The organism is Amycolatopsis sp. NPDC043887 (genome assembly GCF_056435665.1).
In genome coordinates this window covers 252,327-309,997 of sequence record NZ_JBWKEB010000004.1, presented here as the reverse complement: position 1 = coordinate 309,997, position 57,671 = coordinate 252,327, and the positions used below count along the sequence as shown (strand labels likewise).

Sequence of the window (57,671 nt, the reverse complement as noted above, 5' to 3'; positions counted from 1 at the left end):
CCCGCCTCGGAAACCTCACGCCCTGAGGGCCTCCTTCGAGACATCCAGCGTCTCAAAGGGGCCTTCAGGGCATGCTCGGCGACTCACGGCCCGCTGACCTGGCGACGTGGTCGCCTTCCCAGTCCGTGAAGGCCTCCTTCACTACCTTCAGGGTAGGGAAGGAGGCCTTCACGGACTACGAGCAACTGCCGCCACATTCAGTTACTTCCGGACCGCGGCTCAGGCGGCCTCGTCGTCACTTCGCGCCGACCGGTCGGAATGCAGCCCCAGCATCTCCAGCAGCATCCGGCAATCCGTCGCGTCGCGGGCGTTCGCGACCACCGCTTCGGTCGCCTTGCGCAGCACCGCCGCGCGCACCGCGGTCGCCCCACCGTCGACCAGTTCCTCCACCGGACGCATTTCCTCGAACGGGTTCCCCATGACCCACCTCCATCGTCCCTTTCGTTGATACCCGATTCCGGCGGCGAAAGCCCCCGCGTTCTTGCGGTTCCGGCGGCGCCCCAGCCGGTTTCTCCCTAGACTGGCGCCATTCGGACGAGTGGACGGAGCGGGAACTGACCACCGAGTTGCGCGGGGACTTCGTGACCCTGACCCCGGTCACCGAGGCCCATGTCCCGGACTTGCGGCGGATCCGCGGCACGGCCGAGGTCGGGGCGCGCTGGGGTTCGGTCGACGGCTCCCCCACCTGGCCGTTCGACGACCCCACGACGGCCTGCTTCACGGTCCTGGAAGGGGGCGTCGTCCGGGGCTTCGTCCAGTACGGCGAAGAGGAGGACCCGATGTACCGGCACGCGTCGGTCGACCTCTTCCTCGACCCGGCGGCCCACGGCCGCGGGCTGGGCACGGACACCGTCCGCACGATGGCGCGGTATCTCCTGCACGATCGTGGGCACCATCGGCTCGTGATCGACCCCGCCGTGGACAACGAAGCCGCCATCCGCTGCTACAAGGCCGTGGGCTTCCGCGAGGTCGGGGTGATGCGCGGCTACGAACGCGACACCGACGGCGAAGGCTGGCACGACGGACTGCTGATGGACTTGCTCGCCGAAGACCTCACGTAGCGGGTCAGGGCGACTCCGAGCAGCACCACGACCATCCCGGCGAGCACCCGCGGGCCGAGTTCCTCGCCGAGCACGAGCGCGCCCAGCGCGACCGAGACGACCGGCAGCAGGTAGCCGACGGTCGCCGCGGAGGTCGCGCCTTCGTCGGCGATGAGCCGGTAGTTGAGGTAGAAGGTGATGCCGGTGCCGAAGATCCCGAGGACGACGACGGCGGCCACCGCGGTCACGTTCAGCGGTCCCGACGGTGCGGCGTCGAACGGCAACGCGAGCGCGCTCAGCCCGGTAGCGGTCAGCAGTTGCGCGGCGGAGATCGCGATCGGACCGCCCTCGCCGACGAGTTTCCTTCCCATATAAGCGAAAGCGATCGCGTAGCTGATACCGGCGCCGAGCAGGGCCAGTGTCCCCCAGCCCAGCAGGCCGCTCTTCTGCCAGGGCGCGAAGATCAGCAGGATGCCGGCGAAACCGAGGATCAGGCCGCCGACGCGGATCACGGTGATCCGGCGTTCCGTGCCGATCCCGATGCCGATCAGCAGCGACCACAGCGGGGTCGTCGCGTTCATCACCCCGGCGACACCGGAGTCGACGGTCAGTTCGCCGATGCTGAACAACACGAACGGCAAGGCGTTGCAGAAGAAGGCGGCGACGAGGAGCCTGCCCCAGATCCGCCGTCCGCGCGGGAGACGTTGCCCGGCCCAGCGGCTCAGCACGAGAAGGACGGCCGCGCCGAGCGCGCAGCGGATGACGGTCACCTGAACGGGTGGCAACCCGGTCAGGGCGAGCTTGATCCACAGGAATCCCGATCCCCACAACAGGGCGAGAACTCCCATCCGGATCAGGGTTCCCGGCGCGCCGATGCTCACTTCGTTCCTTTCGCCGGACCGCTCGATACGTCTCCAAGCTGCCTCGGACGACTCGTCAGGACAAGTGAAAAGATCTACACCGACGTTAAGCGGTCCTACATGCTCCGAAGTCCCGGCCGTGGCCGCCGGGAAAGGCGGCCACGGCCGGCTTCCGAGGAGATCAGCACTCGCCCGGTAGCTCGCAAGGCGGAACAGGGCCTGCTCACATTTCGCGGTCGCGCATGATCCACCTCCCTTTCGGCCGGCGCACCGGTGGGGAACGGGCGCGTTCTCGCACAGTTTGCGGGCTGTCTTCGCGCCTGCGCATACCCGGTGGCCGTGTTGTGACCCGGGTAATGGGAAGGTTGTGGCACCATCTGCCGCGCAGCGGGAAGAAAGGTGCTTCTGGTGACCGAGAATTCCGGCTCGGCCAGATCGGGGGAGACCGGTAGAGCACGCCCGGTTTCGACGGCCGCGCTGACCTTCGGGCGCGCATTGCGGCAACGACGGCAGGCGCGCGGACTGGCCTTGCGGGAACTCCAGAAACTCGCCTATGTCGACAAAAGCCTCATCAGCCGGGTCGAACGCGGGCTCACCCCGCCGAGCGCGGAATTCGCCGAAGCCTGCGATCGCGCGCTTTGCGCGGGCGGCACCCTGATCGTGCTCGCCGAAGCCGCCCGCGCGGAACCCTATGTGCATCTTCCCCCGCCGCCGCATCATTTCGTCGGCCGTGCGGAACACTTGGCGCTGCTGGACGAAAAAGTGTTCACCGAAGCGGCCAAAGTGGTCTTCGTGGCCGGTCCGCCGGGGGTCGGGAAGACCGCGCTCGTGCTGAATTGGGCGAACCGGCGGCAAGAGGAGTTCGACTGTGTCCTCTGGTCGGATCTTCGCGGCTATGCGGCAGGTTCTCCGGCGCAACCCGCGGACATCCTCGACGATCTTCTGCGCTGCGTCGGTGTCCGCCCCGACCGTGTCCCCGCCGAGGAACACATGCGGCTCGCGCTCCTGCGGGGCCTGTTGCGCGGCCAGCGCACGCTCGTCGTGCTGGACAACGCCCTCGACTCGCACCAGGTGCGGCCGGTGCTGCCGGGCACCCCGGACACCACCGTGCTGATCACCAGCAGGCGACGGTTGTCCGGGCTGGTCGTCGGCACCGGCGCGGTCCAGGTTTCCTTGGAGCCGCTGCAAGATCTCGAAGCGGCGCGGCTCATGGCCGATCTCATCGGCGACGAACGCGCGGCAGGCGATCCCGAAGGCGTCGGCAGGCTCGTCCGGCTGTGCGCGGCGCTGCCGCTCGCGGTGAACATCGCCGCCGAACGGGTCGCCACGCATCCCCATCAGAGCGTCGGCGACCTCGCCCGTGAACTCGTCGCCGAGGGACGAAGGCTGGAACTGCTCGCGGTCGACGACGACGCCGTCGGGGTCCGGGCCGCGTTCAGCTGGTCGTACCGCGCGCTGGAGGCCGACACCGCCCGGATGTTCCGGCTGCTCGGCCTCCATCCCGGGCCGCGGTTCCCCGCGGGCGCGGCGGCCGCGCTCGCCGGTCTGCCGGAACACGACGCGCGACGGCTGCTCGACAAGCTCGTGCAAGCGCATCTCGTCCAGCAGGTCGGCGCGCGGTACTACCGGTTCCACGACCTGCTCCGCGTCTACGCCGCCGGAGAGGCCGCCGCCGCGCGATGGCGGGAGGAGCGGCAGGCGGCGGTCTCCCGGCTGACCCACTGGTACCTCTACGCCGCCAACGCGGCGAGCTGGACGCTGACCCCGGCGCGCGACCACCACATCGACCTGGGCCCCGCGCCCGAAGGCGTCGAGCCGCTCCGGTTCGCCACGTTCGACGATGCCTATATCTGGTGCGCGTCGGAGATGCCGAGTATCACCGGTGTCGCCCGGCTGGCGCTGGACCACGGGCTGTACGAGGTCGGCTGGCGGCTGCCGGTGGAACTGTTCGACTACCACCTGCTCGGCAGGCCGTGGCAGACGTGGATCTCCAGCCACGAGGTGGCGATCGAGTCCGCGGAGGCGGGCGGCGACCTCGGCGGGCTGGCGTGGTCGGCGATCAACCTCGCCGAGGCGCACCGGCGGCGCGGCGACCTCGACCGCGCGCGCGACCTGTTCGGCCGGGCCGTCGAGCTCTCGGAAGAGATCGGCGAGAACCCGAGCCTCGGCTGGGCGCTGGTCGGGCTCGGCAACATCGCGCACGAGCGGGAGGACTACGCCGAAGCCGTTCGGCTCGCCGGGCAGAGCGTGGAGGTGAACGCCCGGATCGGCTACCGGCTCGGCGAAGCGACCGCGCGGGTCCACCTCGGCCGCGCGTACCGCGACTTCGGCGAACGAGACCAGGCTCTCGACCACGGACTGCGCGCCTTCGAGGCCTACGCGAAGGACGCCGACCAGCACGGCATGGGGTTCGCCTTGGTGCCGCTGGCCAGGACGTGCCGCCGGTTCGGCGATCTCGAGCAGGCGCTCGAGTACTGCGAGCAGGCGCTGACCGCCTACCGGAACTGCGGCGACGTCTGGGGGCAGGCCGACGCGCTCGACGAACGCGGCTGCGCGCTGGCCGCGCGGGGACAGGCCGACGAGGCCATGGCGGGCTGGCGCGACGCGCTCCAGCTCGTCATGGATCTCGACGACCGGAAGGCGAGCGTGCTGCGGGGCCGTCTCGAAGGCGCGGTCTAGGGACGCTGGCCGGTCGCGGCTGATCCGGGCGCGCCGCACCCGGCGCGAGTAAGCGACGCGCCGTGACAGGCTCGTCGATGAACCTGGCGCGCTTGACCGTCCACAAGGGACACCGGTTCAGGTCGCAGCGTCCCTTATGGGCGCTTTGCGCGGGGTCGTGAGTGGCAATGATCGTTCTAACCCTCTTTGCCACTCACGACCTCCGCCCTGAACTGTACGAACAGACATCAACCGGTCATTTCTTCGCCCAAAAGTGTCCTTTGTGGACACTCCAGGTGCGGCCTGCTCCCGTACGCGTCCAGCACCACGCCACGAAGCGCTCCTCACCACTCACGACCCTCACGAAAGCCGCACCGGCAGGTTGTGCAGGCCCCGGGTGATCGCGCTCGGCCACCACACAAGCCGGTCCTCCGGCACGGTCAACGTCATCGACGGCGCGCGGCCGAACAACGTCTCCAGCGCCGCGGACGCCTGCATCCGCGCGAGCGCGGCGCCGATGCAGATATGCGGGCCGACGCCGAAGGCCACGTGCCGCACCGGCCGCTCGCCCGGCCGGAAGGCGAGCGGTTCGGGGTGCACCTCCGGATCGCGATTGGCCGCCAGCAACGACAACAGGATCGGATCGCCCGCCTCCATCCGCTGCCCGGCGAGTTCCATCGGTTCGGTGACGAATCGCCAGCTCGTGTTCTGCAGCGGGGTGTCGCGGCGCAGGACCTCCTCGATGACGAGCGTCAGGTGTGCGCCGTCGGCGCGGGCGCGGGCCGCCTCCTCCGGATGCGTGATGAGGGTCAGCGCGGTGGACACGATGAGGCTGATCGTCGTCTCGTGCCCGGCGATCAGGGAGAGGAACGCCGTCGCGGCGACCTCTTCGGTGGTCAGTTTCCCGGCGGCCTCCTGTGCGAGGAGGTCGCTGATCAGGTCCGCACCCGGTTCGGCGCGTTTGCGGGCGACGACGTCGGCGAGCAACGCGTCCAGGTCATCGGTCGCCTTGAGCATCGACGCCATGTCCGTGACGTCGCCGGCGGCGACCACCAGCGCGGGCGGGCGGACCTCGTCCAGCAGGCTGTCCGGGATACCGATCAGCTCGCAGATCGACCGGATTCCCAGTGGATAGGCGAAATCCTCGACGAGGTCGCCTTCGCCCCTGTCCAGTATCGGGTCGAGCAGTTCGTTCGCGAGCCGATGCGTGCGGTCGCGCATGTGCCGCAGCCGCCGCGGGCCGAAGGCACCGGCACAGGCCTTGCGCAGCCGTGCGTGTTCTTCGCCCTCGAAGTTGTTCATATGCCCGATGAGCGTCGGCCGGTGATCGGCGGGCAGCCCGAGATTGGCCTTGCGCCAGTGGTCCGCCGCGACGGACGGGCATTTGGACAAACGCGGGTCGGCCATCGCGGAAACGACGTCCGCGTGCCGGGTCAGCAGCCAGGCCCAGGTGTCGCCGGGAAGCGGAAGCCGGAACGCGGGGGCGTTCGCCCGGAGCCATTCGTAGGCGGGTGAGGGATCCCTGTCGAATTCCGGGCCGAACAGCATGGGAACCGCGGCGGCGTCGTATGCGGCATCAGGCATACGAGCCACGATGCCAGCTCGTGGCGGAAGAGCGTCCGGCGAACGCGGGTATCGGCCTGTCTCACGCGATCGTCAACGCGGTCCCCCTGTCACCCCCTTGTGGTGACCCAGCAAGATCGAAGCGGGTGCGGTGCGTAGCGGTGGGAGGTGACCCTCGTCAGCGAGTTCGGCAAGCACGACCCTGACGCGGTTTCGGTGCGGCCGCGCGGTTCGCTCCGGAGTTTCGCCGACACCGTCGGCCTCGCCGCCGCCCGCGTCTGGCGGCTGCGTGGCCGTGCCTGGAACACCCTGCGGCATCCGGCGGGGTGGGAACTGTGGCGGCTGCCGCCCGCGGCGGTCTTCTGGATGCTCGGCACCGAGATCGCGGTCGCGGCCTGGGCGCTGTACAGCGGTTTCAAGGCCTCCACCACGACCACCGATCTCGTCCGCTTCGGCGTGATCGCGTGTTGCGCGATCTGGTACGTCGTCCAGACGCAGCATCCCGAGGAGCAGCGCCGAGCCGACGACCGTCGCGGCGAGCACATCGACCAGACCGCCGTCTGGCTGGGCGGCGGGGCCGTCCTGCTGCCGCCCGCGTTGTCACTCGCGCTGCTGCTGATGGTGCGCGTGCAGCGCTACTCCATCGCGCACAAGGCGATGACGACGTTCCTCTTCACCACCGCCGCGCACGCCGCCTCCATTCTCGGCGTGCACACGATCACCGAACTGACGGCACTGCACACCTGGCTCGAATCGGGCACGCTCCCCCAGCGACCGGGTGACATCGCGGTCGCCGCCGTCGCGCTGGTGGGTGCCGCGCTCTGGTACTTCGCGTCGCAGACGCTCCTGATCAGCATCGCGCGCGGCCTCGCGTGGGGCGGCTGGCGGCGGCAGAAGCTGATCGGCAGCTGGGCCGACAACGCGGACTTCGTCTACGCGCTGCAACTCGCCGCGTGCACCACGATCCTCGGCGCGGTCAACATCGCGCTGGTGCCGCTCGTGATGATCGGGGTCGCGCTGCGGTCGACCCGGCTCTCGCAGGTGCTGGCGGACACGATCGCGCGCAGCCAGCGTGACCGGAAGACCGGACTGCTGACCGAGGACTCCTTCCACGCCCCCGCGGCCCTGCGGCTGCTCGAAGACCAGACCGGACGGCGGCCGACGGCGTTCCTGATGCTGGACCTCGACCATTTCAAGCAGTGGAACGACAAGTACGGGCATTCCGGCGGCGACATCGTGCTCGGGTGCGTCAGTGCCGTGCTGCGGCAGAACACCCGCTCCACCGACATCGTCGGGCGCTGGGGCGGCGAGGAGTTCTCGGTACTGCTGCCGGACACCACCCGCGAAGAGGCGATGCGGATCGCCGAGCGGATCCGGGCGGCCGTCGCGAAGACCGCCATCACCGGCCTGACCGAACTCGCCAGCGGGCACGCCACCAACGAGCCCCGCGCGGTGGGGCCGATCCACGGCTGCACCGTGTCGATCGGCGTCGGGCTCTCGCCCGAACACTCGACGGACTATGGCGAGCTCTTTCGCGCTGCCGACGCGGCCATGTACCAAGCGAAACGGAGCGGGCGGAACCGCGTGGTCGTGGCACCGTCCGCCGTCCCGCCTTCGCCCCGGACGACTGACACGCGTTTAGTCCTCTGAATGCGTTCGGCGAGCGTCAGCGGCGGGTCACGAGGCGGGTCTCGAGCAGATCGCCGACCACGCGGGTCTCCACGCCGGTCCTCCGCTCGAACGCGGAGCCGCGCAACGGCCACAGCGCGACCAGCACGACACCCACCGCCGCGCAAGCGGCCAGCACCAGCGCGGCGACGAACTGGGCGGCTCCGGCGGTCGCCGTGCTCAGCACCGCGAAGCCGATCAGGACGATCACGGTGGGCAGCACCGCGGCCAGCGCGACCAGGAAAGCGGGGGTGCGGCGCAGGTCCCGGCGCCGGGTGGTCAGCCAGGCGGCGAGCAGGCAGGCGAACGACGCAGCCAGCAGGCAGGCACCCGCCGTGTCGCTGAGCCGATGCCAGCCCAGCGCGATGGTCGACGACGCGACCCAGGCGACGGCGACGCCGCCGATCCCGATGATCGCCGGGCGGAATCGTTGCGGCAGAACGAAAGCGAGCGCCATCAGAATGGCCATGGCGGCGCTGACGTGCCCGCTGGGGAAGCTGTTGTGCCCCGGCCCGCGGCCGCCGTCGGGCAGTTCGGGGCGGACGAGGATGTAGAGCTTGAGCAACTGCGCGGCGACGAGCGGGAGCACGAGGACGCTCAGCGCGGGGACCAGGAGGCCGGGTTTGCGCCGGAGCAGCGCCAGGACGACCAGCCCGATCCCGGCGGCGCCGATCACGAGCACCATGTCCTGGTCACGCAGCGGCCCCGCCCAGTCCATTGTGGACCACTGGCCGGACTGGGCGCTGCGGACGACACCGTTCTCCGCGAGCTGCCCGGCCGACGTGTACACGAAGAGCACATAGGTGACGAGGAACGCGACGGCCAGTCCCAGTCCGGTGGCGAGCTGGAACACGGCCCTGGAGAGGGTCCGCCTGGTCTCGGCGTGCCGTCCCGGCAGCGGACGGCGGGCGGGGGTCGGCTTCGCTTCGTGGATGAGTAGGGCCATGCGTCTCACTGTCCCCACGGCGTTTAGCCATGAGGTCCGGACAATGTCATGGTTCTGCTACAAGATCGAGCCGAGTCGCACACGCGCGGCGACATCCGAATAATGGCGGCGTGGCAAGTGTCCTTTTGATCGAAGACGACGCGTCCGTGCGGGAGGGGCTGGAACTCGCGCTGCGCCGGCAGGCGCACACCGTCCACACCGCCGAGAGCGGTGAGCTCGGGCTGGAGAAACTGCGGGTGTTCCAGCCCGACATCGTCGTGCTGGACCTGATGCTGCCCGGCATCGACGGCTTCGAGACCTGCCGCCGCATCCGCTCGGCGGGCGAGGTGCCGATCATCATGCTCACCGCCCGCAGCGACGACTTCGACATCGTGGCCGGGCTGGAGGCAGGCGCCGACGACTACGTGACCAAGCCGATCGAACCCCGCGTGCTCGACGCCCGGATCCGGGCGGTGCTGCGCCGCGCGGTGAGCGAGAAGCCCGCGAACGACGACGCCGCCGGGGAGCGGCACGGCGGCCTGGTCATCGACCGGGCGGGCCTGGTGGTCACGAAGAACGGCGAGCCGGTCTCGCTCACCCCGACGGAGCTGAAACTGCTGCTGGAGCTGTCGCGCACGCCAGGACAGGTCTACAGCCGCCAGCAGATCCTCTCCGCCGTCTGGGACCACGACTACCTCGGCGACTCCCGGCTGGTCGACGCCTGTGTCCAGCGGCTGCGCGCGAAGATCGAAGACGTTCCCGCGAAACCCGAACACGTCCAGACCGTCCGCGGCTTCGGGTACCGGTTCGGCCGTTCATGAGGCTGCTCTCCGGGCTGCGGCCGCGGCTCATCCTGGCCTTCGCGGCGATGACGATCATCGGGGCGGCGGCCGCGGCGGGGGCCAGTTACGTCTCGGCGAGGAACGCGATCCTCAAGGCCGTCCAGGACGCGGCGATGGACCAGCTGAAGGACCGGGTCGGCGCCTACGACCGCCCGCTGTCCACGCCACCGACCCAGGACCAGCTCAACGATTTCGCGGGCAGCCTGCGGTTGAACGCCGTCGCGGTCCACGGGACCCTGCGCTCGGTCAACGGCCCGGACCTGACCCGGTTCTCGACCGAACTGCGGCGGACGGTCGCGGGCGACATCCGGATCCAGTTCCAGCGGCTCGACCGCGACACCGGCCCCGAACTCCAGGTCGGCCTGCCGGTGCTGACGCGGCAGCCCGACGGGTCGATGGGGGCCAGCGGCATCGAGGTGTATTCGCTCACCTCGCTCGTCCAGCAGCAACAGGCCATCGACGAACTCGCGAAATCGGCCTGGCAGATGGCCGCGCTCGTCCTTCCGCTGGCCGCGGCGCTCGCCCTGCTCGCGGCGAGACAGGTGCTGAGACCGGTACGGGCGCTCAACACCGCCGCCGCCCAGCTCGGTGAGGGCAGGCTCGACGTCCGGCTGCCCGCCAAGGGGTCCGACGAGCTGGCCGAACTGGTCACGACCTTCAACAACACCGCCGCCGAATTGGAACGCACGGTCGGCGAGGTGAGAGCCATGGAGGCCGACGCCCGCCGGTTCGTCGCCGACGTCTCGCACGAGCTCCGCACGCCACTCGCGGCGATGAACGCGGTCACCGACGTCCTCGACGAGGACGCGGACACCCTGCCGCCGGACACCGCCGTCGCGGCGCGGCTGGTCTCGGGCGAGACCCGGAGGCTGACCCGGCTGGTCCAGGACCTGGTCGAGATCTCCCGGTTCGACGCGGGCCGCGCCGAACTCGTGCTCGACGAATGGGATCTCGCGACGGCGATCCGGGACAGTCTCGACGCCCGCGGCTGGCGCGAGGGCGAAGACCTGGTCACGGACCTGCCGGAAGGCGTCCTCGCCCGCGTCGACCGGCGGCGGCTCGACCTGATCGTGGCCAATCTCGTCGGCAACGCGTTCCGGCACGGCGCGGCCCCGGTCGAAGTCCGTCTGCGCGCCGGTGACGACGGCGTCACCCTGGCGGTCGAGGATCACGGGCCCGGTATCGATCCCGAGGTCCTGCCGCATGTGTTCGACCGGTTCACCAAGGCCGACACCGCCCGTGCCCGCTCCGAGGGCAGCGGGCTCGGCTTGGCGATCGCACTGGAGAACGCTCGCCTGCACGGCGGCGACATCACCGCCACCGACACCGGGCACGGCGCCCGGTTCGTCCTGCGCCTGCCGCACCGCACCGAAGGAGGGACGCGATGAGAAGGACCAGGGTATTGCCCGCTCTCGCGGCCGCGACGCTGGTGGCGGCCTGCGGCGTCCAGCCGACCGGCGTCGTCCCGGCCGGGCCCGGCCCGTCGATCCGCGCGACCACGGGGACCTACGTTCGCGCCGGTCTGACGCTGTACTTCGTCTCCGACGGCCGCGTCATCCCGGTGACCCGGCCCAGCGAAGGCTTCATCTCCCCCGAAGGCGCGATCACGCTGCTGTTGAAGGGGCCGACGGAGCGGGAAGCGGCGCAGGGGCTCACCACCTTCGTCCCGCCGGAGATCGGACGGGTCGAGGTGTATTCGGGCAACCCGACGTCCATCGTGCTGCCGTTCCCCGTCCGCAAATTGTCCAATCAGGCCATCAACCAGCTGGTCTGCACGACGATCGCGGCCTCGGCGGACACCGGACGGGCTCCGGTCACCCCAGGCGTGAACGTGTCCTCACCGGACGACAAGATGTACTTTCAATCCTGCAAAGCGGAGTGAATTCATCACTCACAGTGCTCACATAAAAGCATTTCTTGTGTCTGTACGGACATGAGCCCCTTTTGGTTCAACGATCAAGGTAACTGTGGGCGAACACACTCGGGCGTGACATTGCCGTGTCCTTTTCGTAATGTTGCCCGGAGCTCGCGGCCCCCGACGCGAGTTCCCGTCCCCGAAGTGGTGAGTGATCAGAGAAATGGCCGGCAGACATCGCAAGAACAAGGCTCCGCAGTGGAAGCTCCCCGCGGGTATCGCGGCAGCGGTCGCCACGGCGCTCCCGGCGTCGATGTGGCTGACCACCGCAGGTTCCCCCGACGTCGAAGCGGCCAGTGCCGCACTCGCGGTGAAGGCTCCCCCGGCCTCCAGCGTGACGCCCCCGCCGTCGACCAGCAGCACCCCGCCCTCCAGCACAAGCCCTACCCCCTCCACGGCCCCCTCCCCCGCGACCTCCTCGGCTCCCCCGAAGCCGACGACGTCGACCAAGGCCCCCGCCCCGGTCAAGAAGACCGTGCCCGCCGCGACCGCGTGTTCCACCGACCTCGCCGGCACCAAACCGCACGTGGCCCAGGTCGGTAACCACGTCAAGGCGAAGTTCGGCGTCAAGAACGTCGGCGGTGTCGCCGGCCGGGCGAACGCCAGCGACCACCCCTCCGGCCTCGCGCTGGACTTCATGGTGGACACCGCCACCGGCAACGCCATCGCCGAGTACCTCCTGGCCAACCAGAAGGACTTCGGTGTCACCTACGTCATCTGGCGTCAGCGCTACAACGACGGCAGCGGCTGGGACACCATGGAGGACCGCGGCGGCGCGACCGCCAACCACATGGACCACGTCCACGTCTCCTTCGCCAAGAGCGCGAAGGTGAACGTCAGCTGCTAACGATTCCGGGTGGGCCGCTCGCCGGGCTGGATCACCGGTCGTCCGACGACCTCTTCCACGCCTTTGACGGCGAGCCGGTCCGCCCGCTCGTTCTCCGGATGCCCGGCGTGACCCTTGACCCAATGCCATTCGACGTCGTGCCGTGAGGCGGCTTCGTCGAGACGGCGCCACAGGTCGGCGTTCTTGACCGGTGTCTTGGCCGAGGTCATCCAGCCGTTGTTCTTCCAGTTCCGCACCCAGCTGGTGATGCCGTTCCGGACGTAGGTGCTGTCGGTGTAGATGTCGACGGTCACCCGGCGCTTCAGGCTTTCCAGCGCCTCGATGGGCGCGGTCAGTTCCATCCGGTTGTTCGTGGTCGGCCCGGGATCCCCGCCGTAGATCTCCTTCTCGACGGTGCCGTACCGCAGCACCGCGCCCCAGCCGCCGGGACCGGGATTCCCGCTGCACGCGCCATCGGTGTAGATCTCGACTTCCGCCACCGGGACACCCTAGCGACGGGGTCAGTCCGGCAGCAGCGGCACCCACGGCCGCTCGGCCTGCCCGAGATGCACCGCACGCGTGATGGATTTCGACCCGAACCGGTCCCGGACGGTGTCGAGCGTCGAATCGAGCGCGTCCCTCGGCTTCGCCCCGAACGGCAAGGCCAGCTGGATCGCGTCGTCCTTCGACAGATTCGTGAGCGCGAGCCCGATCAGCGTGAGCCCGCGTTCGTCGATCAGCGGTCTCGCCGCCGCGAGCAGGTCACGGGCCGCCGCGACGATCGCGCCGGTCTGTTCCGTCGCCTCCATGAGGGTGTGCGAACGCGTCGCCTTCGTGAAGTCGGCGAACCGCATCCGCAGCACGACGGTGCGGCACACCCGGTGCGCCGCCCGCAGACGGCGGGCGAGGCGATCGGCAAGGGTCAGCAGCATCGCGTCGAGCTCGGCGGGTGACCGCGGCCTGCTGCCGAGCGCGTGCTGCGCCCCGATCGACCGGCGGCGACGGCCCGTCTGCACGCGGCGAGGGTCGTCGTTGTGGGACAGGGCGTGCAGATGGGCGCCGACGCCGCGGCCGAGCATCCGGACGAGTTCCTTCTCCCCGAACCCCTCCATCTGCCCGACCGTCGTCACGCCGCGCTCGCGCAGCTTCCGCGCCGTCACCTTGCCGACACCCCACAACCGCTCGACCGGAAGCGGGTGCAGGAACTCCAGCTCCTTGTCGTGCGGCACGACGAGGAGGCCGTCGGGTTTCGCGACGCCACTGGCCACCTTCGCGAGGAACTTCGTCCTGGCCACACCCACGGTGATCGGCAGGCCGACCTGCTCCAGCACGTCCTTGCGCAGCTTCGCCGCGATCCGGCTCGGAGTACCCGCGATCTTCAGCAGCCCGCCGACGTCGAGGAAGGCCTCGTCGATCGAGATGCCTTCCACGAGCGGCGTCGTGTTGCCGAAGACCTCGAAGACCGCCTTGCTCGCCGCCGAATACGCGTGCATCCGGGGCGGAACCACGATCGCGTCCGGGCACAACCGCCGCGCCTGGCCGCCGCCCATCGCCGTGCGGACGCCGAACGCCTTGGCCTCGTAACTGGCCGCCAGCACCACACCTCCGCCGACGATGACCGGCCGCCCGCGCAGCTTGGGGTCGTCACGCTGCTCGACCGACGCGTAGAACGAGTCCAGGTCGGCATGCAGGATGGGACCCTCGGTCGTCATAGAACATATGTTCGCATCAAACGGCCCAACGACCAAGCGCCCCGCTAACCTGGCCCTGGTCGACGTAGTGAAAGAGGGGGCCACATGCGGCGACTCTCACCAGTGGCGACAGCGGCGGCCGCGGGAGTGGCCGCCCTGACCTCGATCGCGGCCGGCGTGGTGGGAAACCTGGCGACCGGCACCGTCGGTGAGATCAGCGCCGGATGGAAACCTGTCATCTGGACGGGGCTCGGCCTCTTGGCGGCCGCACTGACGTTCTCGGCGATCCAGAACGCCTTGAGATCCGCGCGCGATCCGGCGTCCGTCACCGATGTCCCGGACGCCGGATCGGCCGAGCACGGCGAACGCGATCGCCGGGCGACGCCGTGGCAGGTCAAGGCGGTGCTCACGGTTTGGGCCCTGATCGTCATCGTCGGTCTTGCCGGTACCGCGCTCGCGTTCACCTCGCCGGGTTTCTTGGACATCGGCGAGATCTACCTCTCGTCCTTCCAGCTCCAGCCCAATACAAGGGGCGGCTGGGAGGTCACCGCTCCCGCCGGCATCGCGATAGGCGTCGCAATATTCGCGTGGTGTATCCCCCCGTTCCTCGCTGGCGCGCACGCCTACCGCGCCGTTCCTGTTTCCGTCGGCGAAACAACTCGCACACTCGCCGCGGGCGCTGATCGGTCTCCTGGCCCCGATCTTCACCGCGTGGGGTTGGGCCAAGGAAGCGGAAACGCTCAGTCGAACGGCGGCCCAGAACAGGAAACCCGGTGCTTGAAGACCTCTCCGTCCCGGATCTCGGCGGAGTACGTCGGCCTCGGCGAGATCGCGCGCCAGGCGTTCAGCACCTCCTCCGACTCCCAGTACTCGAAGATGTTCACCCGGCCCGGCTCGAGCGTGTCCGCCGCGATCACCACGTCGAGACACCCGGGGTGGGCCCGCGCCTTCTCGACGATCACCTGGTGCCCGGCCACGTACCGGTCCCTCTCCTCCGGATCGACGTACACCTTGCCCGCCACGATCACGGTCATCTCCACATCCCTTCGTCCGGTCGGTTCACCCCACCGACGAACGCGGACGCCGGGAACCGACACGGGCGCGGACGAAATCCGTCACCGATCGTCCGCCGGCGAAACACCAGATCGCGATCACCGGGTCGCAGATCGCGCAGCCGAACGACGAATGCTCGGCGAACGGGATGATCGGGGCACCCTTGAGGTGGTGGACGACGTCCCAGCCGGTGTGCAGCAGCCAGGCGATACCGATGAACGTCCAGGATTCGAGGCCGAGGTAAGCCACATAGGTCACGAGCGCGGTGAACGCGAACTCCCAGATCCCGAGGCCGCCACCGCTCAGATAGGCGGCGCCCGCCCCCGCCACCATGACCGCGTTGAAGCGGCGGCGGTGCGGTTCGTGGATCAGCGACATCAGCACGACGTAGACGAGGCCGACGAGAATCGGCGCGATGATCATCATGGCTCGACGCTAGAACCGGCCGGGGGCCACTCCCAGTGGCGTGAACGACGCCTTCCAACGGGATCTCGCCATCGGGTGGATACGGTGCGGTCATGCACACCGTCGCGGTCCTCGCCCTGGACAAGGTGATCCCGTTCGACCTCTCGACGCCGATCGAGGTCTTCACCCGGACCCGGCTCGCCGACGGCAGCGCCGGTTACCGGCTGCTCGTCTGCGCCGAACACCCGGACGTCGACGCCGGGCACTTCACCCTGCGCGCGCCGTGGGGACTCGAGGCGCTGCGCGAGGCCGGCACGATCATCGTCCCCGGCACCGCGGATCCGACCGGACCGTTGCCGGAAACCGTCCGCGACGCGCTCACGTCGGCCGCCGCGAGAGGCACGCGGATGGCCTCGATCTGTTCCGGCACCTTCGTTCTCGCCGCCGCGGGCCTGCTCGACGGCCTCCGCGCCACCACGCACTGGGTCGCCGCCGAAGCGCTGGCCGCGGCGTACCCCGAAATCGAGGTCGACCCGGACGTACTCTATGTCGACAACGGGCAGATCCTGACGTCCGCGGGCGCCGCCGCCGGCCTGGATCTGTGCCTGCACCTGATCCGGCGGGACCACGGCTCCGCGATCGCCGCCGACGCGGCCCGCCTTTCGGTCATGGCGCTGGAACGTGAGGGCGGCCAGGCGCAGTTCATCGCGTTGCGGCATCCGCCCGCTCCCCGCGGCGCGGCCTTGGAACCCACCCTCCTCTGGATGCAGGAGAATCTCGCGCGCGAACTCACCTTGGCCGACATCGCCGCACGCGCCGGGATGAGCACGCGCACGCTGATCCGCCACTTCCGCGAGCAGACCGGGACGACACCACTGCAGTGGCTGCACCGGGCGAGAGTCCGGCAGGCGCAGCATCTGCTGGAGACCACTCAGTACGCCGTCGAACGGATCGGCACCGAAGTCGGTTTCGGTTCGCCCACAGCGTTCCGCGACCGGTTCAAACGCACGACGGGCGTCAGCCCCGGCACCTATCGACGCGCTTTCCGTTAAGCGGCGCGGGCCAGAGCGGTGTCCGAGGCCCGCGCCCGGGCCTGTTCCGCGAATCGCTTCCGGGCGGCGACGACTCTGAGCCAGCGTTCCGAGCGCTCGGCGTCCAGATCGGAGGTGGCGCGGGCGAGCACTTCGGCGGCGCGTGCGGCGGAATCGATCTCGGCGGCGGCGCCGAGGTAGTCGCCCGCGTCGATCAGCTTGCAGGCGTGACGCATCTCGGTCTGCGCGGTCGAGTAGATGGCGTAGGCGGCGAGGTTGTTCGCCAGCGGGCCCAGTGAATGCGACATCGGATTCTCCGTTCCTTCTCTTACTCACACGTCGAACGGGCACGCGCCGGTTCGACACGGCGGACGGATTTTTCTCGAGGGTTGCGCCGGGTGGCCGATTCACGACAGCCTGAAGCGCATGCCAGCCCGAGCGGCGTCGTTCCGCAGTGTCTTCGCGGTCGCCGGATTCCGCCGGATCTGGCTCGCGCATCTGCTCTCGGTCGCCGGCGACCAGCTGGCCAGGGTCGCGCTCACGGTGCTGGTGTTCGACCGGACGTCGTCGGCCGGGTGGGCCTCGGCGGCGTACGCGCTGACCTTCGTGCCCGACCTCCTCGGTGGCGCACTGGGCGGCATCGCGGACCGGTTCTCACGACGCACCGTGATGGTGGTGACCGACGTCGGCCGCGCCGTCCTGATCGCGCTGATGGCGGTGCCCGGGCTCCCGTTGCCCGTCGCGGCCGCGCTGTTGTTCCTCGTGCAGCTCATGGCCGGGCCGTTTCACGCGGCCCGGCAGGCGATGCTGCCGGATCTGCTCGATCCGGACCGGCTGGTCGTCGGCCAGGCCGTCATCTCGTCCACGTACCAGGCCGGGCTCGTGGTGGGCTTCGGCGCGGGGGCCGCCGTCGTCACCGGCCTCGGCGTGCCGGGTGCGCTGCTGATCGACGCGGGAACGTTCGCGCTGTCGGCGCTCATGCTCCGCTTCGGGCTCGAACGATTCCCACCCTCGGCACCCGCCCACCACGAACGCCCGTCCCTGATCGAGGGCTGCCGTCTGGTGGCACGCGACCGCAAGCTGCGCTGGCTGCTGCTCATCGCCTGCTGCTGCGGTTTCTACGTCGTGCCCGAGGGCCTCGCCGTCCCGGTCGCCGCCGAACTGGGCGGCGCGGGCGCGTTGCCGTGGTTGCTGGCCGCGAACCCGGTCGGTTCGGTGCTCGGCGGCATCCTGCTGAGCCGCGTCCCACGCGAACGGCAGCTCCGGGTGCTGGGCGCGTTGGCGGTGGCGAGCAGCCTGGTGCTGATCCCGACCGGCTGGGCGCCGGGCCTGGTCACCATCGTCGTGCTGTGGACGATCTCGGGTGTGTTCTCCGCGCACGACATGATCACGCAGACGCAGTACAGCCTGGCCGCGCCGCCTGCCCATCGCGGTCAGGTGATCGGGGTCGCGATCGCGGCGTTGCGGACGGCTCAGGCGGCGGGGATCGCGGCGGCCGGGCTGCTGGCCCAGGTCGTCGCGCCGACCACCGTGGTCACCGTCGCGGCGGCCGCGGGTGTGGTGGTCGCCGCTGTCGCCGGGGTGGGCTGGTCACGGGCGGTGTCGTCCCGCCGCGGCCTGGCGGAATCCGAAGATCCCGTGGGGCCGGTCGGCGGGACGACACCCGTTGGCGAGCACGGTTCCTGACACATCACGTCCAGTTGTTGTCACGACGGGTCGTCCAGTTGTTGTCACGCACTACGCTCACCTCCCTTCGCGAAGCCGCGCGCTCGTGGGCGAGATCACTCACGTCCAGTTGTTGTCCCGCATGTCGTTCACCTCCCTCGAAATAGCGATCTATCCGGCCAAACGCTCACCAGTTGTTGTCCTGCATCGGTACACCTCCCTCGTTTCGGTTGGGCTGTCCGGGGGAATTCGGCGCCGCCGGTCTTATCGTCCGGACAACGAGGGTCGTCGCCGTCCCGGTTCGATTACGGTGTAGATCACCGACGGAAGAGGGTGCGTGGACGGACGACTCGGCGGCGCGCGGCGGCGGCTCAGGGCCTGGCACCTGTGGAGCCTGCCGCGACCTGTGCGGTCCTACGTCCTGGTCGTGAATCTCATCGCAATACTCTCGACCGCCGCCACGGCTTGGCTGATCCCGGTGACCGGTACCGACCTGGTCCGGTTCGGCGTCTTGACCCTGTGCGCGGCCATCGCGATCGAGGGCACCCGGCAGATCGAACGCCAACGGGAGTACGACAGAGCACCGTCGGTCGCCTACGTCGACACCAAGGCGGTGTGGAGCGTCGCCGCCGTCATCGCGCTGCCGCCGGTGCTCGCCGCCGCGATGGTCGTGGTGACCTACACCATCGCATGGCTGCGGATCTGGCCACGTCAACGGCCGGTTCTCCCCCATCGGTGGATCTTCTCCGCCGCGACGGTCCTCTGTGGCACGCAAGCCGCCGTCGTCGTCCTCAGCCTCGGCATGCGCCACTACCCCGGTGCGCCCGATTCCGGGCTGCTCGCCGGACTGGGCGACCTCGCCGTCATCATCGTGGCCGCGGCCTTGCGGTGGGCGATCAACACCGCGCTGGTGATGATCGCGATCGCGCTCTCGTCGCCGCCGAAGTCGATCAGCGAACTGTTCTCCGGGTTCGGCGACCAGATCCTCGAGGCGGGCGCGCTCGGCCTCGGTCTCGTGACGGCCGTCGTCCTCGTGCAGGCCAGCCCGCTCGTGCTGGTCGGGGTCGTCATCGCGCTGGTCGCACTGCACCGCGGGCTCCTGCTGACGCAGTACCGGCGCGACGCGCACACCGACGCCACCACCGGTCTCGTCACGAAACGCCGCTGGCGTCAACTGGCCGAAGAGCAGCTGGGCCGGACGCGTGCCGGACGCAAACTCGGCGTGCTGTTCCTCGACCTCGACAATTTCAAGACGATCAACGACACCTACGGCCATCCCAACGGCGACCTCGTCCTGCGCGCCGTCGGCGACGCGCTGCGCGCCGAGATCCGCGAACAGGACGTCTGCGGGCGGTGGGGCGGCGAGGAGTTCGCGATCGTCATCCCGGACATCCACGGCGAGGAGACGCTGCTCCACGTGGCCGAACGGATCCGGCACCAGGTGGCGGTGGTGTCGGTCGCGCTGCCCGATCGCGACACTGTACTGACCGATCTGACGGTGTCGATCGGCGGGGCGCTGTATCCGGCGGCCAACATCACCAGCGTCGACGACCTGCTCGTCGCCACCGACATGGCGCTCTACCGAGCGAAACAAGGCGGCCGCAACAGGGTCGAATTGGCTCCGCCCGCGCAGTAGTCTCCTCGTCCGGGGAGGCGCGATGGAGCGATTCGCTCGGGGTCCGGTCGGTCTGGTGATCGCGATCCAGATCCTGGTGCTGACCTCGCCGCGGGGGAACGGCTCGACTGGGGTTATGTCGATCAGCCGCCGCTGACGCCCTTGCTCGCGAGGATCTCCACCGACGTCTTCGGCGCCACTCCGCCGGCCTGCGCGTGGTCGCGACGTTGTGCGCCGCCGCGACGGTGATCCTGCTCGCCCTGGTCGCCCGCGAGTTCGGCGGGGGTCGCGGCGCAATGGTCCTCACCGCCGCGATGATCGCGCCGGCGGCGTTCGTCGTGGTGGACGGGCACATGCTGGTCAGGAGCGTGCTGAGCCTGGCGGTTCTGCGTCTGTTCCGCACCGGCTGGCTCCCCGCTGGGATCCTGCTCGCGCTCGCGGTGGCCGCACCGGCACTGATCTGGCAGGCTGCGCACGATTTCACTTTGCTGACCGTGGCTTCCGGCATCAGCGAGGACGACGGCGCGGAGAACCGGATCCTGTTCGTGCCGATGCAGTTGCTCTATCTCTCCCCCGTGGTCGTGCCGGTCTGGATCGCCGGCGGACTCAGGCTGTGGCGCGATCCTGAGCTGCGCTGGGCCCGCTCACTGGTGCTGGGCGGAAAACCGTACTACTCGGCGCCCTTCCTGTTGCTGCTCGCGGCCGCCGGCGCCGAACCCTGTCTGCGCGGGCTCGACCGTGCTTGGCGCCGCGCTCTCGCCGTCGGCCTCGCTTTCATGGGCGCGGCCGTGTCGCTACGGGCTTCCCGCGGTGCACTCGGGGCATATGTCCTATGCGGACTGGGGCCCTCCACCCGCTGACGCTGTCGGCCCGGTGGTCGCCGTGGGGCCGTACCTTCAGGCGTGGTTCATCGGATGCCGCGAGGCGGCCGTGCACGACAACGGGCTCGGAGTGGAGAACGAGGAGCAGGGAGTGCGAATTTCCTTTTGTGCGGGGACTTCCCGGCCTTGGTCTTCGCTGTGGGGCGAGTTGCGGCATTACTGCTGATCGGGCCGTTGCCGGAACCGACGACTGGAGAATAGCGTTGTCGTGTAACGGAAACCTCCTTGGAGCCGGAAACTGTCGGTGGTCGGCTGTACGTTCTGTGTGTGGATACACGCAACGCCGCTGTGGCGCTACTCAAGGAAATCACCTCCTCTGATCTGCTGCGGGAGGTCAACGCCGCACTGGATTCATTGGAGGCCAAGGACGCTGCCGTCGCGGCGTCGGACGGGATCGCACGATTGGAAGCGGGCCGGTTCCGCGCGCTCGCGCAGCTGAACCGGCACAGCGACGGGGCGTCGAGCGTGGTGCAGGAGGTCACATTCGCCCTGTCCGTTGTGGACGGACATGCGGCCGGTCTCGTGTCCACAGCGGCGGCGTTGACCACCCGCCTGCCCCGCACACTCGGACTACTGGACCGGGGACAGGTGGGTGGTTATGGGGCGGTGAAGGTCGCGACCGCGACCGCGTGGCTGTCGGACGCCCGTGCGGTGGACGCGGCCCTGGAGGACCGGCTGCCGGGCCGGAATTCGGACCAGATCCGGAAATCAGCGAATCACGCGGCGATGCTGGCCGACCGTGACGGCGCCGCCCGACGCGCGGAGCGGCATCGTGGTGGGCGTCGGTTGTCGATCCGGCAGGGCGAGACCGGGGTCGCCTCGATCGAGGTCGACGACGGCCCGGTGGAGAAGGTCGCCGCCGCCTACACCCGGATCGATCGCGAGGCACGGCACTCAAGGCCGGCGGGGAGACCCGCACCCTGGATCAGCTCCGCGCCGACGTGGCCCTCGATCTGCTGTTGGGTGGCCAAGGCGGCAAGAGTGAACGGTGCGAGGTGTTCCTCTACCTGGACCTCAACACCTACCTCGCGATCAACGAGGATCCCGCCGAATGGCCGGGCACGGCCACATCCCGGCGTCGTTGGCGCGGCAGATCGCGTCCGGGCCGGACACGGTCCTGCGGCGGATCATCACCGACCCGCTCTCCGGACAAGTCCTCGACCTCGGCCGCGACCGGTACCGGCCCACCGCGGGCCTGGGTGAGTTCGTACGGGTACGGGACCGGGAATGCCGAAGACCCGGCTGCCACCGCCCCGCCCAAGCCTGCGACCTCGACCACTCCCTGCCCTGGCAACACGGCGGCCACACCGCCGACACCGAACTGATCGACCTGTGCCGCCGCGACCACCGCCTCGAAGACGAACCCGGCTGGATCTATCGACTGGGTTCGGACGGCACCCTCACCATCACCACACCCACCGGACACAGCTACGACAGCACACCACCACCACACGAGCCCCGCACGGAGAAACCACCGTTCTGAGGCCATCGCCGAAAAACGGCTATGGCTAGATCGAGAGCTGCCGTCACAACTCGCCGCCACCGGCGAGCCGGCCCGACACGGCTCCCGGCTCAGGAATCACCACCGCTGTCAGCGTCGCCGAAAACCGACCACGGCCCGGGTGCCCCGACGTCGCGACTCGGAGGAACACCACCGCCGGCTACGTCGCCGAAATACGGCCACCGCTCGCTCGAAAGCTGCCACCACAACTCGCCCCTGTCGACGAACCGCCCCACACGATTCCGACGCAGAAATCACCACCGCTCGCAACATCGCCGAAAACCGACCACGACGTCCCCAGACGACAGCGACTCACAACGACGCAATGCCTCTGCAGCCGCCCCGATGCCGGCCCCGGCCGTCGCCGAAAACCGACCACCGCCCAAGCACCGCGGTGTCGCGGACCCGACCACCGCTTTCCACCTTGTCCGAGAACCTTCGGACTTAGGCCCGCCGAGACAACCGCCGCCATCCCGTACTGCCGTAGCCGAAATACGGCCACGACTCGATCGAGGCCGCACCATAGCTCGCCCCCGCCGGCGAGCCGTCCAGCGCGTGCTCCCGACTCAGGGATCACCACCTATGGCAGCCTCACCGGCAGCCCCAGAGCGACTCGGAGCGACCAACTGCCGCGCACCCCAGCCCCACCCGTCGCCGAAAACGGCCACCCTCACCACACCGGACAGAACAAGCCCCGAGCCACCTCGATGAAACCGGCGTGAACACCGGATGACACCTCGCGAACCCGGCTACCAAGCCGAACCCCCAGTTGTCCACTTCGTCACGTCATCAGGCCTCTCGACTAGGTGTTCCAGGACACTTTTTGGCGGGTTCCTACAACACCCGGCCCTCGGCATGCGCCACCGGCGACATTCTCGTACCGGCCGGTAAGAGGCAGGCTGTTAGACAGGTACAGGAGACTGTCCCGCGCGTGATCCGGCGGGACGTCAGCTGTTGTGTCGCGTACTTGGGAGGCTCAGTCGGTGTTCAGTCGTGTCGCCATCGTCAACCGCGGAGAAGCCGCGATGCGGCTCATCCACGCCGTCCGCGAGCTTTCGGCGGAGACCGGACGGCGGATCGAGACCGTCGCGCTCTTCACGGACGCGGACCGGTCGGCGACGTTCGTGCGGGAAGCCGACATCAGTTACAACCTCGGCCCCGCGTCGGCGCGTCCGTATCTGGATTTCGCCGTGCTGGAGCGGGCGCTGACCGAGACCGGGGCCGACGCGGCCTGGGTCGGCTGGGGTTTCGTGGCCGAGGATCCGGCCTTCGCCGAGCTGTGTGAGCGGCTGGGCGTCACCTTCATCGGGCCGAGCGCGGACGCCATGCGCAAGCTCGGCGACAAGATCGGCGCGAAGCTGATCGCCGAAGAGGTCGGCGTCCCGGTCGCTCCGTGGAGCCGCGGCGCCGTCGCGGATCTCGACGCCGCCATCAAGGCCGCCGACGAGATCGGCTACCCGCTGATGCTCAAGGCGACCGCGGGCGGCGGCGGCCGCGGTATCCGCGTCATCACCTCCGCCGACGAGCTCAAGGACGCCTACGAGCGCACCAGCCTGGAGGCCGAGCGAGCCTTCGGCAGCGGCGTCGTCTTCCTGGAGCGCCTGGTCACCGGCGCCCGGCACGTCGAGGTCCAGGTCATCGCCGACGGCCAGGGCACCGCGTGGGCGCTCGGCGTCCGCGACTGTTCGGTGCAGCGCCGCAACCAGAAGATCATCGAGGAGTCCGCCTCCCCGGTGCTGGCCCCCGAGCAGGCCGACGAGCTCAAGCGGTCCGCCGAGCGGCTCGCGCTCGCGGTCGGCTACCGCGGCGCCGGAACGGTCGAGTTCCTTTACCACCCCGGCGACAAGCTGTTCGCCTTCCTCGAGGTCAACACCCGCCTGCAGGTCGAGCACCCGATCACCGAGCTGACCACCGGCATGGACCTGGTGAAGGCCCAGCTGCACGTCGCTTCCGGCGGCAAGCTCGAAGGCGTCCAGCCCGCCGAGTTCGGTCACGCCGTCGAGGCGCGGCTCAACGCCGAGGACCCGGACCGCGACTTCGCACCGTCGCCCGGCCGCATCGCGCGCCTGGACCTGCCCGCCGGCCCCGGTATCCGCGTCGACACCGGGGTCAGCGAAGGCGACACGATCCCGGCCGACTTCGACTCGATGATCGCGAAGATCATCGCCTACGGCCGCGACCGTGACGAGGCGCTCGGCCGTCTGCGCCGCGCGATGGCCCAGACCACGGTCATCATCGAGGGCGGCGCGACCAACAAGAGCTTCGTCCTCGACCTGCTCGACCAGCCCGAGGTGATCGACGGCAGCGCCGACACCGGCTGGATCGACCGCGTCCGCGGCGAAGGCAAGCTCGTCACCCACCGCCACTCGGCGATCGCGCTCGCGGCCGCCGCGATCGAGGCATACGAGGACGAGGAAGCCGTTGAGCGCCAACGGCTTCTCTCCACCGCGCACGGTGGCCGCCCGCAGGTCCAGCACGAGAGCGGCCGTCCGCTCGACCTCAAACTGCGCGGCGCCGCGTACCGCGTCAGCGTCGCCCGGATCGGCCACCGCCGGTTCCGCGTCGGTGTCTCGGCGGGCGGCGGCGACATCCACCCCGCCGACGTCGAGGTCGACCGGTTCGACGAGCACACCGGCCAGATCACCGTCAACGGCACCCGGTTCCGCCTGGTCACCGGCACGCACGGGCCGATCCACCTGGTCGAGGTCGACGGCGTCACCCACCGCGTCAGCCGGGACGAGGGCGGCGTCGTCCGCTCGCCCGCGCCCGCGCTCGTCGTCGCGACACCGCTGGAGGTCGGCGCGGAGGTCGAGGCCGGCGCGCCCGTGCTGGTGCTGGAAAGCATGAAGATGGAGACGGTGCTTCGCGCGCCCTTCCGCGCGAAGCTGCGTGAGTGCGTCGTCTCGGTCGGCAGCCAGGTCGAGACCGGCGCTCCCCTGCTGCGGCTCGAGCCGCTGGCGGAGGAAGGCGCGGAGGTCGCCGAGGACGCGGGCAGTGTCGAGATCGAGCTGCCCGCCGAACCGGACGGAACGTCGGCGGCGCAGCGGATCACGCGGGGACAGCAGGATCTGCGCAGTCTCCTGCTCGGCTTCGACGTCGACCCGCACGACGAGCGCCGCACGCTCAGCACGTACCTCGCCGCCCGTGCCGAACTGGAGGGCAACGGCGACCGCCCGCTGGAGGGCGAGGTCGAGCTGCTGACGGTGTTCGCCGATCTCTCCGAGCTGATGCGCAACAAGCCGGCCCGTGAGGACGCCAAGACGGACACCCGGGTGCACAGCTCCCGCGAGTTCTTCCACACCTATCTGCAGAGCCTCGACGTCGAACGCGCCGGGCTCTCGGAGTCGTTCCAGAACAAGCTGAAGAAGGTGCTCGCGCACTACGGCATCAAGGACCTGGAGCGCACGCCGGAGCTGGAAGAGGCGGTCTTCCGCATCTTCCTCGCCCAGCAGCGGACCTCGTCCGACGTCGCGGTCGTCACCGCGCTGCTGCGGCAGTGGCTCACCGAACCGCAGCCGTTCGAGTCGATGCGGGAGCCGGCGGGCAAGGCGCTGGAGGCGCTCATCGCCGCCACCCAGCTCCGTTTCCCGGTGGTCGGCGACCTGGCGCGCAGCGTGGTGTTCCGTTGGTTCGCCCAGCCGCTGCTCCGCCGCACCCGCGCCGAGGCGTACAGCGAGGTCCGCAAACACCTGCGGCACCTCGACCTGAACCCGGATTCGCCGGACCGCGCCGAGCGGATCGCGAGCATGCTGGCCAGCGCGCAGCCGCTGGTCCGCCTGCTCGGGCAGCGGATCGGCCGCCCCGGCACCGATCACGGCCCGCTGCTGGAAGTCCTGAGCCGTCGCTACTACGGCAACCGCGCGCTCACCGGTGTCCAGCAGGTGACCGTCGGCGGCTGCACCTTCGTCACCGGTGACTACGCCGACGCGAACGAGCGGTTCCACATGGTCACCACCGCCGTCGACCGCGCCGGTCTGCCCGGCGCGGTCAAGGCGGTCGCCGACCTCGCCGCGCAGCTGCCCGCTGACACCGACGTCGAGGCGGACCTCTACCTGACCTGGGACGACGAGTCCGCCGACGACGACACGATGGCGGCCGGGCTGCGCGAGGTCCTCACGGCCGAGTCGCTGCCGAGCCGGATCCGGCGGATCACCACGACGGTCGCCGGGCACGGCGGCGCGGTGATGCACCACCACTTCACCTTCCGCCCGTCGTCGACCGGGTTCAGCGAGGAGCGGCTGATCCGCGGTCTGCATCCGCTGATCGCCCAGCGGATGCAGTTGCAGCGGCTGGCGAACTTCGACCTCACGCGGTTGCCCTCGGGCGACGAGGACGTCTACCTGTTCAAGTGCGTCTCGCCGATGAACCCGGCGGATCAGCGGCTGGTCGCGCTCGCCCAGGTCCGTGACCTGACCCCGTTGCGGGACAACGACGGCAAGCTGCTGGCGCTGCCCGCGGTCGAGGGCACGCTGGCGGGCTGCCTCGACGCGATCCGCGAGGTGCAGGCGAAGCTTCCGCCGAAGAAACGCTTCGACACCAACCGGATCATGCTGTACGTGTGGCCGACCAGCGAGCTCACCGGTGAGGAGCTGGACACCGTCGCGCAGCGTGTGCAGCCGTCGACGGCGGGCGCGGGTCTCGAAGAGGTCCAGTTCCTCGGCAGGCAGCGCGACCGCGCGACCGGCGAGGTCAAAGAGGTCGCCGTGCGGATCGGCTACGACGTCAGCGGCGGCGTGCAGATGTCGCTGTCCGAGCCCACCACCCAGCCGATCCTGCCGCTCGACGACTACCGCCAGAACGTCCTGCGCGCCCGTCGCCGCGACACGGTGTACCCGTACGAGCTGACCGAGATGCTCGGTTCGTTCACCGAGTACGACATGGACGACACGAACACCCTCGTCCCGGTCGACCGGAAGAAGGGCCGCAACAAGGCGGCGATCGTCGCCGGTGTGGTCACCACGCCGACCGAACGTCACCCCGACGGCGTCAAGCGCGTCGTGCTGCTCGGTGACCCGACGAAGGCGCTCGGCGCGCTGTCGGAGCCGGAGTGCTCGCGGGTGATCGCGGCGCTGGACCTCGCCGAACGGCTCCAGGTCCCGCTGGAGTGGTACGCGCTGTCGGCCGGTGCCCGGATCTCGATGGAGTCCGGTACCGAGAACATGGACTGGGTCGCGGCCGCACTGAAGCGGATCGTGCACTTCACCCAGAACGGCGGCGAGATCAACATCGTCGTCGCCGGGATCAACGTCGGCGCCCAGCCGTACTGGAACGCCGAAGCGACGATGCTCATGCACACCAAGGGAATCCTGGTGATGACGCCGGATTCCGCGATGGTGCTGACCGGCAAGCAGTCGCTCGACTTCTCCGGTGGCGTCTCGGCGGAGGACAACTTCGGCATCGGCGGCTACGACCGCGTGATGGGCCCGAACGGCCAGGCGCAGTACTGGGCGCCGAACCTCGCCGCGGCGCGTGACGTGCTGATGTCGCACTACGACCACACCTACGTGGCGCCGGGCGAGTCCGGCCCCCGCAAGGCGGTCACGAACGACCCGATCGACCGGGACATCTCGTCGTTCCCGCACGCGGCCGTCGACAGCGACTTCACCACGGTGGGCCAGATCTTCTCGCGGGAGGCCAACCCCGACCGCAAGAAGCCGTTCGACATCCGCACCGTGATGCGCGCGCTGTCGGACCAGGACCACCCGGTACTGGAGCGCTGGCCGGGCATGGCGGACGCGGAGACCGCGGCCGTGCAGGACGTACACCTCGGCGGACGGCCGGTCTGCCTGCTCGGGATCGAGTCACGTTCGGTGCCGCGCCGCGGCTTCCCGCCCACCGACGGCCCGGACACCTACACCGCGGGCACGCTGTTCCCGCGGTCGTCGAAGAAGGCGGCGCGGGCGATCAACGCGGCCAGCGGCAACCGGCCGCTGGTGGTGCTGGCGAACCTGTCCGGCTTCGACGGCTCGCCGGAGTCGATGCGGAAGCTCCAGCTGGAGTACGGCGCGGAGATCGGCCGGGCGATCGTCAACTTCGAGGGGCCGATCGTGTTCACCGTGATCTCGCGTTACCACGGCGGCGCGTTCGTGGTCTTCTCGAAGGCGCTGAACCCGAACATGACGGTGCTGGCGCTGGAAGGCTCGTTCGCCTCGGTGCTCGGCGGCGCGCCCGCCGCGGCGGTCGTGTTCGCGGGTGAGGTCAACGCGCGGACGGCGGCCGACCCGCGGGTGCGGTCGCTGACGGAGAAGCTCAGCGGGGCGACCGGTGCCGAACGCGCGGCGCTGGCAGCGGAACTGGCGGAACTCCAGTCGTCGGTGCGGTCCGAGAAGCTGGGCGCGGTCGCGGCCGAGTTCGACGGCGTGCACAGCATCGAGCGTGCGGTGAAGGTCGGTTCGGTGGACGCGATCATCAGCGCCGCCGAGATGCGGCCGCGCATCATCGAGGCGATCGAACAGGGCCTGGCTAAGCAGTAGCACTCAACCGCAATGAAGGGGCCTTTCATAGCAAAATTTGCTATGAAAGGCCCCTTCATCTCACGGGCGGGAGGGCGGATCAGGCGGCAGGTCCCCGAAGTCCTCCGGCGCGATCTTGTCCAGTGCCTCCCGGAACTCCTCGACCGCCCGTTCCTGCGCGACCGGATCCGACGGCACCGCGGGCAGTTCCGCGTCCGGGTCGCTTCCGACGATCTCGACCCGCACGGAAGCGACCTCCAGCACCGCGTCGGCCACCTCGATCCCGACCCCGGCGCGTAACCCGATCGCGACCGCGTCACTCGGCCGCGCCGAAACGCGGATACCGGAATCGAGCACCAGGTCGGCGAAGAAGATGCCGTCCCGCAGCGCGGTGACCTGGACCCCGGTGACCCGGTGCCCGAACGACTCGACCACCTGGCCGATCAGTTCGATCGTGCCCGGCCGCGGCAGCCGGATCCGCTCCTGCGCGAGCGCCACCGCGCTCGCCTCGGGCCCGCCGATCGTGATCGCCAGCCAGCGGCGTTCGCCCTCCCGCTCCCGCAGCAACATCACCGGTGCCGCTTCCGGAGCCAGGACTGCCATCCCTTCGACATCCATGGGGATCATGCGCGGTACCTCATTCCCTCGGTCGGGCGGTGTCGTCCTTCAGTGCCTTGTCCGCCACCACTTCCGAAGGGGTGGCCTGGTCGCGACGCTGGAACGGGGTCGTATGCCCCTCGGCGCGCAGCCTGGGGATCATGTGGGGGTAGTGGAGTTCGAACGCCGGGCGTTCGGACCGGATCCTCGGGAGGTCGAAGAAGTTGTGCCGGGGCGGCGGACAGGTCGTCGCCCATTCCAGGGAATTCCCGTGGCCCCACGGATCGTCCACTTCGACGACCTCCCCGAACCGGTAACTGCGGACGACGTTCCACAGGAACGGCAGCACCGAAGCGCCGAGCAGGAAGGCGCCGATCGTGGAAATGGTGTGCAGCACCGTGAAACCGTCGGTGCTCAGGTAGTCGGCGTAGCGGCGCGGCATTCCTTCGTTGCCGAGCCAGTGCTGGACGAGGAACGTCGCGTGGAAGCCGATGAACGTGGTCCAGAAATGGAGCTTCGCGAGCCGCTCGTCGAGCATCCGCCCGGTCATCTTGGGGAACCAGAAGTAGATCCCGGCGAACGTGGCGAACACGATGGTGCCGAACAGCACGTAGTGGAAGTGCGCGACCACGAAATAGGTGTCGTGGATGTGGAAGTCCAGCGGTGGCGCGGCCAGGATGATCCCGGTCAGCCCACCGAGCAGGAACGTCACCATGAACCCGATCGACCACAGCATCGGTGATTCGAAGGTGAGCTGCCCCTTCCACATGGTGCCGATCCAGTTGAAGAACTTGATCCCGGTCGGCACCGCGATGAGGAAGGTCATGATGGAGAAGAACGGCAGCAGCACCGCGCCGGTGGCGAACATGTGGTGCGCCCACACCGCGAAAGACAGCGCGGTGATCGCGATCGTCGCGAACACCATGAGCTTGTAGCCGAAGAGCGGTTTCCGGCTGAACACCGGAACGATCTCGGTGATGATGCCGAAATACGGCAACGCGACGATGTACACCTCGGGATGGCCGAAGAACCAGAACAGGTGCTGGAACAGGATCGCCCCGCCGTTGGCCGGATCGAAGACGTGCGCGCCGAGCCGCCGGTCGGCCTCCAGCCCGAACAGGGCGGCGGTGAGGATCGGGAAGACCGCCAGGATCAGGATCGCGGTGAACAGGATGTTCCAGGTGAACAGCGGCATCCGCCACATCGTCATCCCGGGCGCGCGCAGGCAGAGGATCGTGGTGACCATGTTGACCGCGCCGAGGATCGTCCCGAGCCCGGAGACGATCAGGCCCATGATCACCAGATCGGCGCCGACGCCCGGGGTGTGCGCGGCGTTGGACAGCGGCGTGTACATCGTCCACCCGAAGTCGGGCGCCCCGCTCGGCGTGAGGAACGCGCTGAGCGTCATCAGCCCGCCGAAGAGATACAGCCAGTAGGAGAACGCGTTCAGCCTCGGGAAGGCGACGTCCGGCGACCCGATCTGCAGCGGCAGGATGTAGTTGGCGAACGCGAAGAGGTTCGGTGTCGCGTACAGCAGCAGCATGATCAGGCCGTGCATGGTGAACAGCTGGTTGTACTGCTCCTGCGACAGGAACTGCATCCCCGGCCTGCCCAGTTCGCCGCGCATCAGCAGCGCCATGAACCCGCCGATGAGGAAGAACGCGAACGAGGTGCTCAGATAGAGCACGCCGATCATCTTGTGGTCGGTGGTGCGGACGATGTTGAGGAACACGCTGCCTTTGGGGGCCCGGCGCCGCCCGCCGAAACGGACGGCCTGCGGTCGGAGCGATGTCTTCACCGCGGTCATGACGACTCCCAGCACGAGGACGCACCTTCTGAAGGCTGGTACCCCTCCAGGAGAGTCCCTACACGCGTGCTTTTCAAGAGGCTGAAGGGGGACCATGCCCGCGTCTGATGAGGTGAACGCCCTTCACCGCGCGCGACACGGGGAAAGTCCCCATCAGCCGCTGAGCAGAGCCTCCAGATGGTCCGCCGCCGCGGCGGCCCCGCCCGCCGCACGGAACGAGGCACCCACCTTTTCGGCGGCCGACCGGTACCCCGGATCGTCCAGCACCCTGGTCACCGCGGCCGCGATCCGGTCCGGTTTCGCGCGGCCGAACCGCAGCCGGACACCGGCGCCCGCGTCGACGACCTGTCCGGCGACGATCGGCTGGTCGTCCCGGATCGGCGCGACCACGAGCGGCACCCCGTGCCACAGGCTTCCGCAGACGGTGTCGTACCCGCCGTGGCAGACGACGGCGTCCACGCGGGCCAGAACTGCCATCTGAGGCACGTGGGGCACCACGAGCACCGTGTCCCCCATCGGCCCCACAGCTCGGCCGGGGTCGGCGATGACGGTCCGGATCCCGTCGATCCGAGAGAGCCCCCGTGCCGCCGCGCGGAGGAAGTCGCCCGCGGCGTCGGCGTTCGTGGTCCCGAGGGTGACGAACACGGTCGGCACCGCCGGGTCGCGCCGGTCCCAGGGGAGGTCGCAGGTGGGCGCGCGGCCGCCGATGGACGGCCCGACCAGCCGGACCTGGTGCGGCACCGTGGCCGGGCCGAGCAGTTCGCGGGTGGTGAAGGCGAGCACACCGTGCGGGGACATCCTCGGGTCGGCGGGGCCGCCGTCGATCCGCGTGCGCAGACCGTCGAGGAGTTCATCGAGCCAGGCCGCCACCTTCGGCGTCCCGGCCAGCCGGTCGACGAGCTCCGCGGACGTCGTCGCGGAGGTGATCCACGGCAGGCCGAGCCCGTCGGCGACGAGGCCGCCCGCGATGGCCTGCTGGTCGGCGACCACGACCTGCGGGCGGAACCGGCCGATCGCGGCGCGGACGCCGGGTGCCATCGCCTCGGCCAGCGGGATCAGGAACTGCTCCCACAGGAACCGGAACGCCGCCGGTCCCTTGAGACTCGCGTCGCGCTCGGGCAGGCGGCGCGGGACCGCGCACGGGAACACGTCGGCGCCGTCGCCGGCGAGCCTCCGGATGATCTCCGGCCGCCCCGCCCAGGCGACCTGGTGCCCGCGCGCGGTCAGGGCGGCCGCGACCCCGACCGCGGGGTTCACGTGCCCGGTCAGCGGCGGCGTGACGAAGAGGACTCTGCCCACTCAGGCCGCCGCGCCGTGGTTCTCGGCGATCCAGCCGATCACCTCGTCATTCCCGAGCCGGTTCTTCGCCTCGGCGAGCCCGGCCGCCACGGTTTCAGTGGTCATTCTTCGTTCTCCGTCCAAGCCACGACGTAATCCTTCGCCGGTGTGGTGATCGTGGTGTGCCACACCGGATACCGGGTACCGCTCACCGCGACGGTGAGCCGACCGTCGTCCGCGCCGACGACGGTGAAAGCGCGCGGGCCGGTGCGGAGCCGTTTCGCGACGGCTTGCTTCGCGGCCCGGAATCTGGTGGACCACAAGGCTTCCGGCGCACCGAGCAGTGCTCGTTCCGCCTCGTTGAGGTCGGCGTCCGTGCGGTCTTCGACAGCCTCGACGTCGATACCGCACGGTCCTCGGCGGGCGATGGCGACGCCGAGCGCGTCCCGGTGGGCGATCGAGACGGTGAGCTCCGGCAGTGTCCTTCCGTAGGCGCCCGAAACGGTCGGCGCGCCCGAGGAGTCGTTCCCGATCCGGATCTCTGCCGGGAAGATGTCGCCTTCACCGTTTGTCCACAAGAGACGGCGGAGGGCGTCCTTCGCCGCGATGCGGCCGAGCAGCCAGGCCCGCTTCCGGCGCGGCGGCTGATCGGCGTACGCCTGTCTTTCCGCACCGGCCAGCACGTTCCGCATGATCAGGTCGCGGGCCACCGGATCCGGCCATTGCTCGCGGACCAGCGCCCAGCCGCCGGGCCGTTCTTCGGACAGCGTGGCGCGCTCTGGCCGCCGGTGCACCGCCCGGATCACGGGATCGCTGTCGAAGCGGCGATCGCGCCGCACCCGAGGCGCCGGCCTGGCGGCGAACACTTCGGCCGCCAGGCCGGCGGTGTCGGCCGGCGACACGGAGAATTCGGCTGCCGGCGGGTTTCGTTCCCCGATTCGCTCCAAAATGGACTTCGTCGCCGCGGCGGTGCGGAAGCCGCGGCAGGCACCCTCGTCGAGCGACACCAGCGCGCCGCCGAGGTCGAGCCGGATCGCCCGGCCGTTTTTCACGCCGTCTCGGCCGGGCAGGAGTTCGAACGCCGGATCGGCACCGTCGGCCCACAACGCCGTGACGACCCGTAGCAGCTGCGGGAGGCCGCGCCGGTGCCCGCAATGCGCGGCGACGACGAGGTGTTCGCGGTCGTGCAAGGTGTTCCCGATCAGCGAGCCGAGCTGTCCCGCGCCCGTCTGCACGAACGCCCGGAATCCCGCCGCGTACATGTTCTCGACGAGAGCGCGGAACCGCACCGGCTCCAGCAGATGCCGCACGAACAGTGCCCGCATCTCCGCGTCCGACGAGGGATAGTGCCGTCCGGTCGTGGCCGACCAGACGGGCAGTTTCGCCGGGTGCAGCGTATGGCGCTCGGCGGCCTCGCGGATCGGGCCGAGATACGGTGCGAGCATCGGAGTGTGGAAGCCGGACCGGAACGGCAGCACCTGGGAGATCACGCCGTCGGCGCGGAATCCGCGCACGAAACCCTCGACGGCCTCCGCCTGCCCGCAGATCATCGACTGGTTCGGCGCGTTGTCGTGGGAAAGGACCACGTCGGAGTGTCCTTTGAGGACTTCGGTAACCGACGACGCCGCCGCGCCGATCACCGCGGAGGCCAGCCCCGGAACCTTGAGCGCGTCGGGATCGAAGTCCTCCATGAACGAGTCGGCGTCAGTGTCGGAATGGATCCCGGCCACGGCCATGGCGGTCCACTCACCCAGGCTGTGCCCGGCCAGCGCGTCCGGGGTCACGCGCAGTCCGCGTAACGCCTTGTCGAGCAGCCTGCCCAGCTGGAACACGGCGTGTGGCTCGAATTCGTCCTCCAGCCCGGGGAAGACGAACGCGAGTTTGCCCTCGCCCGCGCCGAGCAGCGGTTCCGGAACGAACCAGAGGTCGTTACGGGCCCGCCAGGGTCTCCCCTTCGCGACCACTTTCCTGGCCAGGTTCAGCCGTTTGGGCGTCGGGGCGACGAGCCCGAGCCGCACCCGGCCGCGACCGGTGTCGCCACCGCTCAGGACGTCGTCGCGGTCGAGCAGACAGCCCATTTCCGCGACGGTCGGCGCGGAGAGCCGCAGGACGCGTTCGGGCTCGGAGACCTCGACGCCCGCCCGCGACGCGGCCTGTCCCAGGACGACGTGGGCGTTGATCCCGCCGAAGCCGAAGGCGTTCACAGCACCGACATCCCGACGATCGCGATCGGGGGCGTAGCGGCCACCGGTCACCACCCCGACGCGGTGTAGGTGACGGCCGTGAGGCCCTCGTCACCCCACGCCAGTTCGCGTAGCAGGCTCAGCGTGCCTTCCTCGGGGTCGATCAGTTCGATCCCGCGCCGGGCGTAGTCCCGCATCAGTTCCGGGGTGACCATCCCGTTGCCGACCCCGGTGGGCGCCCACGGTCCCCAGTGGACGGTCAGCCCTCGCCGTCCGTACACGGTGGCCCAGCGGCGGCCCAGCGCCTCCAGCGCGTCGTTCGCGGCCGCGTAGTCGGACTGGCCTCTATTCCCCCGTGTCGCGGCGATACTGCCGGACAGGACGGCGAATTTCGGCGCTTCGGGCAGTTCCCCCGCCGCCGCGAGCAAGGTGCTCGCCCCTTCGACCTTGGTGGCGAAGACACGATCGAACGACGCTGGGTCCTTCTCGGCGATCAGCTTGTCCTCGATGACGCCCGCCGCGTAGACGATGCCGTCGAGCCGTCCGTGTTCGGCGTGGATCTCCTTGACCGCGCGGTGCACGGCTTCCGCGTCCAGCATGTCGACCGAGCGGTAGCGCACCGGGCTGCCGAGGTCGCCGATCCGCCGCAGCGTCCCGCGAACCTCGCGTTCGTCCTCGATGAGCCGGATGGTCCGTTCGATTTCGGCCGGTTCGGTCAGCCCGTCGCCGATCAGGGCCGCACGCAGTTCTTCCGTCGTCGTGGCCGTGGCGATCACCGGTTCCTCGCCGTCGATGGGCACGGCGGTGCGGCCGAACAGTTCGACGCGGCAGCGCGACGCCGAGGCCAGCGTGATGGCCAGCCGGGCGGTGATGCCCTTGGCCCCGCCGACGAGGAGGACGACCGAATCCCGGTCCAGCCCCAGCGCCTCGGCCTCGGCCGTCCCGTCACCCGCCGGACCGGCGCCCGTGCCGCCGAGCAGGCCGAGGCCTTCCTCGGTCATCCGCAGACCGCGCCGCGCGCCGTCGCGGCGGACGACGACCGGCTCCCAGTCCCGGGCGGACAACTCCGCGAGCAGGCTCTCCACCAGTTCGTCCACAGTGGACTTGGGATGCTGCTCGACCACCCGGGCGACCGTGTCCGGATACTCCCTGGCCACCGTCCGGAAGAAGCCGCGGGCACCGTCGGCGGGTCCGTTCGCGATGAGCCAGCGCGGCCCGCCCGCCAGAACCGCTTGATACAGCGCGAAGTCGTCGGGGAAGGACGGTGACAGATGGAACACGCCGTCCGCGCCGTGCCGCGGTACGCCCTGGACCAGTTCGGTTTCGGCGCCGTACCCGGCGAGCCGGGCGGTGAGCATCTCGGCGACCTGGCCTTCACCGACGACGGCGAAGCGCAGCCCGGCCAGCTCCTCGTCGACGGGGACGGCGTCGGCGAGGTCGAACTCCCGCATCAGGTAGCGCTTCGGCGCCACCGCGACCGCGTCCGGCTCCTCGGCGGGCAGTGCCGGTTCGGTGCCGCCGCCGGAGATCAGGTCCGCCGGCGCCGCCGCGGTCCTTGCTTTGGCGAGCACCTCGGGATCGGTACCGAGGTAGCCGAGCAGGACGTCCCGTTGCGCGGCGATCATCTCGCGGCCGGTGCGGAGGAACTCCGAGATCAGCGCCTCGCCGCCGTCGGTGCCGGGCCGGGAAGTCACGATCGCCTCCGTGGAGATTCGTTGTGCGGGGTGCAGGGGATCTCGCCGTCGGCGGTGCGGACGAGGTGCCCGTCGACGGTCCAGCCCGCCTTCGAACACGGCCGTCCGATGTGGACGGCGATCGAGCACGGCGCCGACGAGCCGGGCGCCAAGAATCGACCTACCCACGGGAAGCCTCCGGCACACGGAAGAGTGACTTGGTTACCGGGCGTACTTAAACGCAGGCGAGGCTTCCCGTCAATACTCGACGGTAGGGTTTCCGGTCACAGGAACCGGATGGCGGAACGCCGACCCGCGAAACGCGAAGACCTTCGCGGAAATTTAGCGTTCCGAATACATCGCAGACCGCTGAGCGGCTTGTTTTTCCCGCAGTGGCAAGGAAGAACGGTCAACGACCGGGCGACCCAACAGCCGATACGCCATCCGGCCTGTTACCCGGAGTCCACCATTCCGCTTTCATCGGACCACTGGAAATAGTGGTCCGCACCTATTTCCGGAAATCGACGGTGATTCCCCCTATCGTCGGTAGCACGCCGATGACGGATTCGGTATCACGCGCGTTCACGAAGAAACATGAAAGGACTCAGCGGGTGTTCGCATTCCGGACCGCGATGCTCAGCAGTTCCGCGGCCGGACCGGCGAGCCGCCGTCCGGCCGGCCACACCGCGCGCAGTTCCCGGCCGAAGTCGACGCCGTCCACCGCGACCGGGACGAGCCTGCGGTCGGCGACGTCCCGGGTGATGGCGAGTTCGCTGATCACCGCCGGTCCGGCGCCCGCGATCACGGCGTTGCGGACGGCGGAGGCGGAACCCAGTTCCAGCAACGGTTTCGCCGGTCCGACCCCGGCCTTGCGCAATGCCGCGTCCACGGTCTCCCTGGTCCCGGACCCCGGTTCGCGGACCACGAGCGGCGTGATCGCCAGTTCGGCCGCCTTGAGCGGACGGCGTTTGCGCGCCCACGGATGGCTCGCGGGTACGACGAGGACCAGCCGGTCGGTGGCCACCCGCCGGGACGCAAGGCCGGGCAGCGAACCGGGCGACTCGACGAACCCGAGATCGACCTTGCCTTCCCTGGCCATTTCGGCGGCCTGGTCCGAGTTGGTGACCTCCAGCCCGAGGTACAGCCCGGGGTCGCCGCGTTTGAGTTCGCCGATCCAGCCGGGCACCAGGTACTCGGCCAGTGTCATGCTCGCGGCGACCCGCAGATGCGCCTCGTGCTGGGTGCGCAGTGCTTCGGCGCCGTCGAGCAGGCCGTCGAGTTCGGACAGCACGCGGTGCGCCCAGCCCGCGATCACCCGGCCGTCGGGGGTGAGCGCGGAACCACGCCGCGTGCGGTCGACCAGCACCAGCCCCAGCCTTCGCTCGACTGTGGACAGTCGTTTGCTGGCCGACGGCTGTGCGATCCCGAGGCTGGCCGCGGCCTGTCCGATACTGCCGAGCTCGTCCACGAGCACCAACAGGCGCAGGGAGTCCAGATCGGGTGTGGTCATAGCTCAAGTGTATGACCTACCCCTGGTATTCCCGGCTACCGAGGTCGGCCCGTCCGGGCGAGGCTCGAACCATGAGCACCACGCACGCGAGACCGACGAAGCCCTACCTGACCGCGTTCGCGATCACCGGCGCCGGAGTGGCCGCCGCGTACCTGGTCGGCACCGCTTTCCCGGTCATCAGCGCGCTCACCATCGCCGTCGTGCTCGGCATCGTCACCGGATCGCTGCCTTCGCTGTCCGACGGGACCCGGAAAGCCATCGCCTGGATCACCAAGAAGCTGCTCCGCGCCGGTGTCGTGCTGCTCGGTCTGCAACTCTCGCTCCCGGCCGTCCTGGCGCTGGGCCCCGGGACCCTGGTCGCCGTCGTGCTCACCGTCGGGATCACGTTTCTCGGCACGATCGGTCTCGGCAGGCTCCTCGGCGTGCCCCGCGGCCTGGGGATCCTGGTCGCGACCGGGTTCTCGATCTGCGGCGCGTCCGCCATCGCCGCCATGGAAGGCGTCGTGAAACGCGAGGACTCCGACGTCGCGACCGCGGTCGCCCTGGTCACCTTCTACGGCGGGCTCGCCATCGCCGCGGTCCCGCTGATCGGTGGCTGGCTGCGGCTCGACGCGGCCCGGATCGGCGAGTGGGCGGGCCTCAGCGTGCACGAGGTCGCGCAGGTCGTCGCCGCGGCCACTCCCGCCGGGAGCGCCGCCATCGCGGTCGCCATCGTGATCAAGCTCAGCCGGGTGGTCCTGCTGGCCCCGATGGTCGCCGCGGTCGGCGTGCACGAGCGGCACCGGCCCGTCGACGGCAAGCGGCCGCCGCTGGTCCCGCTGTTCGTTCTCGGCTTCCTGGCCATGGCCGCCCTGCGCAGCACCGGGATCATGCCGGGTGTCGTGCTCGACGTCGCCAAGGTCGCCTGCACCCTGCTGCTGGCCGGGGCGCTGTTCGGGCTGGGCTGCGCGGTGCGGATCGGCAAACTCGTCCGCACCGGGGGCCGCGCCCTGCTGCTCGGCCTGCTCTCGACCCTGCTGGTCGGGACCACCGCGCTGGTCACACTGACCGTGCTCGGCTGAGGACGGCGGCCGCGAGCAGCGCGACCACGCCTCCGGTGACCATCACGGCCGGGACGGAGACCGCGTCGACGACCAGCCCGCCGAGCAGCGCGCCCGCCGAAAGGGTCGCTTGGAACGACGAGGTGAACAGCACCGACGCCGCTTCGGGCGTGTGCGGCGCCGCCCTCCCGAACCACGTTCCCGAGCAGACCGGGACGGCACCGTAGGCGAAACCCCAGAGCACCAGCAGCGCGAGTGCGCCCGCTTTCGTGTCGCCGATGAACGGCAACGCGCAGGTCACGACGCCTATCGAGCCCGCCGCGGCGAGGAAGGTCAGCCGGAGATCGCGGGCGATCGCCGCGCCGGCCACGAAATTGCCGGCGATCCCGGCGGTGCCGTAGACGAAGAGGAAGACGGTGAGCAGCTCCGGGCTCACGTGCGTCACCTGTCGCAGGAGCGGCGTGACGTAGGTGTAGGTCCCGAAGTGGGCGAGCACGGTCAGCACCGTGACGAGCAGGCCGAGCCGGGTCGCGCGCTCGCGGGTCATCCCCCGCAGGTCGCCGAGCCGGGTCGCGTCCGCCGACGGCAGTGGAGGCAACGCCAGCGCCAGCGCGGCGAGGACGCCGATCGTGAAGACCGCCATCACCGCGAAAGCCGCTCGCCAGCCGAAGAGTTCGCCGAGGAACGTTCCCGCCGGAACGCCGAGAACCGAGCCGAGCGGGACGGCGGAGAAGATCACCGCGGTCGCCCTGCCCGCGCGCCCGGGGCCGATGAGCCGTGCGGCGAGACCGGAACCGATCGCCCAGAAGGCGCCGATCACCAGCCCGACCAGGACTCGCGACAGCAGCATCGCCCAGTAGGCCTGCGCGGTCGCCGCGAGGACGTCGGCCAAAGCCAGGACCACCATCAGCGCGCACAGCAGGATCCGGCGGTCGAGCCGTCCGGCGGCGACGGTGACGGCCGGGGCCGCGAGCGCGGCGAGGAAACCGGGCAGGGTCATGGTCAGGCCCGCCGTCCCCGGGGTGATCCGGAAGTCCTCGCCGATCGGGGTCAGGAGGCCGATCGGCAGGATCTCCGTGGTGACGAGGGAAAAGATCCCGAGCGTCACCGCGAGGACGGCGAGCCATCCCTTCAGCGGGGTCCGCGCGGAGGTGTCGAGGGTCGAAGCGGTCATGTGCTTCAGCCCATCACCACGCGGGCACCACGGTCTGGCGGATTCGCGACGTTGATCTAGGTCCGCGACCGCTGGGTCACGACGATGCAGGCGACAACGATCAGCGCGGTCACCGGCGCGGCGGCTGGGAGGTGCTCACCGAGCAGCAGGACCGCCCAGACCAGGGTCAGCAGCGGCTGGGCGAGCTGCAACTGGCTCGCCCGCGCGACACCGATCTCGGCCATTCCCCGGTACCAGGCGAAAAACCCGCCGAACTGCGAAACGAGCGCGACGTACAGCAGGCCGACGATGCCCTCGCCGGTGACGTGCAGCGGTTCGGTCGCAAGCCCGAAGACGGCGAACGCGCCGGTGACCGGCAACGCCATCACCAGCGCCCACGCGATCACGTGCCAGCCCGCCATCTCCCTGGCCAGCCTGCCGCCCTCGGCGTACCCGAACGCGCACAGCACGAGCGCGCCGAACAGGAACAGGTCCGCTGTGGACAGTCCGCCGCCGCTCTGCGCGACGGTGAACACGACGACCGCGCTCGCGCCGACCGCCGCGGCGAGCCAGAACCGGCGGGACGGCCGGTTCCCGGTCAGCTTCGAGGAGATGACGGCGGTGGCCAGCGGCAGCAGCCCGATCACCACCGCGGAATGCGCGGTCGACGACGTCTTCAGCGCGAGCGTGGTGAGGATCGGGAACGCGAGGACACAGCCGAGGGAGACCACGGCCAGGCCCCGCCACTGGTCGCGCCTCGGCAGCGGGACCCGGAAGACACGAAGACAGGTGCCGGCGACCAGCGCGGCCAGGACGCTTCGCAGCCCGGTGGCGGTCCACGGGTCGAAACCCTTGAGCGCCCATACGGTGGCGGGGAACGTGAACGAGAAGGCGAGGACACCCAGCGCCGCCAGCGCGGTCCCGGAGCGGACCGCTACTGCCTGATCCGCGATAGCGCTATCATCCAGTCTCATGTCCGATGGTAGCAGCGTCACCAGCCTGGTCACACAGCTGAGGTCAGACCTGGAGCGCTATCCGATCGATGGAAAGCTCCCGTCCAGCCGGGAGCTGGTCCGGGAGCTGAAGGTGAGCCCGGTGACGGTATCGCGGGCCATCGCCGCGCTGGCCGCCGAAGGACTGGTGATCACCCGCCCCGGCGCCGGCGTCTTCCGGGCCCCGCCGCCCCGCGAACGGGCGGTGACCGGTGACGTGTCCTGGCAGGAGGTGGCGCTGAGTTCCCAGTCCGGCACCCGCGCGATCGACGCGACCGGCGTGCTCACCGCGCTGAGCGACCCGCCGTCGGGCGTCATCGACCTCAACGGCGGCTACACGCATCCCAGCCTCCAGCCGGAACGCGAACTCGCGGCGGCGTCGGCCCGCGCCGGACGCCGCCCCGGCGCGTGGACACGGCCGCCGATCTGCGGCCTGCCCGAACTGCGGGCCTGGTTCGCCCGCGACATCGGCAGCCCGGTGAACGTCGAGAACGTGCTGATCACCTCGGGCGGGCAGAGCGCGCTGACCACGGCGTTGCGCGCGCTCGGTGCCCCCGGCGCGCCGGTACTGGTGGAATCCCCGACGTACCCGGGGATGCTCGCCATCGCGCGGGCGTCGGGGCTGCGGCCGGTCCCGGTGCCGATCGACCGCGACGGCGTCCGGCCCGAACTGCTCGCGGACGCCTTCCGCGACACGGGCGCCCGGTTGTTCGTCTGCCAGCCCGCGTTCCAGAACCCGACCGGCGCGGTGCTGTGCGCCGAACGCCGGGCCGAGGTCCTGCGGATCGCCCGTGACGCGGGCGCTTTCGTCATCGAGGACGATTTCGCCCGCCTGATGGCACATCCCGGCAGCCCGGCTCCCCCGCCGCCGCTCGTGGCCGACGACCCCGACGGCGTCGTGGTGCACATCCGCTCGCTCACGAAACCGGCGTCACCGAGCCTGCGGATCAGCGCGCTGGCCGCGCGCGGCCCGGCGCTGGAACGCCTGCGCGGACTTCACGCCGTCGAAAGCTTCTTCGTGCCGCGTCCGCTGCAGGAGACCGCGCTCGAACTGGTGAGTTCTCCCGCCTGGGGCCGCCACCTGCGGAGCCTCGCGGCCTCGTTGCGGGAACGCCGCGACGTCGCCGTCTCGGCACTGCGGGTGTTCCTGCCCACCTGGGCCGCCGTCCCGGTCCCGACCGGGGGTTATCACCTGTGGCAGCCGCTGCCCGGCTTCGTCGACGAAGTAGCGCTGACCAGCGCCGCATTCCGCGCCGGAGTAGCGGTCACCCCCGGCAGGATGTACTTCGCGGCCGAGGCACCGGGGCCTTATCTGCGCCTGAGCTACGTCAGCGCCGCGACCGGCGCGCAGCTGCGGGACGGCGTCCAGCGCCTTTCCCAGGCGTACCAGGAGATCCCCGGCTGACGTCTCGTACGATCGCGCACGGAGGCGACGAAAAGGCATGACACAGCCGGCAGCGGCGCACGATCCACCTGGCAGGCTCTGGGAGCTGCTCGACGACGGCCGGCGCAAGGCGCTGCGTGCCGAGGCCGAACTGCGCCGGTACCCGGCGGGCACGGTGATCATCCGCGAGGGCGACCGGTCGGACTGGGTGCTGATCCTGATGACCGGGCGGGTCAAGATCACCTCGGTGTCCACCGGCGGTTACGACGCCGTGCTGGCCGTCCGCGATCCGGGCGACATCATCGGCGAGATGGCGTCGATGGACGGCAGCCTGCGCTCGGCCACGGCGATCGCCGTCGAGCCGGTGACCGGCCTGTGGCTGTCCTCGCGCGCGTTCAACGCCGTGCTCCGCGAGCATCCCGGCATCTCGGTGGTCCTGCTCCGGATCATCACCTCCCGCCTGCGCTACGCCAATTCGCGCCGCACCGAATTCGGGGACAGCACCGTCGCCGAACGGATCGCCCTGCGGATCAGCCAGCGCGACCTGGCCGGGCTCGCGTCCGCTTCGCGGGAAGCCGTCGCGCGGACCCTGCGCGCCGACGGGTTGCTCAGCACCGGCCGCCAGCGGCTGGTCGTGCGGAGCGTGGACGATCTCAGGCAGCTGGCACCCGACGACCGCTGAGCCGCCACGGCAGGCCGAAGTGCCGTTCCACGCGCGCTCCGGTCGCCAGGAACAGTTTCCGCACGCGTGGCTCGTCCTCCGGATCGAAGTCCGGCGTGGTCTCGATCAGTGTCGCGAGTTCGCGGACGAGCCCGGCCGCGGACTTCCCCGGCACGAGCAGCACCCGCACCGGCGCGAGGCTCCGCACGGCCGGGGGCGGCGCGACGAGGTCGATCCGCGCACGGACCAGGCCGGTCAGCCTCAGCAGCCGGAGAACGGCGCCCGCCACCGCCCAGGCCACCAATTCCGCCGCGAGGACCGGCGACAGGATCAGCGCCAGCCCGGCAGCCTGCCCGACGGCGATCCCCAGCATCAACCAGTCCTCGAAGCCCAGGCGTTCTTCCTCCGCGGACCTGCCGCGGTGCCGGGTGAACGACACTTCCCGGTAGCGCTCGCTTTCGGTGACGATCGCGAGCGGGCGGATCCGGCGCAGCCAGGGCGCGAACCGGCGCACGATCAGCCATTCCCCGCCTTCGGCATCGGTCACTCGCATCGCGTTCCCCTCATCGGTGTGCAGTTCTCCGACGAAGCAGCGGCCGATGCCGTTCCCCCGGGCCGGCAACCGCCGGTGGGTCCCGCCAACGGCCGGACCCACCGGCGCCACGACGCGAACCGGTGATCGACCGCCCCTCACCCTCTCCGGATCGATCACCGTCATCGGCCCTCCCTTCCGATCTCACGCCGTGTCCGACGGGAACGAGCTTGGCAGTCATCGTCCCGTCGTTCTGCGTCACCTGACACAAAGCGCGAAACCGGGTTGTACGCGTCTTGTACGAGCCGGAAGGACTCTGATGCCCCGTCACCTGAACCGCATCCAGGACGGAGTCACTCCCGTGAAGATCTCCCGCGTCGCACAGGGCCTGTTCGCGGCCCTCGTCGCCACCGCGGCGGTCGGCGCAGCCCCGGCCACCTCTCTCGCCGCGCCGGCCACCGGCGACCAGTTCTCGACCGCCGCGGTCGGGAACACGTTGGTGTACAAACAGAAAACAGAAGGTTACGACTGCTTCAGAATCCCCGCCATCGTCAAGGCGAACAACGGCGAACTGCTCGCGTTCGCCGAAGGCCGCAACGGCGGAGCCAGCTTCTGCAACGACAGCGGCGACATCGATCTCGTCGTGAAACGCTCCGCCGACAACGGCAGGACCTGGAGCGCCCCGAAAATCGTCATCGAAGGTTTCGGTGACACCAAAGGAAACCCGACACCGATCGTGATCCCGTCCACCGGGCGGATCGTGCTGCTCTCGGTGATGGAATGCGTCAAGAACCCCGACTGCAACCGGATTCCGCGCGTCTCGATCAGCGACGACCACGGCAAGACGTGGGCCGCGCCCAAGGTGCTCACCACGCAGCTCGGGTTCAGCACCGCGCCCGGCTGGCTCGCGACCGGGCCGTCGCACGGCATCGTGCTGACCCGCGGCGCGCACGCCGGCCGGATCGTCGCCGGAATGAGTTACACCGTCGACGGCAAGAACAGCGGCGCGCTCATCTACAGCGACGACCAGGGCGTCACCTGGAAGCGCGGCGCCACCGACACCCCGGCGTCGACGGCCGGGCTGAACCCGCAGGAGATCAGCGTCACCGAGCTGCTCGACGGCCGGGTCTACGCCGCGGCGCGCAACCAGGCCAACAACGACAACAAGTGCCTCAGCGGTGGCGCCAAGAACCGCGCCTACGCCATCAGCTCCGACGGCGGAGCGAGCTTCTCGACCAAGTTCACCTTCGAAGAGGACCTGATCACCCCGGTGGTGCAGGCCTCGACCACGCGGATGACCGCCACCGACAAGGCGGGCAAGTACAACCGGATCCTGTTCGCCGCGCCGTCGGTCTGCGACCGCCGCAAGGAACTCGTCGTGCGGTCGTCGTTCGACGAGGGCGCGAACTGGCAGGGAAACTCCGCCGGAACGCTGGTGTGGAGCGGTGACGCCGCGTATTCCGACATGGTGCAGCTGTCCTCGGGTTCGGTCGGCGTGCTGTACGAGGCGGGCCCGGCGGGGAACGCCAACGAGACCATCCGCTTCTCGACCGTCACCGAGACGACCCTCGGTGCCCCGGTGTGCGGCGGCGGATACGGCGTGATCGACTCGGCGCCGCTGGGGACGGCGGGAACGGTTTACCTGTCCTACAACGCTTCCAACGGGCAGAACTGTGTCAGCACGATGAAGAGCGAGTCCGCGGGCACCGCGACCGCGACGTCGGCCTACCTCGAGGTGGCGGGGGCGTCCCGGATCACCGACTCCGGGTCGTTCTCGTGGTTCGCCGGTCCGGTGCGGGCGGCCGCGGCGGGTAAATGCGTGAAGTGGGGCGGTTCCGCGGGCGGGACGTCGTACAACAGCCCGTCGGAACACTGCGGCTGACCCCTGGGTCTCGTGAGTGGTAAGGACGGTTCTAACCGTCCTTACCACTCACGAGGTCACCTGCGGCGTGTCACCCACCAGAGCCGCGCTCCCAGCACCGCCGCGCCCGCGGGCAGCAGGTTGGCCAGGACGACGGCGAACAGGGCCGTCCCGGCGGCTCCCCCGACCCGGCTCAGGAACGCGACGGCGATTCCCCTGGCCAGCAACAGGATCTGCACGACAAGGCCGTCCGGCGGGAAACCGCCGATCGCGAAGGGGACGGTGGTGGCGAGCGTCGCGACACTTCCCCAGGCGGCGACCAGGCCCGCGCCGTAGCGGTCGGTGAGCGCACCGGAGATCGGCAGCGCGATCGCCGAGCCGACCCCGAGCCCCATCAGCAGCAGCCCCGTCTCGACGACCCCGCTCCCGCCCAGCACCTGGAAGTACAGTGGCAGCAGGAAAAGCGCGCCGAACAACGCCGGTGCGGCGAAGAAGGACAGAGCGACCGCCGCGGTGTAGACGCGGCTCCGGAACAAGGTCAGGTCCAGTACCGGGTTCGCCCGGCCCCACGAACGCCGGACGAACAGCGCCAGCAGCACGAACCCCGCCACGAGCGGCAGCAGCACTCCGGCGCCGAATTCTTCGCCGCCTTCGCCCCAGGTGGTGAGGCCGTACAGCAGCGCCGGGATTCCCGCGCTCACCAGGACGAAGCCGAGCCAGTCGGGCCGGGTCGCCGCGCCCTTCTCGCCGCGAGGCACCAGCTTCAGCCCGAGCGTCAACGCGATCACACCGACCGGGATGTTGATCAGAAACAGCCACTCCCACGAGAGACCGCGCAACAGGACACCGCCGAGGACCGGGCCGAACGTCGGGCCGACGCTCATCACGATGCCCAGCGTCCCCATGACACGGCCGAGCCGGGCGGGCCCGACCGCTTGGCCGAGCACCGTTTGCCCGGCGGGCAGGAGCAGTCCGGCGGCGAGGCCCTGCAGCACCCGCAGCCCGATCAACCAGCCGATGTTCCCGGCAAGCGCGCACAGCACCGAAGCGACGGTGAACGCCGCCAGCGAAGCCAGCCAGACCCGGCCCGCGCCGAAGCGGCGGCTGAGCCAGCCGCACAACGGCAGCGCGACCGCCAGCGCGACCAGGTACGCGGTGAAAACCCATTGCACGGAGGCGATTCCGGCGCCGAGTTCACGGGTGAGTGTCTCCGCCCCACCGCGAGGACCGTGGTGTCCAGCATGGTCATGAACGCGCCGAGCACGATCACCCAGGCCATCCGCCAGGCCTCGGCCGGAACCTTGTCCGGCGGCGGAACCGCTTTCGCCCGCCGTTCCAGCGAAACAGCCATCGGAGTGTTCTCCTCACGTGCCCCAGGGATCTTGACCTGGCCCACGCTAAGACCTCGACTTAGCTCAAGGTCAAACGAAGAACGCTTCGATCACTTCGGCGGACGCTGCCGAGGGGAGAGCTTGGTGAGCGCCAACTTCTCCAGCCGGCTCGAGATCTCCGCGATGCCGGCGTCGAACCGGTCCAGGTCCACGCCCTTGGCGGCCAGCTCTTCGCGAACGTGCTTCTCGACCTTCGCCCAGTCGTTGCGGTATTCGGTGGCGAGTTCCTTCCACGGCACACCGGCCAGCCCGGCGGTGAGGCCGCTGTCGTAGGCGAGCACGCCGCGCTCCATCAGGTACGCGATGCCCGGGTACCCGAGATAGCCCTGCCAGTAGGACCCGTTGTCGTTGGCCGTGATCGACCCCGCCGCCGGATCATGGCGGACGTCGTACGTCTTCGCCTTGTCCGACGACGCGACCCGCGCGGTGTCGCCGTCGATCTCGACCCGCCCGTCGGCGACCGCGCCGAGTGCCTCGTAGATCTTGATGACCGGGGACGGCTTCCAGTCCGCGGCCACTCAGCCCTCCAGCCGTTCGAGCAGGACGACCTCCACCGTGTCACCCTCCTCCTTGCCGATCGCCTTGCGCACATCGGCCTTCACCGGGAGCTTGTGGGTGCCGTCGCCCAGCGCCATGAACGAGCTCCGGAACGGATGCCCGTCGATGGTGCCGCGGACCTTCACCAGCCCCTTGGTGCCGAAGAACTCGGCGGAGCCGGGCATGACCACGTACGTCCAGCCGCCCTTCTCCGGGCTCTTGACCAGCGTCGCAGTGAACCGTTTGTCCATGGGGGCACCATACGGCAGGGCACCGACGAAACGGTCTTTCACAGTGCGACACGGATGCGCACCCGGCGGCCGACGTCACGGGCCCAGGCCCGGATCGACGGCCAGTCACGGAAGTCGCCCGCCCACGGGCCCGCGGCCATGATCTTCCAGAACAGGCCGCTCGCGGTGGCCGGGGTGAGCCTGCCGCCGAAGGTGGCCGTCCGCTCGGCGTCGATCCTCGCGGCCAGCACGGCGACCCCCGCCGGCAGGCTCACCCGTTTGCCCGCGGCGCGCGGCCCGCACGGCCCGCTGTGGAACAGCCAGACCGGCCGGTTCCGGAGCGCCTCTTCGTGCTCGGTGAGCAGGCGCACCGCCTCCGGGCGCCAGCGCCGGTGGTACAGGGCGCTCCCGACGATCACCGCGCCGTACGGCTCGACGTCCTCGACTTCGGCCGCGTCCAGCAGCTCGGCCGTCAGACCGCTTTCGCGCAGTTCGGCGGCGATCACCTCGGCGATCTCCCTTGTCCCGCCGGACTTGCCGGCGTGGGCGACGAGCACTGCGGTCATGCCGCCATTGTCCGCGCGGCCGCCTGCCGTGCCACCGTCCAGCCCATCGACACGCCGCATTCGGCTCACCTCTTCACCCGTCGGAGCGCTACCCGGGAGGCAGGAACGCCGGTCTCGCCGCCGGATCGGGTTCGTCGTAGTAGCGATGGAACACGGCGGTCTGCCCGCCGGACAGCGGCGGGACTATCCAGCTCCACTCGGCCTGGCAACGGCGTCCCGCGCGCTCCTCCCTGGCGATATGCGTGAGGAACCGCCGCGATTCGGTGTGATGGTCGGCGACGGTCACGCCCGCCGCGTCGAAGGAGTGCTGGACGGCCAGCGTCAGCTCGACGAGCGCGCGGTCGCGCCACAGGGTGCGTTCCGACTTCGTCGACAGGCCCATCAGGTCCGCGATCACCGGCAGCAGGTCGTAGCGGTCGGTGTCGGCCAGGTTGCGCGCGCCGATCTCGGTGGCGAGATACCAGCCGTTGAAGGGTGCCGCCGGGTAGGTGATCCCGCCGATGACCAGCCGCATGTCGCTGATCGCCGGTACCGCGTGCCAGCGCAGCCCGAGCCCGGCGAACCAGCGGTGGTCGGGATGCGACAGCGGGACCTCCAGCACGGCGTCCTGCGGCAGCCGGAACAGCCGCCGCTCCCCCGGCCCGGACTCGATGAGCAGCGGAAGGACGTCGAACGACCCCTTGCGCTCGGGCGGGCACCAGCCGTGCTCCTGGACGGTCTCGGTGAAGCCGGCGTAGCGCGGATCGCCCAGCACCGAGCCGTCGCTCAGCCGGTAGCCGGCGTACCGGACGAGCTGGTCGTTGTGGATCTTCGGACCGGGCTCCTCGGGACCGTCCGGCGCGAACACGGTGATGGTCGGGCGGATCCGGCCGCCCCGGGTCGCCTCCCGCAAGTGGGTGACGCATTCCTCGGCGACTGCGGCGGCTCCGACGACGTCGCGCCGATCCCGCACCCTCAGCCCCTGCCAGTACAGCCTGCCGATGCACCGGGCGGAATTCCGCCAGGCCACCCGCGCGCCGAACTCGACCTCGGCCGTCGTGTGGCGGTACGTGCCGGTCGCGGCGATCTCGGCGCGGACCACGTCGAGCCGCTCGCGGAGCCGCGTGGGCCCACCGTCCGTTTCGGCGTGGAAGAGCTGGAGGAAGTCCTCCGCCTCGGCCACGTCCACGCTCCGTTCCCGCGGCGCCATCTCCGGAGGCAAGCGAGGGATATCCGTCGACCGCATGGAGGCCGTCGCCACCTCGGCTTCCCGCTCTCCGAATTCGACGCCGGCACCTGCGGCGGGAACGATCACCATTCCTCCTGCACTCGGAAATGCCCGGAGGGATCATGCCTGATCGGCAAGATGGCCAGGTCCGGACCAGACGAAAGACGATACCCCACGGAAAGACGACCACGATCCTCCAAATGGCAGAAGCTTCGCCCGCCATGACATTTCAGCAGGTGGAAAGCTTGCGGACGACAATATTTGGAATTGCGTACGACTTCGCTGGATATTCACCGAATTGCACCGCGTGAAACGATCACCTCCAACCAAGATCACTTTACGATCATCGTAATCACTCTTTCGAGCGTATTCGACAGCGGACTCTTCTGCACTTTCCCCGTGCCGGTGTATTGGCCCGCGCCCACCGTCGCTAGAGTGCGGGGAGCTCAGACGGAAGGAAAATCGTGGTCGACAGGCGGATTCCGGTCATCCTGGTCGCGGGCTTCCTCGGCTCCGGCAAGACCACCCTGCTCAACCACCTGCTGGCCAACCGGCAGGGCGCGCGGATCGGGGTCGTGGTCAACGACTTCGGCAGTATCGCGGTCGACGCGATGGCCGTCTCCGGCCAGGTCGACACCATGATGTCTTTCGGCAACGGCTGCCTGTGCTGCGCCGTCGACGCCAGCGGGCTCGACGCCATGCTCGCGAAGCTCTCCGAGGCCGAGGCCGGGATCGACGTCATCGTGATCGAAGCCAGCGGACTCGCCGAACCGCGTGACCTCATCCGCCTGATGATCGCCAGCGAGAACCCCGTCATCGCCTACGGTGGCCTGGTCGAGCTCGTCGACGCCGCCGAGTTCGAGTCGACCAGGAAGCGGCACCCGGAGCTGGACGAGCACCTCGGGTTCGCCGACCTGGTCGTGCTCAACAAGACCGACCGGGCCGACGAGGACACCTTGGCCAAACTGCGCGGCACGATCGACGAGATCGCGCCCGGCACGCCGGTGATCGCGACCTCCCACGGCCGGATCGACCCCACCCTGTTCTTCGACGCCCGGCCGCGCGAACGGGCGGGCCAGCTGTCGTTCGACGACCTCCGCGAGGAGGAGCACGACCACGAGCACCACTTCCACACCGCGTACGACAGCGTCGCCTTCACCACCGAACGGCCGCTGGACCCGCGACGGCTGATGGATTTCCTCGAACAGCGCCCCGGCGGGCTCTACCGGATCAAGGGTTTCCTCGACTTCGGCCCGAACGGCCCGCGGTCCCGGTTCGGCCTGCACACCGTCGGCTCCTTCATCCAGCTGGACCGGTCGGCTTGGCCCGCCGGCCGGCCGCGCCGGAGCGAACTGGTGCTGATCGGCTCGGGGATCGACACCGAAGCCGTCACCGCGCGCCTCGATGCCTGCGTCGCGGACGATCCCGAGGCCGTCGACGATCGGGGCATGCTGCGCGTGCTGCGGTTCATTCAGGACTGACACGCCGGGCCGATCTCGTCCCGGTGCTGAATCCCGCCTCCAAGCACGCGAGTTCCGCTTCCAGGCACGCGTGTCCTTTACCTGGACACAGGGATCGCGATTCCCCGGCCGGCCGAGTGAGTCCGGACCGACGTACTTTGACACGCCGGAAGGCCGAAATACCGGGAATCGCGGCGCGTCTCGTCGACACTGACCTGCGGAAGGAATCTCGAGCTGGACCACCTGTATCGGGAGGACAGTTCCATGACGAACACCGCCGGACGCTGGTACCTGGTCGGCGCGCTGCCGGAGGACTCCCCCGCCGCGCATCTGATGACCCGCTCCGAAGACCTCCGCTATCGGCGTTCCGCCTGCGGGGACAAGGAATCCCGGCTGTGGACACCGGTGGATCTCACCACCACCGACGTCGCCCCGTGCCCCCGCTGCGCCGCGACCCTCCCCGGCCACCGTTCCACCCGCAAGGCCGAGCCCGCCGCGAACACGCAACTCGCTTTCGACCTGCCGCTCTGACTCCCCCGCGTTTAGTCCTCTGAATGCGGTTATTGCGCGTGCAACTACCGCATTCAGAGGACTAAACGCTGTCTTTCTTGGCCCTGCTCGGCGCGACCCGGGGCGGCTCGTTCGGCATCTTCGGGTAGACGGGCGGCCAGGGCGCGTCCATCAGCCCGTTCGCCATGTCCTTCCTCGACATTGCGAGCAGCGGCTCGATCGACTGTGGTTTCGTTCCCTCCCAAGGGTCTCCGCGTTCGGCGAGCCGAGCGGGCACAGTGGACAGGGTGAGCTTGTCCGGCTCGATGGTCTCCAGTTCGTCCCAGCCGATCGGTGTCGACACCTGCCCGCCGACCCTCGGCCGCACACACCACGCGCCGAACACCGTCTTGTGCGGCGCGTTCTGGTTGAAGTCGACGAACACCCGGGAGCCGCGTTCTTCCTTCCACCACTGCGCCGTCATCTCGTCCGGGTGGCGGCGTTCGAGTTCGCGGGCGAGCGCGACGGCGGCCGCCCGGACCTCGTAGCCGTCCCACTTCGGTTCCAGCGGCACATAGAGATGCAGGCCGCGCGAGCCCGAGGTCTTCAGCTGCGCGGTGATGCCCAGCTCCTCGAGCAGCGCCTTCGCCAGGACGGCGCCATGCCGCAATTCGGGGAACCCGATCCCCGGCGACGGGTCGAGATCGACGCGGAGCTGGTCGCTGATGTCCAGCGCGTCGGCCCGGTTCGGCCAGACATGGAAACCGAGGCAGCCCTGGTTCACCGCCCAGATGATATGCGCGAGGTCCTTCGCCACGAGCGCGTCCGACGTGGTCCCGTTCGGGGTGGACACCACCGTCGTGGTCAGCCAGCCGGGCGCGTTCTTCGGGACCCGCTTCTGGAACCACGACTTCCCGCCCGCGCCGTCGGGATAGCGTTCCAGCAGCAGAGGCCTGCCGCCGAGTTGCGCCAGAAGCGGGACCGAGACCGCGCGGTAGTACTCGACGAGGTCCAGTTTGGTCTCGCCGTGCTCCGGGAAGTAGACCTTGCCCGGATTGGACACCGTGACCTCGACGCCGTCGAGGTCCAGCGTGACCGGCTCTGCCTTCATCTTTCCCCCAGTTCGGTGAACAAAGTGGCCAGCTCGGCGGGCGGGACCTCTTCGAGCTGCGCGTACGTGCACGAGGCAGGTTCGCGGTCGGGGCGGAAGCGCACGAGCCTCCCGCCGTGGCGGAACCTGGTGCCCTCGACGTGTTCGTAGCGGACCTCGGCGACCCATTCGATGCGGAGCGGCTCCCAGCTCAGATCCTTCTGCGGCGCCCACCGGCTGCCCGCGCCCGGCATGCGGCCGCCCGCCTCCTCGTGGGTCTCGGCCCACTCGCGCCACGGATGGTTCTCCAGCGCGTTCTCCCGCAGCGGCGCGAGCTCGTCCACCAGCTCACGACGCCTCGCGGCGGTGAAACTGCTGGCCACGCCCACACTGTGCAAGACGCCTTCGTCGTTGTAGAGCCCGAGCAGCAGCGACCCGACGCCGACGCCGTCCTTGTGCCACCGGAACCCGGCGACGACGCAGTCCGCCGTCCGCTGGTGCTTGACCTTCCACATCACCCGCTTGTCCTGTTCGTACGGCGCGTCGGCGGGTTTGGCCATCACGCCGTCGAAACCCGCGCCCTCGAACCGGGTGAACCAGTCCTGGGCGACGTCGGGATCGTCGGACAGCGGGGTGAGGTGGACCCGGGCGAACTTCGTGTCGACGACGCCCTCGAGCAGCTTCCGCCGTTCCCCGAACGGTTCGGGCGTCAGATCCCGGTCGTCCAGCGCGAGCAGGTCGAACACCACGAAACTGGCGGGCGTCTCCTCGGCCAGTTTGTTCACCCGGGACGCCGCCGGGTGCAGGCGCAGCTGGAGCGTCTCGAAGTCGAGCCCGCCCTCGGTGACCAGCACGATCTCGCCGTCGACGACACAACGCTCGGGCAGCGCGTCCTTGAGCAGCTCGACCAGCTCGGGGAAGTACCGCGTCAGCGGCCTGTCGTTGCGCGAGCCCAGCACGACCTCGTCGCCGTCGCGGAAGACCACGCACCGGAAGCCGTCCCACTTCGGCTCGTACAGCAGCCCCGGCGTACGAGGCAGTTCGTGCACGGCCTTGGCCAGCATCGGCTTGACGGGTGGCATCACGGGCAGTTCCACGAGGCCGATCCTAGGCCGCGTCACCGACAAAAGCGCGGCATCTCCAGTTCGGCCAGGAGGAGCCCGCTCCGCGGTTTCGGCGTGAAGTAGGTGGCCTTCCTCGGCATCCGAGATCCGGCCGCGTGCACGGCGAGCACCTCCGCGTACGGGACCGGGGCCAGCAGGAATACCGCGTCCGCGTCTTCGGGCACCGGCGCGCCCGGCAGCAGAGGACGCACGTTCGGCCCTTCCGGATCGACGCCGAGCGCCCCGCGAAGCAGCTCCTGCTCCACCACCGCGTGGTCGCCGCCCGCCTTGCCGAGCGACACCCGGAACGCCGACTCGCCCGCCAGCACGGTCACCTCGCCCGGCTCGGCGGGCGGCCCCGACGGGCCGGGATGGACGTCGAACCCCGCCTCCGTCCATCGCCGGAGAAGGGTGTCCGGGTCGAGGCCGGTGCCGGCGAGCACCCGGTGGATGGGCCCGATCCGCAGCCCCGGCCCGCCGGTGACCAGCGCGAGCAACGCGCCGCGTCCCGAAGCCGCGGCGGCCGCGACCCGGTGGTTGCCGTCCGCGACCAGGAGATCCAGCTCGTCCAGCGCCGCCAGCAGCTCGTCCTGGGCCGGGCCCGGACCGGCGAGCCACAGTTCGTGCTTGCGACCCGGGCCGTCCACTGTGGACAGGCTCGGCACCTGTCCCCGGCAGAACCGCTCGATCAGCGCGGTCAGCTCCCGGCCACCGGTCGCGGGGACCAGCATCGCGGCACTCGTCGCGACACCGAGCCCGGCCAGCATCGCGGCCCGCTCCGCGACGACGTCCGGATAGACGTCCTCGGTATGCCGCACCCGGGTGACCCCGTCGTCCCGGACCGCGGCCGGATCGACCAGGCACAGCACGCCCAGCGCGACCCCGTCCGGCCCGTCGATGCGATACGGCGCGACGACGTCGGCGACCGGGCGATAGTGCCGCTCCCGGATCCGCTCGAACGTCGCTCTGGCCTGCGGCAAGGCCGCCTCGATCGAGAGGCCGCCCGCCAGCGCGGCCGGGGTCCTCGCCGGATGCTGGACCGCCAGCAGGCTGTCGCCGTGCGCCCCGGCGAGCGCGGCCTCCACCCGGTCCGGGTCGGCGAACTCGTCGACGTCGGGGCCAGGGACGCTGTCGCGGACGGCCCAGCCGCGGCCAATCGGGCGGATCCAGGTGCTCATCCGATCCATTTTGCGGGATGGCTCACGGAAAAAATCGGTCCCACCACCGGGTGTCTCCGTGGAATGCTTACCCATGCGAAGTAGTTGACGCCGTTCATGAGCCTGAGGAGACCGCCACAGATGACGACCCCGGCCCCGGTCACCGCGAAGGAAGGGGTCGGTTTCCGGTCCGAACGCGGCCCCGTCCTGATCGCCGTGATGCTGTGTTCCGGCCTGATCGCGCTGGACTCGACCATCATCGCCACGGCGGTGCCCTCGGTGGTCGCCGATCTGGGCGGGTTCTCGCAGTTCCCGTGGCTGTTCTCGATCTACCTGCTGACCCAGGCGGTCACCGTTCCGCTGTACGGCAAGTTCGCCGACGTCCTCGGCAGGCGGCCGGTGATGTTCTTCGGGATCGCGGCGTTCCTGGTGGGCTCGGTGCTGTGCGGCGCGGCCTGGAGCATGCCGGTGCTGATCGCGGCCCGCGCGGTGCAGGGCATCGGCGCGGGCGCCATCCAGCCGATCGCGCTGACCATGGTCGGCGACATGTACACGGTCGAGGAACGCGCCAGGGTGCAGGGCTATCTCGCCAGCGTGTGGGCCATCTCGTCGGTGGTCGGGCCGACGCTGGGCGGCGTGTTCGCCGAGTACCTCGACTGGCGCTGGATCTTCTTCATCAACCTGCCGCTCGGCGCGCTGGCGGCGTGGATGCTGTTCCGGAACTTCCGCGAACGCGTCGAACGCCGCTCGCACCGCATCGACTACCTCGGCGCCACGCTGCTCACCCTCGGCTGCTCGCTGCTGATCCTCGGCCTGCTGGAGGGCGGGGTCGCCTGGGGCTGGGCGTCCGCGCCGAGCCTGGCGATCTTCGGCGGCGCGGTGGTGCTGCTGGCGGCGTTCGTGTTCGTGGAACGCAAGGCCGACGAGCCGGTGCTACCGCTGTGGATCTTCACCAAACGGACCCTGATCGGCGGGAACCTGGTCGCCGTCGTCGTCGGCATGCTGCTGATGGGCCTCACCTCGTATTTGCCGACCTTCTCCCAAGGCGTGCTCGGCACCGGCGCGCTCGTCGCCGGATTCGCGCTGGCGGCGCTGACCGTCGGCTGGCCGATCTCGGCGTCGCTGGCGGGCCGGGTCTACATGCGGATCGGGTTCCGGGACACCGCGCTGATCGGCAGCGGGATCGTCATCGCGGGCGCGGCGCTCACGGTGTTCCTGACGGCGGGGTCGTCGATCTGGCTGGCGGCCGCGGCCGCGTTCGTCCTCGGGCTGGGGCTGGGCCTGGCGTCGAGCCCGACGCTGATCGCCGTGCAGTCCACGATCGGGTGGGAACGCCGCGGCGTCGTCACCGCGACCAACATGTTCAGCCGCTCGCTGGGCAGCGCCGTGGGCGTGGCGATCTTCGGCGCGATCGCGAACGCCACGCTGGCGAGCCGCTTCGCCAGCCCGCCCGCGGGGGTCACCGGCCTGCCATCCGGGGTCGACGCGACCAGTGTCGTCCTGGAGGGCCACGGCCCGGACACCCCGACGACGACGTTCGTGCGCGGCGCACTGGCGGACGCCACGCACCACGTCTTCCTGGCGATGCTGGTGGTCGCCGTGCTCAGCGTCGGCGCGCTGCTGCTGATGCCGCGGCGGACCGAAGAGCTGAAGTTCGACTAGCAGGCCGGTCCAGTGTCGTGAGTGGCGATTCGGGTTCTAACCCGAATCGCCACTCACGACCACGGTGACCCACTCAGCCCGGCACCGATCCTGATCTTCAGGTCCTCCGCCACACCCGCTCCTTCCGCCGGGCCCGGCCGCGGCCCGGTGTCCAGTGTTCCCAGCGTGAACAACCCCGCACAAGCATGGACTCATTCCGCGAATCCCCCGTACATTCCAGTGTCGTGCGGGCCGCTCCCGCACGGATTGGGGGATTTCGATGGCAGGACAGGCTCCGAGCAGCTGGACGCGATGCTTCCATCGGGCGCCGTCGGCCGGGATGCGGCTCCTCGTCTTCCCGCACGCGGGCGGATCGGCGAGCGCGTACCGCGCGTTTTCGGCGGCCCTCTCGCCCACGATCGAGGTGCACACCGCCCAATACCCGGGGCGGCAGGACCGGATGGGCGAGCCGGTCATCGACGATGTCCACGTCCTGGCCGAGCACCTGGTGGACGTCGCCGCCGCGCTCCCGAAACCCTTCGCCCTCTTCGGCCACAGCATGGGCGCGATCGTCGGCTTCGAGGTCGCCCGGCGGCTCGAAGCGCGAGGCATCGTCCCGGCCGCGCTGTTCGTCTCGGCCCGCCGTGGTCCGGACGTGCAGAAGGAGAAGTCGCATCACCTCGCCGACGACGACACCTTCCTCGACGAGGTCAGCCGTCTCGGCGGCACGGACCCCACGATCTTCGCCGACCCGGACATCCGCGCGCTCGCGTTGCCCGCGCTGCGCGGTGACTACAAGGCCGTCGAGACCTATCGCTACCGGCCCGGCCCCGACGTGAGCTGCCCGGTCGTGGCGCTCGCCGGGAACGCGGACCCGGTCCTGCATCTGCCGGACGTCGAAAACTGGCGCGAGCACACCACCGGCTCGTTCGAGATGGAGGTGTTCGAGGGCGGTCACTTCTTCCTCGAAGACAACCTCGACGCCGTCGTCGCGCGCATCCTCGGCAAGCTGACCGTCAGTCCCTGAGGCCTTCCCTGCTCGCCCACGCGACGACCTCGGTCCGGTTCGCCAGGCCCAGTTTCGCCAGGACGCTCCGGACGTGGCTTTCACCGTCCGGCGATTGCTCAGCGCGTCGGCGAGCAGGGCGACGCTCTCGCGTCCCCGCCCGGTCAGCGGGTCGGCGGCGCGGCGCCCGGCACGGATCCGGTCGAGCAGCGCCGCGGCCCGCGCGAGTGGTCCCGGTATGGCCAGTCGCCGGAACTCGTCGAGCGCGTCGCGTGCGATCCCTTGCGCGCGAACGAGATCGCTCCGGGCGACCAGTGTTTCGGCGAGCAGCAACCTCGCCTGGGCGACACCGGGCCGGGCGCCGATGCCTTCGTTGACGGCGATCGTCGCCCAGGTCGGCGGCCTGACCGGGCTCGTCGTCGCGTTCTGGCGATCGACGCGCATCCCGTGCTGACCTTCGCGGCCGACCAGGTCGACGGTGACCCGGACGAGTGGTCGGTCCACGGCTCCCTCGGAGCGCGAGGTGCGACTT

At 69.9% G+C, this 57,671-nt stretch carries 47 protein-coding genes and 2 pseudogenes (1 of these 49 only partly in view); 23 read left to right on the top strand and 26 right to left on the bottom strand.

Annotated features, from left to right (window positions below; all coding sequences use genetic code 11):
- Positions 1 to 219 precede the first annotated feature (219 nt).
- Entirely contained in the window at positions 220 to 420 is a 201-nt protein-coding gene (locus AC069H_RS13235) for a hypothetical protein (protein WP_340682925.1), read from the bottom strand.
- 134 nt (positions 421 to 554) lie between these two features.
- On the opposite strand from AC069H_RS13235, the gene AC069H_RS13230 reads away from it, so the two are divergent.
- Positions 555 to 1,061: a GNAT family N-acetyltransferase gene (locus AC069H_RS13230; RefSeq protein WP_478230110.1), complete on the top strand. Its 507-nt coding sequence runs from the start codon at positions 555 to 557 to the stop codon at positions 1,059 to 1,061.
- On the opposite strand, the gene AC069H_RS13225 is transcribed toward AC069H_RS13230, so the two are convergent.
- Positions 986 to 1,921 carry a DMT family transporter gene (locus AC069H_RS13225; protein WP_478232408.1) on the bottom strand — a complete coding sequence of 312 codons (936 nt, stop codon included), beginning with the start codon at positions 1,919 to 1,921 and terminating at the stop codon, positions 986 to 988. The genes AC069H_RS13230 and AC069H_RS13225 overlap by 76 nt on opposite strands.
- Positions 1,922 to 2,308: 387 nt before the next feature.
- Between AC069H_RS13225 and AC069H_RS13220 the strand changes: the two genes are divergently transcribed.
- Complete coding sequence (locus tag AC069H_RS13220; RefSeq protein WP_478232407.1) at positions 2,309 to 4,579, top strand: tetratricopeptide repeat protein; 2,271 nt, start codon at positions 2,309 to 2,311, stop codon at positions 4,577 to 4,579.
- A gap of 339 nt (positions 4,580 to 4,918) precedes the next feature.
- Here the strand turns inward: AC069H_RS13220 and AC069H_RS13215 are convergent, their stop codons facing one another.
- On the bottom strand, positions 4,919 to 6,142 hold the full coding sequence (locus tag AC069H_RS13215; protein ID WP_478232406.1) for a cytochrome P450 family protein: 1,224 nt from the start codon (positions 6,140 to 6,142) through the stop codon (positions 4,919 to 4,921).
- 147 nt (positions 6,143 to 6,289) lie between these two features.
- Between AC069H_RS13215 and AC069H_RS13210 the strand changes: the two genes are divergently transcribed.
- A complete protein-coding gene (locus tag AC069H_RS13210; RefSeq protein ID WP_478232405.1) occupies positions 6,290 to 7,771 on the top strand; it encodes a GGDEF domain-containing protein in 1,482 nt (493 codons plus the stop codon).
- A 16-nt stretch (positions 7,772 to 7,787) separates the two neighbouring features.
- On the opposite strand, the gene AC069H_RS13205 is transcribed toward AC069H_RS13210, so the two are convergent.
- A complete protein-coding gene (locus AC069H_RS13205; protein ID WP_478230052.1) occupies positions 7,788 to 8,735 on the bottom strand; it encodes a phosphatase PAP2 family protein in 948 nt (315 codons plus the stop codon).
- A gap of 110 nt (positions 8,736 to 8,845) precedes the next feature.
- Between AC069H_RS13205 and AC069H_RS13200 the strand changes: the two genes are divergently transcribed.
- The 4 genes from AC069H_RS13200 (at position 8,846) to AC069H_RS13185 (ending at position 12,318) form a co-directional block, all read left to right on the top strand.
- The gene (locus AC069H_RS13200; RefSeq protein ID WP_478232404.1) at positions 8,846 to 9,535 is read left to right on the top strand and encodes a response regulator; all 690 of its coding nucleotides are present in this window, start codon (positions 8,846 to 8,848) and stop codon (positions 9,533 to 9,535) included.
- Entirely contained in the window at positions 9,532 to 10,944 is a 1,413-nt protein-coding gene (locus AC069H_RS13195) for an ATP-binding protein (protein ID WP_478232403.1), read from the top strand. Before AC069H_RS13200 ends, AC069H_RS13195 begins: the two co-directional genes overlap by 4 nt.
- Complete coding sequence (locus AC069H_RS13190) at positions 10,941 to 11,438, top strand: hypothetical protein (RefSeq protein WP_478232402.1); 498 nt, start codon at positions 10,941 to 10,943, stop codon at positions 11,436 to 11,438. Before AC069H_RS13195 ends, AC069H_RS13190 begins: the two co-directional genes overlap by 4 nt.
- Before the next feature lie 196 nt (positions 11,439 to 11,634).
- A complete protein-coding gene (locus AC069H_RS13185; protein WP_478230048.1) occupies positions 11,635 to 12,318 on the top strand; it encodes a VldE C-terminal domain-containing protein in 684 nt (227 codons plus the stop codon).
- Here the strand turns inward: AC069H_RS13185 and rnhA are convergent.
- The 4 genes from rnhA to AC069H_RS13165 all read right to left on the bottom strand — a co-directional run bounded on the left by rnhA (position 12,315) and on the right by AC069H_RS13165 (position 15,467).
- Positions 12,315 to 12,797 carry a ribonuclease HI gene (gene rnhA / locus AC069H_RS13180; protein ID WP_478232401.1) on the bottom strand — a complete coding sequence of 161 codons (483 nt, stop codon included), beginning with the start codon at positions 12,795 to 12,797 and terminating at the stop codon, positions 12,315 to 12,317. The two genes, AC069H_RS13185 and rnhA, sit on opposite strands and share 4 nt — an antisense overlap.
- Before the next feature lie 21 nt (positions 12,798 to 12,818).
- Entirely contained in the window at positions 12,819 to 14,009 is a 1,191-nt protein-coding gene (gene dinB, locus AC069H_RS13175) for a DNA polymerase IV (protein ID WP_257487584.1), read from the bottom strand.
- 719 nt (positions 14,010 to 14,728) lie between these two features.
- The gene (locus AC069H_RS13170; RefSeq protein ID WP_478230044.1) at positions 14,729 to 15,022 is read right to left on the bottom strand and encodes a putative quinol monooxygenase; all 294 of its coding nucleotides are present in this window, start codon (positions 15,020 to 15,022) and stop codon (positions 14,729 to 14,731) included.
- Positions 15,023 to 15,047: 25 nt separating this feature from the next.
- Complete coding sequence (locus AC069H_RS13165) at positions 15,048 to 15,467, bottom strand: DUF6010 family protein (protein ID WP_478230043.1); 420 nt, start codon at positions 15,465 to 15,467, stop codon at positions 15,048 to 15,050.
- Between the two features lie 92 nt (positions 15,468 to 15,559).
- Here AC069H_RS13165 and AC069H_RS13160 point away from each other — a divergent pair, with 92 nt between their 5' ends.
- The gene (locus AC069H_RS13160) at positions 15,560 to 16,498 is read left to right on the top strand and encodes a GlxA family transcriptional regulator (RefSeq protein WP_478232400.1); all 939 of its coding nucleotides are present in this window, start codon (positions 15,560 to 15,562) and stop codon (positions 16,496 to 16,498) included.
- On the opposite strand, the gene AC069H_RS13155 is transcribed toward AC069H_RS13160, so the two are convergent.
- Complete coding sequence (locus AC069H_RS13155) at positions 16,495 to 16,785, bottom strand: hypothetical protein (protein ID WP_478230041.1); 291 nt, start codon at positions 16,783 to 16,785, stop codon at positions 16,495 to 16,497. The two genes, AC069H_RS13160 and AC069H_RS13155, sit on opposite strands and share 4 nt — an antisense overlap.
- Positions 16,786 to 16,903: 118 nt before the next feature.
- Between AC069H_RS13155 and AC069H_RS13150 the strand changes: the two genes are divergently transcribed.
- From AC069H_RS13150 to AC069H_RS13130, 5 genes and pseudogenes are all read left to right on the top strand, one after another.
- Entirely contained in the window at positions 16,904 to 18,163 is a 1,260-nt protein-coding gene (locus tag AC069H_RS13150; RefSeq protein WP_478232399.1) for an MFS transporter, read from the top strand.
- 316 nt (positions 18,164 to 18,479) lie between these two features.
- Entirely contained in the window at positions 18,480 to 19,778 is a 1,299-nt protein-coding gene (locus tag AC069H_RS13145; RefSeq protein ID WP_478232398.1) for a GGDEF domain-containing protein, read from the top strand.
- A gap of 194 nt (positions 19,779 to 19,972) precedes the next feature.
- On the top strand, positions 19,973 to 20,617 hold the full coding sequence (locus AC069H_RS13140) for a hypothetical protein (protein WP_478232397.1): 645 nt from the start codon (positions 19,973 to 19,975) through the stop codon (positions 20,615 to 20,617).
- A gap of 309 nt (positions 20,618 to 20,926) precedes the next feature.
- Positions 20,927 to 22,121: pseudogene (locus tag AC069H_RS13135) on the top strand (HNH endonuclease signature motif containing protein).
- A 1,001-nt stretch (positions 22,122 to 23,122) separates the two neighbouring features.
- A complete protein-coding gene (locus AC069H_RS13130; RefSeq protein WP_478232396.1) occupies positions 23,123 to 28,612 on the top strand; it encodes an ATP-binding protein in 5,490 nt (1,829 codons plus the stop codon).
- 60 nt (positions 28,613 to 28,672) lie between these two features.
- Here AC069H_RS13130 and AC069H_RS13125 read toward each other — a convergent pair whose 3' ends face one another.
- From AC069H_RS13125 to AC069H_RS13100, 6 genes and pseudogenes are all read right to left on the bottom strand, one after another.
- Entirely contained in the window at positions 28,673 to 29,218 is a 546-nt protein-coding gene (locus AC069H_RS13125; RefSeq protein WP_478232395.1) for a bifunctional nuclease family protein, read from the bottom strand.
- A gap of 10 nt (positions 29,219 to 29,228) precedes the next feature.
- Entirely contained in the window at positions 29,229 to 30,995 is a 1,767-nt protein-coding gene (gene ctaD / locus AC069H_RS13120) for an aa3-type cytochrome oxidase subunit I (RefSeq protein ID WP_478232570.1), read from the bottom strand.
- 153 nt (positions 30,996 to 31,148) lie between these two features.
- Complete coding sequence (locus tag AC069H_RS13115; protein ID WP_478232394.1) at positions 31,149 to 32,294, bottom strand: glycosyltransferase; 1,146 nt, start codon at positions 32,292 to 32,294, stop codon at positions 31,149 to 31,151.
- A gap of 101 nt (positions 32,295 to 32,395) precedes the next feature.
- A pseudogene (locus AC069H_RS13110) lies at positions 32,396 to 34,477 on the bottom strand (acyltransferase domain-containing protein); the annotation flags it as partial.
- 47 nt (positions 34,478 to 34,524) lie between these two features.
- A complete protein-coding gene (locus tag AC069H_RS13105; protein WP_478232393.1) occupies positions 34,525 to 36,150 on the bottom strand; it encodes an SDR family oxidoreductase in 1,626 nt (541 codons plus the stop codon).
- Positions 36,151 to 36,733: 583 nt separating this feature from the next.
- Positions 36,734 to 37,639, bottom strand: coding sequence for a LysR family transcriptional regulator (locus AC069H_RS13100; protein WP_478232392.1), 906 nt, complete (start codon positions 37,637 to 37,639; stop codon positions 36,734 to 36,736).
- Positions 37,640 to 37,710: 71 nt separating this feature from the next.
- Between AC069H_RS13100 and AC069H_RS13095 the strand changes: the two genes are divergently transcribed.
- On the top strand, positions 37,711 to 38,700 hold the full coding sequence (locus AC069H_RS13095; RefSeq protein ID WP_478232391.1) for a YeiH family protein: 990 nt from the start codon (positions 37,711 to 37,713) through the stop codon (positions 38,698 to 38,700).
- On the opposite strand, the gene AC069H_RS13090 is transcribed toward AC069H_RS13095, so the two are convergent.
- Positions 38,678 to 39,853, bottom strand: a complete 1,176-nt coding sequence (locus AC069H_RS13090; RefSeq protein WP_478232390.1) for an MFS transporter — start codon at positions 39,851 to 39,853, stop codon at positions 38,678 to 38,680. The genes AC069H_RS13095 and AC069H_RS13090 overlap by 23 nt on opposite strands.
- A 56-nt stretch (positions 39,854 to 39,909) precedes the next feature.
- Positions 39,910 to 40,806 (bottom strand): DMT family transporter, encoded by an 897-nt coding sequence (locus AC069H_RS13085; RefSeq protein ID WP_478232389.1) that lies wholly within the window; start codon positions 40,804 to 40,806, stop codon positions 39,910 to 39,912.
- Here AC069H_RS13085 and AC069H_RS13080 point away from each other — a divergent pair.
- Both AC069H_RS13080 and AC069H_RS13075 read left to right on the top strand, forming a co-directional pair.
- A complete protein-coding gene (locus tag AC069H_RS13080) occupies positions 40,805 to 42,229 on the top strand; it encodes an aminotransferase-like domain-containing protein (protein WP_478232388.1) in 1,425 nt (474 codons plus the stop codon). The genes AC069H_RS13085 and AC069H_RS13080 overlap by 2 nt on opposite strands.
- Before the next feature lie 37 nt (positions 42,230 to 42,266).
- Positions 42,267 to 42,890 (top strand): Crp/Fnr family transcriptional regulator, encoded by a 624-nt coding sequence (locus AC069H_RS13075; RefSeq protein ID WP_478232387.1) that lies wholly within the window; start codon positions 42,267 to 42,269, stop codon positions 42,888 to 42,890.
- On the opposite strand, the gene AC069H_RS13070 is transcribed toward AC069H_RS13075, so the two are convergent.
- Positions 42,862 to 43,422, bottom strand: a complete 561-nt coding sequence (locus AC069H_RS13070; protein ID WP_478232386.1) for a hypothetical protein — start codon at positions 43,420 to 43,422, stop codon at positions 42,862 to 42,864. The genes AC069H_RS13075 and AC069H_RS13070 overlap by 29 nt on opposite strands.
- Positions 43,423 to 43,762: 340 nt before the next feature.
- On the opposite strand from AC069H_RS13070, the gene AC069H_RS13065 reads away from it, so the two are divergent.
- Positions 43,763 to 45,283 (top strand): sialidase family protein, encoded by a 1,521-nt coding sequence (locus tag AC069H_RS13065; RefSeq protein WP_478232569.1) that lies wholly within the window; start codon positions 43,763 to 43,765, stop codon positions 45,281 to 45,283.
- A gap of 56 nt (positions 45,284 to 45,339) precedes the next feature.
- On the opposite strand, the gene AC069H_RS13060 is transcribed toward AC069H_RS13065, so the two are convergent.
- From AC069H_RS13060 to AC069H_RS13040, 5 genes are all read right to left on the bottom strand, one after another.
- Positions 45,340 to 46,434, bottom strand: coding sequence for a DHA2 family efflux MFS transporter permease subunit (locus AC069H_RS13060; RefSeq protein WP_478232385.1), 1,095 nt, complete (start codon positions 46,432 to 46,434; stop codon positions 45,340 to 45,342).
- Positions 46,435 to 46,703: 269 nt separating this feature from the next.
- On the bottom strand, positions 46,704 to 47,171 hold the full coding sequence (locus AC069H_RS13055; RefSeq protein ID WP_340682958.1) for a hypothetical protein: 468 nt from the start codon (positions 47,169 to 47,171) through the stop codon (positions 46,704 to 46,706).
- Positions 47,172 to 47,441, bottom strand: coding sequence for a DUF1905 domain-containing protein (locus tag AC069H_RS13050; RefSeq protein WP_340682959.1), 270 nt, complete (start codon positions 47,439 to 47,441; stop codon positions 47,172 to 47,174). It abuts the gene before it with no gap.
- A gap of 38 nt (positions 47,442 to 47,479) precedes the next feature.
- Positions 47,480 to 47,986: a flavodoxin domain-containing protein gene (locus tag AC069H_RS13045; protein WP_478230650.1), complete on the bottom strand. Its 507-nt coding sequence runs from the start codon at positions 47,984 to 47,986 to the stop codon at positions 47,480 to 47,482.
- Between the two features lie 88 nt (positions 47,987 to 48,074).
- Positions 48,075 to 49,283, bottom strand: a complete 1,209-nt coding sequence (locus tag AC069H_RS13040; protein ID WP_478232384.1) for a nitric oxide synthase oxygenase — start codon at positions 49,281 to 49,283, stop codon at positions 48,075 to 48,077.
- Between the two features lie 374 nt (positions 49,284 to 49,657).
- On the opposite strand from AC069H_RS13040, the gene AC069H_RS13035 reads away from it, so the two are divergent.
- Positions 49,658 to 50,674 carry a CobW family GTP-binding protein gene (locus AC069H_RS13035; protein ID WP_478230643.1) on the top strand — a complete coding sequence of 339 codons (1,017 nt, stop codon included), beginning with the start codon at positions 49,658 to 49,660 and terminating at the stop codon, positions 50,672 to 50,674.
- A 243-nt stretch (positions 50,675 to 50,917) separates the two neighbouring features.
- The gene (locus AC069H_RS13030) at positions 50,918 to 51,184 is read left to right on the top strand and encodes a hypothetical protein (protein WP_340682962.1); all 267 of its coding nucleotides are present in this window, start codon (positions 50,918 to 50,920) and stop codon (positions 51,182 to 51,184) included.
- A gap of 61 nt (positions 51,185 to 51,245) precedes the next feature.
- Here AC069H_RS13030 and ligD read toward each other — a convergent pair whose 3' ends face one another.
- Genes ligD through AC069H_RS13015 form a run of 3 tightly spaced genes read right to left on the bottom strand, consistent with a single transcriptional unit; the run spans position 51,246 to position 54,522 of the window.
- The gene (gene ligD / locus AC069H_RS13025; protein ID WP_478232383.1) at positions 51,246 to 52,253 is read right to left on the bottom strand and encodes a non-homologous end-joining DNA ligase; all 1,008 of its coding nucleotides are present in this window, start codon (positions 52,251 to 52,253) and stop codon (positions 51,246 to 51,248) included.
- Positions 52,250 to 53,329 (bottom strand): ATP-dependent DNA ligase, encoded by a 1,080-nt coding sequence (locus AC069H_RS13020; RefSeq protein WP_478230645.1) that lies wholly within the window; start codon positions 53,327 to 53,329, stop codon positions 52,250 to 52,252. The genes ligD and AC069H_RS13020 overlap by 4 nt, the downstream gene beginning before the upstream one ends.
- Positions 53,330 to 53,349: 20 nt before the next feature.
- On the bottom strand, positions 53,350 to 54,522 hold the full coding sequence (locus AC069H_RS13015; protein ID WP_478232382.1) for a DUF1015 family protein: 1,173 nt from the start codon (positions 54,520 to 54,522) through the stop codon (positions 53,350 to 53,352).
- A gap of 111 nt (positions 54,523 to 54,633) precedes the next feature.
- On the opposite strand from AC069H_RS13015, the gene AC069H_RS13010 reads away from it, so the two are divergent.
- The 4 genes from AC069H_RS13010 to AC069H_RS12995 all read left to right on the top strand — a co-directional run.
- Positions 54,634 to 56,154 (top strand): MDR family MFS transporter, encoded by a 1,521-nt coding sequence (locus AC069H_RS13010; RefSeq protein WP_478230647.1) that lies wholly within the window; start codon positions 54,634 to 54,636, stop codon positions 56,152 to 56,154.
- Between the two features lie 259 nt (positions 56,155 to 56,413).
- Positions 56,414 to 57,160, top strand: a complete 747-nt coding sequence (locus tag AC069H_RS13005) for a thioesterase II family protein (RefSeq protein WP_478229068.1) — start codon at positions 56,414 to 56,416, stop codon at positions 57,158 to 57,160.
- A 73-nt stretch (positions 57,161 to 57,233) separates the two neighbouring features.
- Positions 57,234 to 57,593 carry a hypothetical protein gene (locus tag AC069H_RS13000; protein WP_478232381.1) on the top strand — a complete coding sequence of 120 codons (360 nt, stop codon included), beginning with the start codon at positions 57,234 to 57,236 and terminating at the stop codon, positions 57,591 to 57,593.
- Positions 57,587 to 57,671, top strand: partial view of a hypothetical protein gene (locus AC069H_RS12995; RefSeq protein WP_478232380.1) — the 5' portion only. It continues 170 nt past the right edge of the window; only the first 85 of its 255 coding nucleotides appear in the window; the start codon lies at positions 57,587 to 57,589; its stop codon lies beyond the right edge, outside the window. The genes AC069H_RS13000 and AC069H_RS12995 overlap by 7 nt, the downstream gene beginning before the upstream one ends.

Coding starts and splice junctions, on each gene's coding strand:
- AC069H_RS13235 (WP_340682925.1), bottom strand. CDS start 420: ATGGGGAACCCGTTCGAGGAAATGCGTCCGGTGGAGGAACTGGTCGAC.
- AC069H_RS13215 (WP_478232406.1), bottom strand. CDS start 6,142: ATGCCTGATGCCGCATACGACGCCGCCGCGGTTCCCATGCTGTTCGGC.
- AC069H_RS13205 (WP_478230052.1), bottom strand. CDS start 8,735: ATGGCCCTACTCATCCACGAAGCGAAGCCGACCCCCGCCCGCCGTCCG.
- AC069H_RS13195 (WP_478232403.1), top strand. CDS start 9,532: ATGAGGCTGCTCTCCGGGCTGCGGCCGCGGCTCATCCTGGCCTTCGCG.
- AC069H_RS13190 (WP_478232402.1), top strand. CDS start 10,941: ATGAGAAGGACCAGGGTATTGCCCGCTCTCGCGGCCGCGACGCTGGTG.
- AC069H_RS13185 (WP_478230048.1), top strand. CDS start 11,635: ATGGCCGGCAGACATCGCAAGAACAAGGCTCCGCAGTGGAAGCTCCCC.
- dinB (WP_257487584.1), bottom strand. CDS start 14,009: ATGACGACCGAGGGTCCCATCCTGCATGCCGACCTGGACTCGTTCTAC.
- AC069H_RS13170 (WP_478230044.1), bottom strand. CDS start 15,022: ATGACCGTGATCGTGGCGGGCAAGGTGTACGTCGATCCGGAGGAGAGG.
- AC069H_RS13165 (WP_478230043.1), bottom strand. CDS start 15,467: ATGATGATCATCGCGCCGATTCTCGTCGGCCTCGTCTACGTCGTGCTG.
- AC069H_RS13160 (WP_478232400.1), top strand. CDS start 15,560: ATGCACACCGTCGCGGTCCTCGCCCTGGACAAGGTGATCCCGTTCGAC.
- AC069H_RS13155 (WP_478230041.1), bottom strand. CDS start 16,785: ATGTCGCATTCACTGGGCCCGCTGGCGAACAACCTCGCCGCCTACGCC.
- AC069H_RS13150 (WP_478232399.1), top strand. CDS start 16,904: ATGCCAGCCCGAGCGGCGTCGTTCCGCAGTGTCTTCGCGGTCGCCGGA.
- AC069H_RS13125 (WP_478232395.1), bottom strand. CDS start 29,218: ATGATCCCCATGGATGTCGAAGGGATGGCAGTCCTGGCTCCGGAAGCG.
- ctaD (WP_478232570.1), bottom strand. CDS start 30,995: ATGACCGCGGTGAAGACATCGCTCCGACCGCAGGCCGTCCGTTTCGGC.
- AC069H_RS13100 (WP_478232392.1), bottom strand. CDS start 37,639: ATGACCACACCCGATCTGGACTCCCTGCGCCTGTTGGTGCTCGTGGAC.
- AC069H_RS13095 (WP_478232391.1), top strand. CDS start 37,711: ATGAGCACCACGCACGCGAGACCGACGAAGCCCTACCTGACCGCGTTC.
- AC069H_RS13090 (WP_478232390.1), bottom strand. CDS start 39,853: ATGACCGCTTCGACCCTCGACACCTCCGCGCGGACCCCGCTGAAGGGA.
- AC069H_RS13080 (WP_478232388.1), top strand. CDS start 40,805: ATGTCCGATGGTAGCAGCGTCACCAGCCTGGTCACACAGCTGAGGTCA.
- AC069H_RS13085 (WP_478232389.1), bottom strand. CDS start 40,806: ATGAGACTGGATGATAGCGCTATCGCGGATCAGGCAGTAGCGGTCCGC.
- AC069H_RS13075 (WP_478232387.1), top strand. CDS start 42,267: ATGACACAGCCGGCAGCGGCGCACGATCCACCTGGCAGGCTCTGGGAG.
- AC069H_RS13070 (WP_478232386.1), bottom strand. CDS start 43,422: ATGCGAGTGACCGATGCCGAAGGCGGGGAATGGCTGATCGTGCGCCGG.
- AC069H_RS13050 (WP_340682959.1), bottom strand. CDS start 47,441: ATGGACAAACGGTTCACTGCGACGCTGGTCAAGAGCCCGGAGAAGGGC.
- AC069H_RS13045 (WP_478230650.1), bottom strand. CDS start 47,986: ATGACCGCAGTGCTCGTCGCCCACGCCGGCAAGTCCGGCGGGACAAGG.
- AC069H_RS13040 (WP_478232384.1), bottom strand. CDS start 49,283: ATGGTGATCGTTCCCGCCGCAGGTGCCGGCGTCGAATTCGGAGAGCGG.
- AC069H_RS13030 (WP_340682962.1), top strand. CDS start 50,918: ATGACGAACACCGCCGGACGCTGGTACCTGGTCGGCGCGCTGCCGGAG.
- ligD (WP_478232383.1), bottom strand. CDS start 52,253: ATGAAGGCAGAGCCGGTCACGCTGGACCTCGACGGCGTCGAGGTCACG.
- AC069H_RS13015 (WP_478232382.1), bottom strand. CDS start 54,522: ATGGATCGGATGAGCACCTGGATCCGCCCGATTGGCCGCGGCTGGGCC.
- AC069H_RS13010 (WP_478230647.1), top strand. CDS start 54,634: ATGACGACCCCGGCCCCGGTCACCGCGAAGGAAGGGGTCGGTTTCCGG.
- AC069H_RS13005 (WP_478229068.1), top strand. CDS start 56,414: ATGGCAGGACAGGCTCCGAGCAGCTGGACGCGATGCTTCCATCGGGCG.